This window comes from Endozoicomonas sp. 2B-B, assembly GCF_053470045.1.
Genome location: NZ_JBLZMU010000001.1, coordinates 6334384 through 6392054 on the forward strand (window position 1 = coordinate 6334384; position 57671 = coordinate 6392054).

Annotated in this window: 8 protein-coding genes (2 of these 8 only partly in view); all 8 read right to left on the reverse strand. The window is 49.6% G+C overall.

Annotated elements, in window-relative coordinates; all coding sequences use genetic code 11:
* Positions 1–6872, reverse strand: the 5' portion of a protein-coding gene (locus ACOMHB_RS22730) for an AAA family ATPase (protein ID WP_448218331.1). The gene continues 703 nt to the left of window position 1, outside the view; only the first 6872 of its 7575 coding nucleotides appear in the window; the start codon lies at positions 6870–6872; its stop codon lies beyond the left edge, outside the window.
* 150 nt (positions 6873–7022) lie between these two features.
* Entirely contained in the window at positions 7023–14546 is a 7524-nt protein-coding gene (locus tag ACOMHB_RS22735) for an AAA family ATPase (RefSeq protein ID WP_448218332.1), read from the reverse strand.
* 150 nt (positions 14547–14696) lie between these two features.
* Positions 14697–22202 (reverse strand): AAA family ATPase, encoded by a 7506-nt coding sequence (locus ACOMHB_RS22740; protein WP_448218333.1) that lies wholly within the window; start codon positions 22200–22202, stop codon positions 14697–14699.
* A 168-nt stretch (positions 22203–22370) separates the two neighbouring features.
* Positions 22371–30182, reverse strand: a complete 7812-nt coding sequence (locus ACOMHB_RS22745) for an AAA family ATPase (protein WP_448218334.1) — start codon at positions 30180–30182, stop codon at positions 22371–22373.
* Between the two features lie 260 nt (positions 30183–30442).
* Positions 30443–38017: an AAA family ATPase gene (locus tag ACOMHB_RS22750; protein ID WP_448218335.1), complete on the reverse strand. Its 7575-nt coding sequence runs from the start codon at positions 38015–38017 to the stop codon at positions 30443–30445.
* 293 nt (positions 38018–38310) lie between these two features.
* Positions 38311–45903: an AAA family ATPase gene (locus ACOMHB_RS22755; RefSeq protein ID WP_448218336.1), complete on the reverse strand. Its 7593-nt coding sequence runs from the start codon at positions 45901–45903 to the stop codon at positions 38311–38313.
* A gap of 175 nt (positions 45904–46078) precedes the next feature.
* Positions 46079–53464 carry an AAA family ATPase gene (locus ACOMHB_RS22760; RefSeq protein WP_448218337.1) on the reverse strand — a complete coding sequence of 2462 codons (7386 nt, stop codon included), beginning with the start codon at positions 53462–53464 and terminating at the stop codon, positions 46079–46081.
* A 153-nt stretch (positions 53465–53617) separates the two neighbouring features.
* Positions 53618–57671: the 3' portion of a transglutaminase domain-containing protein gene (locus ACOMHB_RS22765; protein WP_448218338.1), read on the reverse strand. It continues 83 nt past the right edge of the window; only the last 4054 of its 4137 coding nucleotides appear in the window; its start codon lies beyond the right edge, outside the window — the gene reads right to left on this strand; its stop codon occupies positions 53618–53620.

Below are 57671 nucleotides of genomic sequence, written 5' to 3' on the forward strand. Positions count from 1 at the left end.
TCGGGTTTGTCCGTCCAGGCAATCTCGACGGATAGACTGGCCATTACATTTTTAAGGAATGGCGAATGCCCGTTATGAGGATCAGTGATGAAGAAGGCATTCTCTTTTCTCTCCTGGAAGGTTTCATAAGTTGATTGCCATTGCTGGTTATTTTTTTCCCCGGACATCACCACCTGATACCACTTTTTCAGGCAATGAGCGGCTTTAGTGTTCAGTTCTTCGACCTCTTCCAGACGCATCAAGAGTTTATGATGTTCAACGGCCGTCATAACATATTTGCTATAGGTCGGCACTGGATCCAGCCAACCCGATTCCAGGGCTTCACGGGCAAAGTGAATAACTGAAGGACGGGTCAAATCACTGTTTGCCAATACGTCCACTATTGAGCACAACCACTGGTCAGGGCTTGTTCCGGCCTGGTCGATCATTTTTGAATGGAGTGACTTGAGTAGTTCAGTGACCTGATCTTCATCACTGTTGGACAATATTGGTTTGAGTGCCTCCGACATTGGTTTATAGGGGGGTCTTCCGCCGCCAATCACTTTACCGACCAATGCTTTATCGTCCTCGCTCAATACTTCTGTCTCCAACGACTGCAAGATTGAGACGCCCATGGCAAAACCGGTTAACTCTTTTTCCTCCCAGAGGTTCTTTACTATTTCGAAAGTACTCAGATTTTTTTTTGGCAAGGCATGGTCTGTCTCAAGGGTTTTGTTCAGTTCCTCGAGGCTTATACCATAGGCTTTGGCCAGAGTTTGTAGTTGTGCTAAATCAGCGTCTTTCAGGACATTCTTCAGGAGATTCGTAGCCTTCCTTAACTCAGTGCCAGAGCTACTGACCCACCTGGTGGGCTGGAATTCAGGTGTGATTTCAGTTACCTCTTCAGGTGCTCCGCCCAAGTCCACTGACTCCCAGGTTTGGCCTCTATCCAGGGAACACTCCGCAAAGGAATGGATACGATTATTCATTTGCCGACACGGAATGCCAAAATAACGACAAAAAGCAATGAAAACAGGTACACGATGACGACAGCTCCCTTGACGCCGTGTTACGAGGAAGTGAAAGAAATTTTTATTGCGCTCTGGTGTGGCAGCACCGGAGAATCCTCGGCAATAATCCTTGATCGCCTCAATGCGTTGCGTCGTGTTTTTAGCACTTTTTATTTTCTGCAAAGGCTCCTGCACTTCTTGTGGTTGTTCTTCAATCTCCGTGAGCACTCCCTCCATTACTGTTTTCATACCTTTCGAACAGCGGACGTCAAAACGTGTTGATTGTGCTGGTCGGACTTCTTCAGTACGTGTTTTTTTGCCCGCTTTTCCGGACTCTACGACATAAGCAAATTTAATGCTCTGGTTGATTCTGGACTTTGGAATAGAAACTGTGTGAAGGCCGGTATAACGATCTCTGAACAGAGTAAATGGCAACTCGGGTTTCATGCGCAGGGCTACGATATAGTCGTTGAATGTGAGGCAGGGCAAGGCATATTGACCATTTCTTGATTTCACCACCAAGGTCGCCAGGGTCTGGTCACTGGCTAATGTCACTTCCTGGTCATGCTCTGATAAACGGGCAGGTATGAGAACGTCGACCCCTTGCATCTGTAGATCATTAATATTGATCTGCTGGATATCGCCCTGGGCAGACACATAAATATCCTTTGCCCACCACCGATAATTCGCGGAAGAATGGCTCTGCATATTAAAAATCATATGATCGTCAACGGGTAGCTTCCCCTGAATTTCATAGTCGGTATTCTGGTCCAATGTCCGAGCCGGATCTGGTTTATGGTTTTTTCTCTGAGCCAATGCTGGTGCCTGTTTCTCGTGGACTTGTGGCAGGGATTGCCCGGAAGCCTTATCACCAACAACAGCTGAGGTTTTGTTAATATAATCGCTAACAAAATGGTTCAGCAGATCCCTGATCTGATGCCAGAACTCAGGCCAACACCGAACGTCATCGGCTTTCCACGCCCTTATCCGCAAATCAGCCTCCTGAAGATAAGGCTGGTTAATTGATATTTTCAGCGTGTGTATCTCTTCTTCGGTCGGGGAAAATACGCTACTGGCTTCCACACCCATCTGGCCAAACACACGATCAAACCAGCATTGTTGCCAGTGTCGGTAAAGTGCCCGGGTGAGAATATCGTCCGACTTATCGGGGTTCAGGGAAAGACCGGATGCCTGCCACCTTGCCTTAGCCACCATCCTGATTATTTCTGTTTTGGCTTCCTCTTCAATCAGATCAGAGTCGATATGAATTTCATGTTTTTTTTCATCAACACTGTTGCGATCACTGCTTCTTATCAACCATGGACGACTAATACCAGGTACCACCTGGTTGAACCATTGGCAAAGCCCGGAATGAATTGCTCCTTTGCTCATGGCAAGAGCCGTTGACTCGGGCAGTTCCTTCAGCGATAGGTTGGCGGCCATCAGATAAAGCCGGTAGTGCTGAGTAAGACATTGATGAACGGCTTTTTCGGTAAAATTGCCCCTTCTGTTGATAGCCCTGGCAACATTCTGTAAATCGAGGCTGGTGGGCTGCAATGGCAGGTTTTTCCGTTGCAGGTAAGCCCTTAAACGACAATGTTTTTCAGTCAACATTTTAGCCACGGTTTTTCCCTGCTCGTTTTCTGGCAAGACTTTCCCGGCAATGGTCTGTAATTCGGTCGGGTTATACTGCCGGATCGGCACATTTCGAGAACGTCCTTTCAGTGCCGGTGATAAGGGTTTTCGCCCGCTGTACTCAGGCGGGTTGATGGTGGCAAACAGGTGAAAGCCGGGATGAGCGTCTCCGGCCAGAATATTGTTTAACTCCCCTTCCAGGTGCTGGCTGTCCATCAGATTCATTTCTGAAATGATTACGATGCCGCCATCGACTTTTGCTTTCTGGATCGCTTCACACACTTTGTCCCAGGAACAATCACAGGCGTTCAGGGGAAAGACCTTTGGCATGGTTTCTCCCCGTTCTTCAGCTTGCTGTTTGACACTTTTGATCAGCAGGTTCAGGGTGGCATCCTTACCACGTCCGGCCGGGCCTTCAATCAGCGTTGCCTGACGACCGCTGTGTTTTATCTTGCGATGATAAGCCTGCTGACAGCGGCTTAAATCCTGTGCCAGCTGTTGCACCAACTCAATGATTGCCGATCCGGAGGTATCAAACTCAGGTCGGATTTCTTTGGTTAATGTTCTGAAGTCCTGCAGAATATCTGGCAGGGTGTGGTTATGAACTCTGTCGCGCAGGGTGTTGTCCGGGTGGCAGCAGGCAGCAAACCATATTTCCAGTGCCGAAAGGGCATCCTGTTGAGTCTCGCTGATTTCGGGACCCAGTAGATCCCGGAAACTTTGCTGGATCAAACTGTTCACTTGCTCACAGCTAACACGGTCGTCTATGGATAACGCGCGATCCAGATACCAGCCCACCCAGCTGCAGATGTCGGTTAAATCCCTGGGGGTAAACTCATGTCCGGGCAACAGCTCCTGATAATATTGCCAGAGTGCCATCACACTCTTGCTGGCCCTGTGTGCAATGTCGTTTATTTGCTGCTCCAGCAAATGCCGTTGTAAATGCCTGACCAGAGCCGGTTCCACCACCCTGTCCCGAAGGAATGCCTGATCCAGGCGTGGGTAGTAAGCTCTGGACAGTTTCTCTTTCAGGGTCGGGTCCATTTGGCGCCCGGCGTAATGATCCGGGTTGCCGGTGAGAATCGCCCGGTGTTTTTCGCTGACCCTGACAGGATGACCATTGACGTAAATGCAGGGTTGCGGTTCCCATAAGCCGTTCAATGATGCCAGCAATCCGGTTTGGGTCAGGTTGGCTTCATCCAGAACCAGGGTGATGTATTCAGCGTCTTTGTCGGATTCGGTACTGGCCCATTCCATCAACGCCCGGTTTTGCTGCACCATAGAGCGGTCGCCGTCGGCGTGTTCCTGCCACTGCCACTGTTTCATCAGGGTCTGTTCACTGTCAGAAGGACCAAGGGAAATGACTGAAGCTTGTCCCGAAGCCCTGGCCATTTTGGCAGAAAAGTAACTTTTCCCGGTGCCGGTTTCTCCCTGCAGGAAGATAACGGGAGAGTCCGTAAGCCGGTCGTGGAGCCGGGATAAGCGACGACTTTCACGATCTTTCTGACTTATCTCGCCGTGATAAAGATCCCGGGCCAGTGCTGACAGGGGCATATCAGCGGAACCCTGCCATTCCAGTGATTCAGAGAGTCGATGTTTTATACGTTCAATGCCTTCAGCCTCCGCATTCGCTGTTCTGGACATGTGAAAACAATCGCTGGCCAGCGCGTGAATGGCATCGGATCGGGTCTGCCCCGATGGCAGAAGTAACAGCCAGCCAGAAGCCAGTGCATCTTGCAAACGTTTAATCTGTCTGGCTGGTCTGATGGCTAGGGATTGCCAGGGTTCCGCTTCCACAAGATCGACTTTCAACTGATACGCTAATGCATCTCGTTTTTGCTCAGGCCCATGGGCCACGATTATGGTACAGAGCCTGTTCAGAATCTCTTTTGCACCCCTTTGTCGAAATGGATTTTCGTAGGTCAGTTGTAATTCTTTAAATCCAGTGTCCTTAAATACTGCCGGATCAAAGACTCGGGCCAGTGGCCACAGGTTCTGCCTGACAAACTTTCTATCCAGTCGTGGGGCGCTATTGATAATGGCAGCTAACTGATCCGGGTCTACCGAGGCGGCTTGATCCTCATCCGTCGTCTTATCCGGTAACAAGTGCCAACAAGCCACTTTCATAAAATCCCGTACTGACGGATGCTGCCGGGTACCATGGGTGATGAGGCTATTGATGGCCTTGCGCCAGTGGCGGGGCAGGAGCTGTAGAGAGTGGTCAACCTGCTGTGCCCGGCGGGCAGCCAGTATCAGGTTATTCAGTAAACCTGCGGTCATTTCAGGCAGAGGGCTACAAAGGTGGACAGGTACGGTTTTAAAGGCTTTGTAAAGCTGTTTAAGCGCTTGTTCTGGCAGTTCAGTCCGGGCGATATCATACTTGCGGGCATTGATATCCCAGAGATCGACCTCAGGACACGGCTCACCCGTGGTGACCGTCGCATGAAATATTGAAGAGGGGCTTTTCACAGACTCAGGCCAGAGTATTGTCACACGAGCTTTTGGATAGTCTTGCAACTGGCCATTCAGCAACAGAGGTTGCCCAACAATCAGGGGTTCCAGAAGCTGCTGAAGCGTTGGATTGTTTTCCAGTCCCAGCAATATAACTGGCTTGCCAGCGGTTAATGCCTCCTGCAACTTAGTCTGACGGTGTCCAAAATGGGCCTTTTGTTCCGAGGTGATATGGATATTATCAAATAGCTGGCTGAAGCTGGTCTGTTCACTGACCTGAATGACCAGAGGTGAATCCAGCTGCTTATTGATCCAATGACTGGCCTGGGCAGATTGCTGATAAGTGAGGGTACTGAAGGCGATCTGATCTTTGTTTTTTTCCTGTGGGCAGGGCAGAGAGACCTCGTCCTTTTCTGTCAACCCCAGGACTTTCGGCTGATGTTTTGAATCAGCCACCTGAAGTCGGGGCTCCAGGCCGGTGGTCTCGAGAATCGCCTGCAGTGAACCCAGCAAGCGAAACCAGAGTGCCTCAGTGAGGAGAGACGTTACGGTGACTGATCCCCCCGCCCGAATCTGCTCCAACAGTTGGGTGTTAGGGACTGCATAGCCTTCCGGGGCAATGGCAATGGGACTCAGCCATTGGGCAATATTACTCTGGTTGATGATGATGGGGTTGCGTGATGCTTGTTCTTTTTCAAGAGAAGGGGACAGACTGAAAAACAGTGAACGAAGCTCGTTATCTCCCACCGGCATCTGATAAAACTGAACATTGTCGGGTAATGAACAGATCTTGCCATTGCTCTCAAAACACTTCTGAGCCAGCATCTGACGAATCGTCTGTTCAAAGGCCAGATCTTCCCAGTTGGCTCCTTTCAGAATCACCCGCTGTCCGGCCCTTAATGATTCAAGCTTGCCGGGGATGTGCTGGATTCGCCCCTGTTTGTCCACCCCGAGTCCACCCAGCAGTAACTGTCGCCAGTGACTGTGGAGGTGGCAGTCAATTAAAACGGTGTTGTCGTCTTCCGTAGTACTTTTGGCACTGGTGAATTCAGGCACTACTGGAGGAACCTCGTCGATGCTCATTGATGAGTCATTGCCGGTCTGAGTGTCGAACTGCCAGGTATTGTCCGGTCGATTAATTCGTCGCCAGAAATCAGCGCCAGGCGCGTCGTCACGCCTGCCAACCGATGTCAGCTGTGCAGGGTCTGCCACGACCAGCAGAGAAACATGTTCACCCAGAGGGCGTTTCTCCCGGTTGACTTTGTCGAACAGACAGGGGTTATCCGGGTCCAGCAGATCGTTAAATTTGGGCAGTTCATTGCCGGTGAGTTTTCGGATATCAATGACCAGGGTCAGTGGCTTTGAACTTTCAAAGAGCTTGCCTGAACGCAGAGTGTGGCGACCCTCTTTGGAAATGCTCAACCGGGTCACCAGATTAGCCTGTGAGAGGTCATCGGGGTGGGAAATAAGGGAGACATCCCGATTTTTATCGCTGGTCCGGGCAACTAAAAGCTGTCGAACTTCATCATCACTGGCGACAAAACGAAAATCGAAGGCACAAGGGGTTTTTGGGAGCGAGAAATCTGTCGCGGAAACGATTCTTGCCTTGTCAGGAAAGGTTGTCGAAGGTAATGATTTATTGAGTTTGGAGGTGATAACAGGGCTGACCTTTGTAATCTTTAACGGTAAATTCTGCTCTGCTCTGCTGGCTGGCTCGCCGCTCTTTTCGCCGCTCTCAGACACGGCAATATCAAGAAAAGAGTTGTTGTTAATTTTCTCACCAATACGACCATCCATAGCCAATCTCCCAACTGCTATCTGAAGAACTGAATTGAAGTTGTTTGGTAGTTTGACCTTTAGGCAATACGAAAGTTCACTTTTGACAGTCAGCTGCGATCATTGAAGGAAATCACCGATCTCGAAAAAGTCATCATGACCAGATTACTATCAGGTTCTCAACGCGTAAGAAAGTGAAATCAAATCCACGCTGTCCAAAAACTCTTCGGCAATGTTTGTCAGCTTAACGGCACTGAGCACCAGTGCGTTACCGGCGTTCAGTGCCTGCCGCAGGTAGTCTTCCTTTGGGTCCTCAAACAATTCAGAGTCCTCAATCACCTCAATTGCAGACATCATGGCATACAGTTCTTCTGGTGAGGATGGGTCATGAGCACCATAGGAGTGTCGCTCGTCGCAATATTGGATGGAAGCATCGGTCCAACAATAGGTTAAGAAGCCGCCTTTTGTGTGTGTCAATTTATACAGATAATGACTGAAGGCCAGCTGAATCGCCTGCGTGCATTTGTTTTTTAAATCCACCACATCTATCTGCTGTTCAGGTTCCAAAATGTCACCATATTTAGCTTGAAACAGGAGTTCGGCCTTTCTGTCAATCCATGTCCACTCCCAATAAGGTGCCTCCAGGATAATCAACGGACGATGGTTACTGCTGCCCGAAATTAACCTCGGGAAAGCGGGCTGCTGCGCCAGCATTCGTTCTATATTGGGAATGCCCTCTGGCTCGTCTGTCCAGGCGTTCTGTAATAATTGACTGGTAATTTCATATTCAAGGGATGATGAAAAACCATCATAACAATGACTGACGAACGAGGTATCACCTTCTCTCTGTTGGAAGCTTTCATAAGCCTCCCGCCATAACTGACTATTTTTTTCCCTGGAGTATAACTGCTTATACCACTTTTTCAGACAATGAGAGGCTTCAACCTTGAGTTCATCGACGTTTTCCAGACGCACCAATAACCTATGATGTTCACCGGCTTCTTTTGTATATTCCTCATCGGTCACTATTGGATCCAGCCAACCCAATTTCAGGACTTCAAGGGCAAAACGAATAACCGTTGGCTTGGTCAGGTTAATATTTTTCAGTATTTCTACCATTGAATAAGACCAATCCTGAGCGCTCAGGTTGTCCTGATTAATTATTTTTAGATGGAGTAACTTGAGTTGTTCAATGACAGCCTCTTCATCACCGCAGTAAAATATTAATTCTTTCACTGCCCACGCTATCGGTTCAAGTTGCTCCTTGTAATCGCCCGTTGCTTCTTTCCCCAGCGACACGATGATTGAGACGGCCAGGGAAAAACTGACTAAATTTCTTTTCTCCCAAAGGTTACAGATTATGTTGGCAATAATTAGCCAGGCTTCTGGCAATGCACTGTTTGTCTCAAGGGCTTTGTTCAGTTCCTCAAGGCTCATATCACAGGCTTCAGCCAGAGTTTGCTGTTGTGACCAATCAGCAGCTTTCATGAGATCTTTCAGGAAAGCCTTATGCTTCTTTAACTCAGTGATGGAATGACTGGCATTTATGGTGGGCTGAAAATAAGATTGGATGTCTGTTGACGAGACAGGCGCCCCGCCCAGATCCACTGACACCCAGGTTTGGCCTTCATCCACAGAATATTCAGCAAAGCTGTGGATTTTGCTATCCACTATCCGGGATGGAATCCCGAAATAACGACAGAAAGCAACAAAAACAGGCGTACGATGAGCGCAGCTCCCCTGACGTCGTGTTACCAGAAATTTAAAGAAATTGTTATGGCTCTTTGGTTTGGCTTTACCGGAAAACTGTCGGCAATAGTCCGTGATTGCCTCAATTCGTTGCTCCGTGCCTTTGGCGTCTTTTATTTTCTGCAAAGGCACCTGTATTTCGGTCGGTTGTTTTTCAATGGTCTTAAACAGCTTTTTCAGTACGGTTTTCATACCTTTTGAACACTGGGCGTCAAGCTGTGTTAATCGTTGTGGCCGGGCTCCTTCAGGAGGTGTTTTTCTGTCCGGTTTTCTGTGTTCTACGACATAAGTATATGTAAAAACCTGATTGTCTTTGGCCTTCGGAATAAAGACTGTGTGAAGCCCGGTATATCGATCCCTGACCAGTATAAATGGCAAAGCGGGTGTTATACGCAGGGCAACGATATAGTCATTAAACGTCAGGCTGGGCAATCGATTTAGACGACCATTAAGCAATGTCATTGAACAGTCTGCCAGCGTTTGGTTGCTGGCTAAGGTCACTTGCTGTTCATGCTCTGGTAACGGGTCCGGTATGAGGATTTCGATCCCCTCAATGCGTTCAGTCTCCAGATTGCTCAGTTCGACGTCACCCCAGGCAGTCACATTAATATCCCGCGTCATACAGCGATACATATAGGAAGGATGGTGATCCGTCTTAAAAATTTTAAAATCATTAACTTGTTGCAGCTTCAGATTTTCATAGTTCGTTCCCCGGTCCAATACCTCGGAATAAAACTGGTTGATAGGAAGATTAGTACTCCCCGGGCCTTTATTGTTGGTTTTCTGGCCCAATGCCTGACGATCAGTCCGGTTGCTGGAAGGCGTTTTGCTGACCGGGTCTTTATGGCTTTTTCTCCATTTCAATGCTTTAGCCAGCTTCGAGCGGACTTCCGGACGGTATTTTTCAGGAGCGTTATCATTACCAACCGCTAAAGCTTCGTTACTATGATCGTTAACCTGATGGCTCGGCAGATTACTTGTCTGATGCCTCGGCAGATTACTTATCTGATCCCAGAACGCAGGCCACAATTGAACTGCATCGGAGTTCCATGCCCCTATCCGCCGATCCGCCTCTCGAAGATAAGGCTGGGAAGCCGGTAATTTCAACGCTTCTTCCTGTGCTTCCGTCAGGGGGAATACGCTATTAGCGTCCACGCCCGTCTTGCAAAACTTATGTGCAAACCAGCGTTGCTGCCAGTGCCGATACAGTGCCTGGATGAGGATATCGCCGGACTGATCCGGCTTCAGGGAAAGACCGGATGTCTGCCATTTGGCCTGAGCCACCCTCTTGATGATTTCCGCTTTGACTTCCTCTTTATTCAGACGAGCCTTAACACGAATTTCATGGTTTTTTTCATCAATACTGTCGAGGTTACCGGGTCGTATCAACCACGGACGATCAATGTTCGGTAGCGTTTTGTTGAACCATTTGCAAAGTCCGGCATCAAGTGCTCCTTTACCCATGGTAAGAGTCGATGACTCCGGCAGTTCCTCCAGCGACAAGTTGGCGGCCATCAGGTAAAGCCGGTAGTGCTGATTGAGGCATTGATGAAGTGCTTTTTCACTAAAATCGCCTCCTTTTTTGACAGCCATGGCGACATTCTGTAAATCTCGACTGGTGGGCTGTAACGGCAGGTTTTTCCGTTGCAGGCAGGCTCTTAAACGACAATGTTTTTCAGTCAGCTGTTTGGCGACGGATTTCCCTTTTGGGGAGTCTGGCAACACTTTCCCGGCAATGGTCTGCAATTCTGCCGAGTTATACTGGCGGATCGGCAAATGTCGAAAACGTCCTTTCAGCGCCGGTGATAAGGGTTTTCGCCCGCTGTACTCAGGTGGGTTGATGGTGGCAAACAGGTGGAAGCCCGGATGAGCGTCACCGGCCAGAATATCATTTAACTCACCTTCCAGATGCTGGCTGTCGATCAGGTTCATTTCCGAAATAACTACGATGCCGCCCTCTACTTTTGCTTTCTGGATCGCTTCACACACTGTGTCCCAGGAACAATCACAGGCATTCAGGGGAAAAACTTCCGGCACGGTTTCTCCCCGTTGCTTAGCCTGCTTTCTGACACTTTCAATCAACAGGTTCAGCGTGGCATCTTTACCCCGTCCGGCCGGGCCTTCAATCAGCGTTGCCTGTCGTCCGTCGTGTTTTCTGTCGTGATGATAAGCCTGCTGACAGCGGCTTAAATCCTGCCCAAGCTGTTGCGCAAGTTCACGGACTGCCGATCCGGAGGTATCAAACTCAGGTCGGAATTCTTTGGTAAATGCTTCGAAGTCCCGCTGAATACCTGGCAGGATGTGGTTATGAACTTTGTCGCGCAGGCTGTTGTCCAGTTGGTAACGGGCAGCAAACCAGATTTCCAGTGCTGAAAGGGCATCCTGTTGAGTCTCGCTGATTTCGGGACCCAGTAGATCCCGGAAACTTTGCTGGATCAAACTGTTCACTTGCTCACAGCTGGCACTGTCGCCTTCGGACAACGCACGATCCAGATACCAACCCACCCAGCTGCAGATATCGGTTAAATCTCTGGGAGTAAACTCATGGTCGGGCAGCAGCTCCTGGTAATATTGCCAGAGTGCCATCACACTCTTGCTGGCACTGTGTGCAATGTCGTTTATTTGGTGGCGTTGTAACTGATTGCGCAAAGCGGGTTCCACTACTCTGTCCCGAAGAAAAGCCTGATCCAGACGTGGGTAGTAAGCCCTCGGCAGTTTCTCTTTCAGGATCGGGTCCATTTGGCGCCCGGCGTAATGATCGGGATTGCCGGTGAGAATCACCCGGTGTTTTTCGCTGACCTTGACAGGATGACCATTCACATAGATGCAGGGTTGCGGTTCCCATAAGCCGTTCAGTGACGCCAGCAATCCGGCTTTGGCCAGGTTAGCCTCATCCAGCACCAGAGTAATGTATTCTCCGTCTTTGTCGGATTTGGTATTGGCCCATTCCATCAGCGCCCGGTTTTGCTGCGCCATAGAGCGGTCGCCGTCGGCGTGTTGTTGCCACTGCCAGCGTTTCATCAGGCTCTGTTCGCTGTCGGAAGGTCCAAGGGAAATAACTGAAGCTTGTCCCGAAGCCCTGGCTATTTTGGCAGAAAAGTAACTTTTCCCGGTGCCGGTTTCCCCCTGCAGGAATATAACGGGAGAGTCTGTCAGCCGGTCATGGAGCCGGGATAAACGACGGCTTTCACGATCTTCCTGACTCATCTCGCCATGATAAAGATCCCTGGACAGTGCAGACAGGGACTCATCAGCGGAACCCTGCCATTTCAGTGATTCAGACAGCTGATTTTTTATACGTTCAATGCCTTCTGTCTCAGAACTCGCTGTTCTGGCCATACGAAAACAATCGCTGGCCAGGCCGTGGATGGCATCGGATCGGGTTTGCCCTGAGTGCAAAGGTAACTGCCAGCCACAAGCCAGTGCATCTTGTAAGCGTTTAATCTGTCTGGCTGGCTCGATAGATAAGGATTGCCAAGGCTTTGTTGCCGCCGGATCGACTGCCAACTGATAGGCTATAGCATCCCGTTGTTTTTCAGGCGCATGGGCCAGGATCATGGCACAGAGCCTGTCCATAACGTCTTTTTCACCTTGCTCTGGAAATGGACTTTTATAGGACAGTTGTAATTCGATACCTTTAAAGACTGCCGGGTCAAAGGCTCGGGCCAGTGGCCACAGGTTCTGTTCCACAAACACTCTATTCAATGGCAGGGCACTGTTGATGATGGCGTTTAACCGATCCGGGTCTACCGAGGCGACTTGATCCTGGTCCGGCGTCTTATCCGGTAACAGGTGCCAACAGGCTACTTTCATAAAATCCCGCACTGAAGGATGCTGTCGGGTACCATGGGTGATGAGGCTATTGATGGCCTTGCGCCAGTGGCGGGGCAGGAGCTGTAGAGAGTGGTCAACCTGCTGTGCCCGGCGGGCAGCCAGTATCAAGTTATTCAGTAAACCTGCGGTCATTTCAGGCAGAGGGCTACAAAGGTGGACAGGTACGGTTTTAAAGGCTTTGTAAAGCTGTTTAAGCGCTTGTTCTGGCAGTTCAGTCCGGGCGATATCATACTTGCGGGCATTGATATCCCAGAGATCGACATCAGGACACGGCTCACCCGTGGTGACCGTCGCATGAAATATTGAAGAGGGGCTTTTCACAGACTCAGGCCAGAGTATTGTCACACGAGCTTTTGGATAGTCTTGCAACTGGCCATTCAGCAACAGAGGTTGGCCAACAATCAGGGGTTCCAGAAGCTGCTGAAGCGTTGGATTGTTTTCCAGTCCCAGCAATATAACTGGCTTGCCAGCGGTTAATGCCTCCTGCAACTTAGTCTGACGGTGTCCGAAATGGGCCTTTTGTTCCGAGGTGATATGGATATTATCAAATAGCTGGCTGAAGCTGGTCTGTTCACTGACCTGAATGACCAGAGGTGAATCCGGCTGCTTATTGGTCCAATGACTGGCCTGGGCAGATTGCTGATAAGTGAGGCTGCTGAACGCGATCTGATCTTTGTTTTTTTCCTGTGGGCAGGACAGAGAGACCTCATCGTTTTCTGTCAACCCCAGGACTTTCGGCTGATGTTTTGAATCAGCCACCTGAAGTCGGGGCTCCAGACCGGTGGTCTTACGAATCGCCTGCAGTGAACCCAGCAAGCGAAACCAGAGTGCCTCAGTGAGGGGAGACGTTACGATGACTGATCCCCCCGCCCGAATCTGTTCCAACAGACAGGTGTTAGGGGTTGCATAGCCTTCCGGGGTAATGGCAATGGGACCCAGCCATTGGGCAATATTACTCTGGTTGATGATGATGGGGTTGCGTGATGCTTGTTCTTTGTCAAGTGAAGGGTACAGACTTTGGAACAGTGAACGAAGCTCGTTATTCCCTACCGGCATCTGATAAAACTGAACATTGTCGGGTAATGAACAGATCTTGCCATTGCTCTCAAAACACTTCTGCGCCAGCATCTGACGAATCGTCTGTTCAAAGGCCAGATCTTCCCAGTTGGCTCCTTTCAGAATCACCCGCTGTCCGGCCCTTAATGATTCAAGCCTGCCGGGGATGTGCTGGATTCGCCCCTGTTTGTCGACTCCGGGGCCACCCAGCAGTAACTGTCGCCAGTGACTGTGGAGGTGGCAGTCAATTAAAACGGTGTTGTCGTCTTCCGAAGTACTTTTGGCACTGGTGAATTCTGGCACTACTGGAGGAACCTCGTCGATGCTCATTGATGAGTTATTGCCGGTCTGAGTGTCAAACTGCCAGGTATTGTCCGGTCGATTAATTCGTCGCCAGAAATCAGCGCCAGGCGCGTCGTCACGCCTGCCAACCGATGTCAGCTGTGCAGGGTCTGCCACGACCAGCAGAGAAACATGTTCACCCAGAGGGCGTTTCTCCCGGTTGACTTTGTCGAACAGACAGGGGTTATCCGGGTCCAGCAGATCGTTAAATTTGGGCAGTTCATTGCCGGTGAGTTTTCGGATATCAATGACCAGGGTCAGTGGCTTTGAACTTTCAAAGAGCTTGCCTGAACGCAGAGTGTGGCGACCCTCTTTGGAAATGCTCAACCGGGTCACCAGATTAGCCTGTGAGAGGTCATCGGGGTGGGAAATAAGGGAGACATCCCGATTTTTATCGCTGGTCTGGGCAACTAAAAGCTGTCGAATCTCATCATCACTGGCGACAAAACGAAAATCAAAGGCATAAGGGGTCTTTGGGAGCGAGGAATCTGTTGCGGAAACGATTCTTGCTTTGTCTGGAAAGGTTGTCGAAGGTAATGATTTATTGAGTTTGGAGGCGATACCAGGGTAGACCTTTACAACCTTTAACGGTAAATCCTGCTCTGCTTTCCTGGCTGGCTCGACACTCTTTTCGTCGCTCTTTTCGCCACTCTCAGACACGGCAATACCAAGAAAAGAGTTGTTGTTAATTTTCTCACCAATACGACCATCCATAGCCAATCTCCCAACTGCCATCTGAAGAACTGAATTGAAGTTGTTTGGTATTTTGACCTTTAGACAATACGAAAGTTCACTTTTGACAGTCAGCTGTGATCATTGAAGGAAATCACCGATCTCGAAAAACTCATCATGACCAGATTACTATCAGGTTCTCAACGCGTAAGAAAGTGAAACCAAATCCACGCTTTTCAAAAACTCTTCGGCAATCTTTGTCAGCTCACCGGCACTGAGCACCAGTGCATTACCGGCGTTCAGTGCCTGCCGTAGGTAGTCTTCCTTTGGGTCCACAGACAATTCAGAGTCCTTAATTTCAGACATCATGGCATACAGTTCTTCTGGTGAAGATGGGTCATGAGCACCATAGGAGTGAAGCTCGCCGCAACATTGGATGGAAGCATCGCTCCAACAATAGGTTAAACAGCCGCCTTTTGTGTGTGTCAATTGATACAAATAATGACTGAAGGCCAGCTGAATCGCCTGCGTGCATTTGTTTTTTGAATCCTCCACATCTATCTGCTGTTCAGGTTTCAAAATGTCCCCATATTCAGCTTGAAACAGAAATTTGGCCTTTCTGTTAATCGATGTGCTCTCCCAGTGAGGTGCTCCCAGGATAATCAACGGACGGTGGTTGCCACTGCCCGAGATTAACCTCGGAAAAGCAGGCTGCTGCGCCAGCATTCGTTCTATATTGGGAATGCCCTCAGGCTCGTCTGTCCACGCGTTCTGTAATAATTGATTGGTAATTTCAGATTCAAGGGATGATGAAAAACCATCATGACAATGACTGACGAACGAGGTATCACCTTCTCTCTGTTGGAAGCTTTCATAGGCCTCCTGCCATAACTGACTATTTTTTTCCCTGAACAACAACTGCGTATACCACTTTTTCAGGCAATGAGTGGCTTCAACCCTCAGCTCATCAACGCTTTCCAGACACACCAATAGCGTATGATGTTCATCGGCTTCTTCTATATATTCCTCATCGTTCAGTACTGGATCCAGCCAACCCGATTTCAGGACTTCAAGGGCAAAGCGAATAACCGATGGCTTGGTCAGGTCAATGTCTTCCAGTATTTCTAGCATTGAAGAACACCAATGGTGAGCGCTCAGGTCATCCTGATTAATTATTTTTGAATGGAGTAACTTGAGTTGTTCAATGACCTGCCCTTCATCACCGTCGGACAATATTTTTACCACTGCCTCCATTATCGGTTCAAGTTGCTTCTTGTAATCGCCCGATGCTTCTTTCCCCTGCGACACGATGATTGAGACGGCCAGGGAAAAACTGATTAAATCTCCTTTCTCCCAAAGGTTCCCGATTATGTTGGAAATAATTAGCTTGGCTTCTGGCAATGCACTGTCTCTCTCAAGGGCATTTTTCAGTTCCTCAAGGCTCATATCACAGGCTTTAGCCAGAGTCTGCTGTTGTGACCAATCAGAACCTTTCATGAGATCTTTCAGGAAAGCTTTATGCTTCTTTAACTCAGTGCTGGAATGAATGACATTTTTGGTGGACTCGTAGACACATTCGATCTCTGTTTTCTCGACGGGTGCCCCGCCGAGATCCATTGACACCCAGGTTTGACCTTCATCCACGGAATATTCAGCAAAGCTGTGGATTCTGCTATCCACTATCCGGGATGGAATCCCGAAATAACGACAGAAAGCAACAAAAACAGGCGTACGATGACGGCAGCTCCCTTGCCGTTGTTTTATCAGAAATTTAAAGAAATTCTTTTGGCTCGCTGGTGTGGTTTTACCGGAAAACTGTTGGCAATACTCCGTGATCGCCTCAATTCGTTGCTCTGTGCCTTCGGCGTCTTTTATTTTCTGCAAAGGCACCTGTATTTCGGTCGGTTGTTTTTTAATGGTCTTAAACAGTTTGTTCAAGACGGTTTTCATACCTTCTGAACACCGGACGTCAAGGCTTGTTAATCGTTCTGGCCGGGCTTCTTCAGGAAGTGTTTTTCTGCCCGGTTCTCTGTGTTCTACGACATAAGCAAAGTCAAAACGTTGGTTGTCTTTGGCCTCCGGAATCCGTAATGTGTGAATCCCGGTATATCGATCCCTGACCAGCTTAAATGGCAAAGCGGGTGTTATACGCAAGGCAACGATATAGTCGTTAAACGTCAGGCTGGGCAATGTAGCTAGACGACCCTTCCTCAATGATCCCGAAAATCTTGCCAGCGCTTGATTGCTGGCTAAGGTCACTTCCTGGTCGCACTCTGTTAATGGATCCGGACTGAGAGTTTCGACACCCTCAATGTCTTGAGCCTCAAGAAAGGTCAGTTCGACATCACCCCAGGCAGTCACTTTGACATCCCGCACCACCGAGCGATACATATGGGAAGGCTGGTTATGCGGTTTAAAAATTTTATAATCGTTAACTTGTCGCAGCTCCAGATTCTCATAGTTCGTTATCTGGTCCAATACCGCAGGAGAAGACTGATCGGTTGGAAGAGCACTGCTCACCGGGCCTTTATTGTTCGTTCTCTGTTTCAATGCCTGAGGATCAGGCTCTTTGATGGGAGGCGTTCTGTTCTCCAGGCCTTTAATGCTTTTTCTCCGTTTTAATAACCTAGCCAGCTTCGAGCGGGCTTTCAGACGGTATTTTTCAGGAGCCTTATCACTACCAACCGCTAAAGCTTCGTTACTATGATCCTCAACCTGTTGGCTCGACAGATTACTTATCTGATGCCAGAACGCAGGCCACAATTGAACTGCATCGGAGTTCCATGCTTCTATCCGCCGATCCGCCTCTTGAAGATAAGGCTGGGAAGCCGTTAATTTCAGGGTTTGTTGCTGTTCTTCCGTCAGTGGAAATACGTTATTAGCGTCCATGCCCATCTCGCAAAACTTATGCGCAAACCAGCGTTGCTGCCAGTGCCGATACAGTGCCTGGATGAGCAAATCGTCCGACTCATCCGGCTTCAGGGAAAGACCGGATGCCTGCCATCTGGCCTGAGCCATCCTTTTGATGATTTCCGCTTTGACGTCCGCTTTATTCGGACGAGCCTTAACACGAATTTCATGGTTTTTTTCATCAATACTGTCGAGGTTACCGGGTCGTATCAACCAGGGACGATCAATGTTCGGTACCGTTTTGTTGAACCATTTACAAAGTCGGGAATCAAGTGCTCCTTTAGCCATGGCAAGAGTCGATGATTCGGGCAGTTCCTCCAGGGACAGGTTGGCGGCCATCAGGTAAAGCCGGTAGTGCTGATTGAAGCATTGATGAAGGGCTTTTTCGCTAAAATCGCCTCCTGTTTTGACAGCCATGGCGACATTCTGTAAATCGCGACTGGTGGGCTGTAACGGCAGGTTTTTCCGTTGCAGGCAGGCTCTTAAACGACAATGTTTTTCAGTCAGCTGTTTGGCGACGGATTTCCCTTTTGGGGAGTCTGGCAACACTTTCCCGGCAATGGTCTGCAATTCTGCCGAGTTATACTGGCGGATCGGCAAATGTCGAAAACGTCCTTTCAGCGCCGGTGATAAGGGTTTTCGTCCGCTGTACTCAGGTGGGTTAATGGTGGCGAACAGGTGGAAACCCGGATGAGCGTCTCCGGCCAGAATATCATTTAACTCACCTTCCAGATGCTGGCTGTCGATCAGGTTCATTTCCGAAATAACTACGATGCCGCCCTCTACTTTTGCTTTCTGGATCACTTCACACAGTTGCTCCCAGGAACAATCACAGGCATTCAGGGGAAAGACCTCTGGCATGGTTTTTCCCCGTTGCTTAGCCTGCTTTCTGACACTTTCAATCAACAGGTTCAGCGTGGCATCTTTACCCCGTCCGGCCGGGCCTTCAATCAGCGTTGCCTGACGACCGCCGTGTTTTATCTCGTGACGATAAGCCTGCTGACAGCGGCTTAAATCCTGTCCCAGCCGTTGCACCAGTTCAATGACTGCCGATCCGGAGGTATCAAACTCAGGTCGGAATTCTTTGGTGAATGCTTCGAAGTCCCGCTGAATATCCGGCAAGGTGTGGTTATGAACTCTGTCGCGCAGGGTGTTGTCCGGGTGGTAGCGGGCAGCAAACCATATTTCCAGTGCCGCAAGTGCATCCTGTTGAGTCTCGCTGATTTCGGGACCCAACACATCCCGAAAACTTTGCTGGATCAAACTGTTCACTTGCTCACAGCTGGCACTGTCGCCTTCGGACAACGCTCGATCCAGATACCAACCCACCCAGCTGCAGATATCGGTTAAATCCCTGGGGGTAAACTCATGCTCGGGCAACAGCTCCTGATAATATTGCCAGAGTGTCATCACACTCTTGCTGGCACTGTGTGCAATGTCGTTTATTTGATGCCGTTGTAACTGATTGAGCAAAGCGGGTTCCACTACTCTGTCTCGAAGGAAAGCCTGATCCAGACGTGGGTAGTAAGCCCTGGGCAGTTTCTCTTTCAGGGTCGGGTCCATTTGGCGCCCGGCGTAATGATCGGGGTTGCCGGTGAGAATTACCCGGTGTTTTTCGCTGACTTTGACAGGATGACCATTCACGTAGATGCAGGGTTCCGGTTCCCATAAGCCGTTCAGTGACGCCAGCAGTCCGGCTTCGGCCAGGTTGGCTTCATCCAGAACCAGGGTTACGTATTCTCCGTCTTTGTCGGATTTGGTATTGGCCCATTCCATCAGCGCCCGGTTTTGCGGCACCATAGAGCGGTCGCCGTCGGCGTGTTGTTGCCACTGCCAGCGTTTCATCAGGGTCTGTTCGCTGTCGGAAGGTCCAAGGGAAATGACTGAAGCTTGTCCCGAAGCCTTGGCCAATTTGGCAGAAAAGTAACTTTTCCCTGTGCCGGTTTCCCCCTGCAGGAATATAACGGGAGAGTCTGTCAGCCTGTCATGGAGCCGGGATAAACGACGGCTTTCACGATCTTCCTGACTCATCTCGCCATAATAAAGATCCCTGGCCAGTGCAGACAGGGGCTCATCAGCGGAACCCTGCCATTTCAGTAATTCAGAGAGTCGATGTTTTATACGTTCAATGCCTTCTGCCTCCGCATTCGCTGTTCTGGATATGTGAAAACAATCGGTGGCCAGCGCGTGAATGGTATTGGATCGGGTCTGCCCCGATGGCAGAAGTAACTGCCAGCCAGAAGCCAGTGCATCTTGCAAACGTTTAATCTGTCTGGTTGGCTTGATGGCCAGGGATTGCCAGGGCTTTGTTGCCGCCGGATCGACTGCCAGCTGATAGGCTATAGCATCCCGTTGTTTTTCAGGCGCGTGGGCCAGGATCATGGCACAGAGCCTGTCCATAAAGTCTTTTTTTCCCTGCTTTGGAAACGGACTTTCATAGGACAGTTGTAATTCGGCATCTTTAAACACTGCCGGGTCAAAGGCTCGGGCCAGTGGCCACAGGTTCTGCCTGACAAACTTTCTATCCAAACGTTGGGCGCTATTGATGATGGCAGCTAACTGATCCGGGTCTACCGAGGCGGTTTGATCCTCATCCAGCGTCTTATCCCGTAACAAGTGCCAACAAGCCACTTTCATAAAATCCCGCACGGACGGATGCTGTCGGGTGCCATGGGTGATGACGCTATTGATGGCCTTGCGCCAGTGGCGGGGCAGGAGCTGCAGGGAGTGGTCAACCTGCTGTGCCTGCCGGGCAGCCAGTATCAGATTATTCAACAGCCCTTCGGTTATTTCTGGCAGAGGGCTACAAAGGTTGCCAGGTACGGTTTTAAAGGCTTCGTAAAGGGAGTGAAGTACTTGTTCCGGCAGATCAGCCTGTGAGATACGATGCTTGCGGGCATTGATATCCCAGATATCGAACGCAGGACAGGATTTTCCCCTGGCAACCATCGAGCTCCATACAGAAGATGAGCTTTTTGCAGACTCAGGCCAGAGTATTGTCACACGAGCTTTTGGATAGTCTTGCAACTGGCCATTCACCAGCAGAGGTTGCCCAATAATCAGGGGTTCCAGAAGCTGCTGCAGCGTTGGATTACTCTCCAGCCCCCGGAATACGACCGGCTTGCCAGCGGTTAATGCCTCCTGCAACGCAGTCTTGCGATGTCCAAAATGGGCCTTTTGTTCCGAGGTGATATGGATATTATCAAATAGCTGGCTGAATCGGGTCTGTTCATTGACCTGAATGACCAGAGGTGAGTCCGGCTGCTTATTGATCCAATGACTGGCCTGGGCAGATTGCTGATAAGTGAGGGTGCTGAACGCGATCTGATCTTTGTTTTTTTCCTGTGGGCAGGACAGAGAGACCTCGTCCTTTTCTGTCAATCCCAGGACTTTCGGCTGATGTTTTGAATCAGTCACCTGAAGTCGGGGCTCCAGGCCGGTGGTCTCGCGAATCGCCTGCAGTGAACCCAGCAAGCGAAACCAGAGTGCCTCAGTAAGGGGAGAGGTTACGGTAACTGATCCCCCCGCCCGAACCTGTTCCAACAGACAGGTGTTAGGGATTGCATAGCCTTCCGGGGCAATGGCAATGGGACTCAGCCATTGGGCAATATTACTCTGGTTGATGATGATGGGGTTGCGTGATGCTTGTTCTTTTTCAAGAGAAGGGGACAGACTGAAAAACAGTGAACGAAGCTCGTTATCTCCCACCGGCATCTGATAAAACTGAACATTGTCGGGTAATGAACAGATCTTGCCATTGCTCTCAAAACACTTCTGAGCCAGCATCTGACGAATCGTCTGTTCAAAGGCCAGATCTTCCCAGTTGGCTCCTTTCAGAATCACCCGCTGTCCGGCCCTTAATGATTCAAGCCTGCCGGGGATGTGCTGGATTCGCCCCTGTTTGTCCACCCCGAGTCCACCCAGCAGTAACTGTCGCCAGTGACTGTGCAAGTGGCAGTTAATTAAAACGGTATTGTCGTCATCCGTAGCACTTTTGGCACTGGTGAATTCAGGCAATAAGGGAGGAACCTTGTCGATCTCCATCGATGGGCTATTGCCGGTCTGAGTGTCGAACTGCCAGGTATTGCCCGGTCGATTAATTCGTCGCCAGAAATCAGCGCCCGGTGCGTCAGCCCCCGGTGCGTCGGCCACCGATGCGTCATCACGCCTGCCAACCGATGCCAGCTGTGCAGGGTCTGCCAAGACCAGCAGAGAAACATGTTCACCCAGAGGGCGTTTCTCCTGGTTGACTTTGTCGAACAGACAGGGGTTATCCGGGTCCAGCAGATCGTTAAATCTGGGCAGTTCATCACTGGTGAGTTTTCGGATATCCATGACCAGGGTCAGTGGCTTTGAACTTTCAAAGAGCTTACCTGAACGCAGACTGTGGTGACCCTCTTTGGAAATGCTCAACCGGGTCACCAGATTAGCCTGTGAGAGGTCATCGGGATGGGAAATAAGGGTGACATCCCGATTTTTATCGCTGGTCTGGGCAACTAAAAGTTGTCGAACCTCATCATCACTGGCGACAAAACGAAAATCGAAGGCATGAGGGGTCTTTTGGAGCGAGGAATCTGTTGCGGAAACGATTCTTGCTTTGTCTGGAAAGGTTGTCGAAGGTGACGATTTACTGAGTTTGGAGGTGATACCAGAGCTGACCTTTGTAATCTTTAACGGTAAACCCTGCTCTGCTCTAATGGCTGGCATGTCACTCTTTTCAGCACTCTCAGACAGGCCAATATCAAAAACAGGGTTGTTGTCAATTTTCCCACCAATACGACCATCCATAGCCAATCTCCCAACTACCATTTGAAGAACTGAATTGAAGTTGTTTGGTAGTTTGACCTTTAGACAATACGAAAGTTCCTTTTTGACAGTGAGCCGTGATCATTGAAGGCAATTACCGATCTCGAAAAATTCATCATGAACAGACTGCTACCAGAAACCCATCACGCCTCAAAGCGAATCAAAATTAGCGCTGTTCAAAAACTCATTGGCAATGATTGTCAGCTCATCGGATTTGAGCACCAGTGCGTTATCGGCGTTGAGTGCCTGCCGTAAATAGTCACCCTTTAGAGAGTCCACAAACAATCTGGATGGAGAGTCCATACACCATTTAGAGCCGTCAATTTCAGACATCATGACATACAGCTCTTCTGGTGAGGATGGATCATGAGCACCATAGGAGTATCTCTCGTTGCAACATTTGATGTAAGCATCGGCCCAACAATAGGTTAAGCAGCCGCCTTTTGAGTGTGTCAATTGATACAGATAATGACTGAAGGCCTTTTGAATCAAATCCTCGAATTCTTTATTTAAAAGCAGCGGGTCTACTATCCCTTTACGATCCAAAATGACCGCATATTGACTTTGCAAGAGATCTCCGGCCTTTTTGTAAATCGATGTGAACTCCCAGGAAGGTTTCCCCAGGATAATCACCGGACGATGGTTCCCCCTGCCAGAGATTGACCTCGGAAAAGCGGGCTGCTGCGCCAGCATTCGTTCTATATTGGGAATGCCCTCAGGTTCGTCTGTCCAGGTGTTCTTTAAGAGTCGATGGGTAATTTCATATTCAAGGAATGATGAAAACCCATCATAACAATGATCGACGAACGAGGTACCTTTTCTCCGTTGGAAGTCTTCATAAGTCTTCTGCCATAACTGACTATTTTTTTCCCTGAAGAACAACTGCTTATACCACTTTTTCAGGCAATGAGTGGCTTCAACCCTGAGCTCATCGACGCTTTTCAGACGCACCAATAGCCTATGATGTTTATCGGCGTTTTCTATATATGTCTCATCGTTCAGGATTGGATCCAGCCAACCCGATTTCAGGACTTCAAGGGCAAAGCGAATAAACGATGGCTTGGTCAGGTCGCTACCTTCCAGTATTCCTGCCATTGAGGAACACCAATGGTGAGCGCTCAGGTCATCCTGATTAATTATTTTTGAATGGAGTAACTTGAGTTGTTCAATGACACGCTGTTTATCATCGCGGTACAATATTATTCGTTTCACTGCCTTCGATATCGGTTCAAGTTGCTTCTTGTAATCGCCCGATGCTTCTTTCCCCAGCGACACGATGATTGAGACGGCCAGGGAAAAACTGATTAAATCTCTTTGTTCCCAAAGGTTCCTGATTATGTTGGAAATAATTAGCCAGGCTTCTGGCAATGCGCTGTTTTTATCAAGGGCTTTGTTCAGTTCCTCAAGGCTCATATCACAGGCTTTAGCCAGAGTTTGCTTTTGTGACAAATCAGCACCTTTCATGAGATCTTTCAGAAAAGCTTTATGCTTCTTTAACTCATTGCTGGAATGAATGACATTTGTGGTGGTCTGGCGGACAGATTCGATGTCTGTTTTCTTGACGGGTGCCCCGCCGAGATCCACTGACACCCAGGTTTGGCCTTCATCCACGGAATATTCAGCAAAGCTGTGGATATTGCTATTCACTATCCGGGATGGAATCCCGAAATAACGACAGAAAGCAACAAAAACAGGCGTACGATGACGGCAGCTCCCCTGCCGTTGTGTTACCAGAAATTTAAAGAAATTCTTATGGCCCGCTGGTGTGGTTTTACCGGAAAAGTGTTGGCAATACTCCGTGATCGCCTCAATTCGTTGCTCTGTGTCTTTGGCGTTTTTTATTTTCTGCAAAGGCACCTGTATTTCGGTCGGTTGTTTTTTAATGGTCTTAAACAGTTTGTTCAATACGGTTTTCATACCTTCTGAACACCGGGCATCAAGGTTTGTCAATCGTTCTGGCCGGGCTTCTTCAGGAAGTGTTTTTCTGCCCGGTTCTCTGTGTTCTACGACGTAATCAAAGGCAAAACGCTGGTTGGCTTCGGCCTCCGGAATCCATAATAAGTGAAGCCCGGTATATTGATCCCTGAACAGCGTAAATGACAAATCGGGTTCTATACGCAAGGCAACGATATAGTCGTAAAACTTCAGGCTGGGCAATATAAATAGACGTTCCTTCCCCAATGATGCCGAAAATCTTGCCAGCGCTTGATTGCTGGCTAAGGTCACTTCCTGGTCGCACTCTGTTAATGGATCCGGACTGAGAGTTTCGACACCCTCAATGTCTTGAGCCTCAAGAAAGGTCAGTTCGACATCACCCCAGGCAGTCACTTTGACATCCCGCACCGCCGAGCGATACATATGGGAAGGCTGGTTATGCGGTTTAAAAATTTTATAATCGTTAACTTGTCGCAGCTCCAGATTCTCATAGTTCGTTATCTGGTCCAATAACGCAGGAGAATAATGGTCGGTTGGAGGAGTGCTGCTCACTGGGTCTTTATCGTTCGTTCCCTGTTTCAATGCCTGAGGATCAGGCTGTCTGACGGGAGATGTTTTGCTCACCGGGCCTTTATTGTTCTTTCTCTGTTTCAATGCCTGAGGATCAGGCTGTCTGACGGGAGATGTTTTGCTCACCGGGCCTTTATTGTTCTTTCTCTGTTTCAATGCCTGAGGATCAGGCTGTCTGACGGGAGATGTTTTGCTCACCGGGCCTTTATTGTTCTTTCTCTGTTTCAATGCCTGAGGATCAGGCTGTCTGACGGGAGATGTTTTGCTCACCGGGCCTTTATTGTTCTTTCTCTGTTTCAATGCCTGAGGATCAGGCTCTTTGTTGGGAGGCGTTCTGCTCTCCGGACCTTTAATGCTTTTTCTCCGTTTTAATAACCTAGCCAGCTTCGAGCGGGCTTTCAGACGGTATTTTTCAGGAGCCTTATCACTACCAACCGCTAAAGCTTCGTTACTATGATCCTCAACCTGTTGGCTCGACAGATTACTTATCTGATGCCAGAACGCAGGCCACAATTGAACTGCATCGGAGTTCCATGCTTCTATCCGCCGATCCGCCTCTTGAAGATAAGGCTGGGAAGCCGTTAATTTCAGGGTTTGTTGCTGTTCTTCCGTCAGTGGAAATACGTTATTAGCGTCCATGCCCATCTCGCAAAACTTATGCGCAAACCAGCGTTGCTGCCAGTGCCGATACAGTGCCTGGATGAGCAAATCATCCGACTCATCCGGCTTCAGGGAAAGACCGGATGCCTGCCATCTGGCCTGGGCCATCCTTTTGATGATTTCCGCTTTGACGTCCGCTTTATTCGGACGAGCCTTAACACGAATTTCATGGTTTTTTTCATCAATACTGTCGAGGTTACCGGGTCGTATCAACCAGGGACGATCAATGTCCGGTAGCGTTTTGTTGAACCATTTGCAAAGTCCGGAATCAAGTGCCCTTTTACCCATGGCAAGAGTCGATGATTCGGGCAGTTCCTCCAGCGACAGTTTGGCGGCCATCAGGTAAAGCCGGTAGTGCTGATTGAGGCATTGATGAAGGGCTTTTTCGCTAAAATCGCCTCCTGTTTTGACAGCCATGGCGACATTCTGTAAATCGCGACTGGTGGGCTGTAACGGCAGGTTTTTCCGTTGCAGGCAGGCTCTTAAACGACAATGTTTTTCAGTCAGCTGTTTGGCGACGGATTTCCCTTTTGGGGAGTCTGGCAACACTTTCCCGGCAATGGTCTGCAATTCTGCCGAGTTATACTGGCGGATCGGCAAATGTCGAAAACGTCCTTTCAGCGCCGGTGATAAGGGTTTTCGTCCGCTGTACTCAGGTGGGTTAATGGTGGCGAACAGGTGGAAACCCGGATGAGCGTCTCCGGCCAGAATATCATTTAACTCACCTTCCAGATGCTGGCTGTCGATCAGGTTCATTTCCGAAATAACTACGATGCCGCCCTCTACTTTTGCTTTCTGGATCACTTCACACAGTTGCTCCCAGGAACAATCACAGGCATTCAGGGGAAAGACCTCTGGCATGGTTTTTCCCCGTTGCTTAGCCTGCTTTCTGACACTTTCAATCAACAGGTTCAGCGTGGCATCTTTACCCCGTCCGGCCGGGCCTTCAATCAGCGTTGCCTGACGACCGCCGTGTTTTATCTCGTGACGATAAGCCTGCTGACAGCGGCTTAAATCCTGTCCCAGCCGTTGCACCAGTTCAATGACTGCCGATCCGGAGGTATCAAACTCAGGTCGGAATTCTTTGGTGAATGCTTCGAAGTCCCGCTGAATATCCGGCAAGGTGTGGTTATGAACTCTGTCGCGCAGGGTGTTGTCCGGGTGGTAGCGGGCAGCAAACCATATTTCCAGTGCCGCAAGTGCATCCTGTTGAGTCTCGCTGATTTCGGGACCCAACACATCCCGAAAACTTTGCTGGATCAAACTGTTCACTTGCTCACAGCTGGCACTGTCGCCTTCGGACAACGCTCGATCCAGATACCAACCCACCCAGCTGCAGATATCGGTTAAATCCCTGGGGGTAAACTCATGCTCGGGCAACAGCTCCTGATAATATTGCCAGAGTGTCATCACACTCTTGCTGGCACTGTGTGCAATGTCGTTTATTTGATGCCGTTGTAACTGATTGAGCAAAGCGGGTTCCACTACTCTGTCTCGAAGGAAAGCCTGATCCAGACGTGGGTAGTAAGCCCTGGGCAGTTTCTCTTTCAGGGTCGGGTCCATTTGGCGCCCGGCGTAATGATCGGGGTTGCCGGTGAGAATTACCCGGTGTTTTTCGCTGACTTTGACAGGATGACCATTCACGTAGATGCAGGGTTCCGGTTCCCATAAGCCGTTCAGTGACGCCAGCAGTCCGGCTTCGGCCAGGTTGGCTTCATCCAGAACCAGGGTTACGTATTCTCCGTCTTTGTCGGATTTGGTATTGGCCCATTCCATCAGCGCCCGGTTTTGCGGCACCATAGAGCGGTCGCCGTCGGCGTGTTGTTGCCACTGCCAGCGTTTCATCAGGGTCTGTTCGCTGTCGGAAGGTCCAAGGGAAATGACTGAAGCTTGTCCCGAAGCCCTGGCCATCTTCGCTGAAAAATAACTTTTCCCGGTGCCGGTTTCTCCCTGCAGGAAGATAACGGGAGAGTCCATAAGCCGGTCGTGGAGCCGGGATAAACGACGGCTTTCACGATCTTCCTGACTCATCTCGCCATAATAAAGATCCCTGGCCAGTGCAGACAGGGGCTCATCAGCGGAACCCTGCCATTTCAGTAATTCAGAGAGTCGATGTTTTATACGTTCAATGCCTTCTGCCTCCGCATTCGCTGTTCTGGATATGTGAAAACAATCGGTGGCCAGCGCGTGAATGGTATTGGATCGGGTCTGCCCCGATGGCAGAAGTAACTGCCAGCCAGAAGCCAGTGCATCTTGCAAACGTTTAATCTGTCTGGTTGGCTTGATGGCCAGGGATTGCCAGGGCTTTGTTGCCGCCGGATCGACTGCCAGCTGATAGGCTATAGCATCCCGTTGTTTTTCAGGCGCGTGGGCCAGGATCATGGCACAGAGCCTGTCCATAAAGTCTTTTTTTCCCTGCTTTGGAAACGGACTTTCATAGGACAGTTGTAATTCGGCATCTTTAAACACTGCCGGGTCAAAGGCTCGGGCCAGTGGCCACAGGTTCTGCCTGACAAACTTTCTATCCAAACGTTGGGCGCTATTGATGATGGCAGCTAACTGATCCGGGTCTACCGAGGCGGTTTGATCCTCATCCAGCGTCTTATCCCGTAACAAGTGCCAACAAGCCACTTTCATAAAATCCCGCACGGACGGATGCTGTCGGGTGCCATGGGTGATGACGCTATTGATGGCCTTGCGCCAGTGGCGGGGCAGGAGCTGCAGGGAGTGGTCAACCTGCTGTGCCTGCCGGGCAGCCAGTATCAGATTATTCAACAGCCCTTCGGTCATTTCTGGCAGAGGGCTACAAAGGTTGCCAGGTATGGTTTTAAAAGCTTGGTAAAGTGAGTGAAGCGCTTGTTCTGGCAGGTCAGTCCGGGCGATACCATGCTTGCGGGCACTGATACCCCAGAGATCGACCTCAGGGCACGGCTCACCCCTGGCGACCATCGAATGAAATATTGAAGATATGCTTTTTGCAGACTCAGGCCAGAGTATTTTGATATGAGCTTTTGGATAGGCCTGCAATTGGCCATTCACCAACAGAGGTTGCCTGATAATCAGGGGTTCCAGAAGCTGCTGAAGCGTTGGATTACTCTCCAGCCCACGGAATACGACCGGCTTGCCAGCGGTTAATGCCTCCTGCAACCCAGTCTGACGATGTCCAAAATGGGCCCTTTGTTCCGAGGTGATATGGATATTATCAAATAGCTGGCTGAAGCTGGTCTGTTCATTGACCTGAATGACCAGAGGTGAGTCCGGCTGCTTCCTGATCCAATGACTGGCCTGGGCAGGTTGCTGATAAGTGACGGAACTCACCGGGGCATGATCTTTGGTTTTTTCCTGTGAGCAGGACAGAGAGACCTCATCCTTTTCTACCAAACCCAGGGCCTTCGGCTGATGTTTTGAATCAGTCACCCGGAGTCGGGGCTCCAAGCTGGTGGTCTCGCGAATCGTCTGCAGTGAACCCAGCAAGCGAAACCAGAGTGCCTCAGTAAGGGGAGACGTTACGATAACTGATCCCCCCGCCCGAATCTGCTCCAACAGTTGGGTGTTAGGGACTGCATAGCCTTCCGGGGCAATGGCAATAGGGCTCAGCCATTGGGCAATATTACTCTGGTTAATGATGATGGGTTTGCGTAATGCGTGCTCTTTGTCACCTTCTTTGTCAAGAGCACGGGATAGACTTTGGAACAGCGAATAAAGCTCGTTATACCCAACCGGCATCTGATAAAACTGAACATCGTCGGGTAACGGACAGACCTTGCCATTGCTCTCAAAACACTTCTGCGCCAGCATTTGTCGAATCGTCTGTTCAAAGGCCAGATCTTCCCAGTTGGCTCCTTTCAGAATGACCCGTTGTCCGGCCTTCAATGATTCAAGCCTGCCTGGGATGTGCTGGATTCGCCCCTGTTTATCTACTCCGGGTCCACCCAGCAGTAACTGTCGCCAGTGACTGTGCAAGTGGCAGTCAATTAAAATGCTATTGTCGTCTTCCATAGTACTTTTGGCACTGGTGAATTCAGGCAATAAGGGAGCAACCTTGTCGATCTTCATTGATGGGTTATTACCGGCCTGTGCGTCAAACTGCCAGGTATTGCCCGGTCGATTAATTCGTCGCCAGAAGTCAGCGCCAGGTGCATCGGCCGCCGGTGCGTCATCACGCCTGCTAACCGATGCCAACTGCTCAGGGTCTGCCAGGACTAATAGAGAAACATGCTCTCCCAGAGGGCGTTTCTTCTGGCTGACTTTGTCATACAGGCAGGGGTTATCCGGGTCCAGCAGATCGTTAAATTTGGGCAGATCCTCGCTGGTGAGTTTTCGGATATCCATCACCAGGGTCAGTGGCTTTGAACCCTCAAAGAGCTTACCTGAACGCAGAGTGTGGCGACCCTCTTCGGAAATGCTCAATCGGCTCACCAGATTAGCCTGTGAGAGGTCATCGGGATGGGAAATAAGCGTAACATCCCGACGTTCACCGCAGGTCTGGGCAACTAAAAGCTGACGAACTTCATCATCACTGCCGACAAAACGGAAATCGAAGGCATGAGGGGCCTTTTGGAGTGATGAATCTATTGGGGATACGCTTCTCGCTCTGTCAGGCAACGTCCTCGAAGGAAAGGGGTTATTGAGTTCGGGAGTTACAACAGAACAGGCTTTTGCTTTCTTTGATGATGAATCCAGCTCTGCTTTCCTGGCTGGCACGCGGCTCTTTTCGCCACTCTTTTCACCACTCTCAGACACGGCAAAACCAGGAACAGGGTTACTGTCTATTTTCTCACCAATACGACCATCCATAGTCAATCTCCCAACTGCTATCTGAAGAACTGAATTGAAGTTGTTTAGTTATTTGACCTTTAGATAGTACGAAAGTTCATTTTTGACGGTCAGCCGTGACGATTGAAAGACGTCAATGATCGCCACCCATCTCGCGCTGCAGAGTGCGCTTTTCAGGGGAGATATGCATTCCCACGCAGAGCGTGGGAACGAGTTGCTGGGCTTTTGCGACAGCCTCCTTCGAGGGTGTCGGGGAGGGTGTCAACATGGTCAAACGGTTATCATGTATCCAATGCGTCACTCATCGAATTCAGGTTCACGCTGTTCAAAAACTCTTCAGCAATTTTTGTCAGTTCATCGGATTTGAGCACCAGAGCGTTGCTGACGTTGAGTGCCTGCCGCAAGTAGTCATCCTTAATGGATTTCTCAAACAAGGGAGCGTGATTCGTTTCAGACATCATGGTATCCAGCTCTTCGGGTGAGGAGGGATCATGAGCGCCATAATTGCCTCTACTAAAATAGATATCCCAGAAGCTGGAATTGGCCCAACAATACGATAAACAACCCCCTTTCGAGTGTGTCAATTCGTACAGAAAATAACTGAAGGCCTGCGTAATTGCTTCCTTGCACTTGTCTTTTAAATTATCCACAAGTTTTTCCTCCTCCTCTGATATTTTATGGGACTCTGCAATGGATTTGTATTCGCTATTAAGCTCAGCCTCTTTTTGCTCAAGTAGATTGGTAATTGCCTCTGGAGTTAACAGGCGACCGGAAAGAAAAAGCGTCTTCATCTGATTTTGCGCATCATTCAGAAATTGCTTACGATGTTGGGTTTCTTCTTTTTTGAGCGCTTCATATTGATTGATTTTTTTCGATAACTGCTTCAAACCCGGGCTATTCTCCATTTTATGTTGGAGCAGGGCTTGGGTCTTTTCAGCAAATGCTGTGTCGTCCCAGAGAGGTTTCCCGATGACAATTACCGGACGGTGGTTCGCATGGCCCGAGATTAGCTGCTTAAATGCAGGGTTGTGCAACAGCATTCGTTCTATATCCGGAATGCCCTCAGGTTCGTCCGTCCAGGCTTCCTGTAAAGATGAATCGGCAATATTACGTTTAAGGAATGACGAACATCCATCATAACCCTGAGTGATGAAAAAGTCATAGTTATCACTTCTTACCCCTTGTAAGGTTTTATAATACAACTGCCATTCCTGACTATTTTTTTCCCTGGACAAGAACGCCTGATACCACTTTTTCTGGCAATGGGCGGCTTTAACCTTCAGTTCATCGACGTCTTCCAGACGCACCAATAGCTGATGAAGCTCACGGGGCAGCGAAAAGTTCTTCTTATCGATCGGCAGTGGGTCCAGCCAACCCGATTCCATGGCCTCACGGGCAAAGTGAATAACCGAAGGTTTGGTTAGGTCACTGTCTTCCAGTATTTTCACTATGGATCTGTGCCACTGGTGTGGGTTTGCTCCGGCCTGATCAATCATCTTTGAGTGGAGCGATCTGAGCGGTTCAGTGACCTGATCTTCATCGCTGTTGGATAATATCTGTTTTGCCGCCTCTGACATCGATTGATAAATATACCAACCGTCGTCAATCACATTAAGGTCCCATGGCTTCTCGAAATAGCTCAGTGCGTCTGTCCCCAGCAGCTCTATCAAGGAGACGCCCATGGAAAAGCCGGTTAAATCATTTCTCTCCCAGAGGTTCCTGATGATGTTGGAGAAACTCAGATTTGCTTCTGGCCAGGCACTGAGGTTATCAAGGTTTTTTTTCAGTTCCCCGAGGCTCATAACACAAGCCTTGGCCAGAGCTTGCTGGTGTGCTGAATCAGCACCTTTCAGGAGAGCTTTCAGATGTCCTTTAATCTTTCTTGAAACAGCGCCGGGATCTTCGACCTGCCTGGTGGGCTGGAAATTATAGGTGATTTTTGTCGTAACCCCGTTTGCCCCGCCCAGAGACACCGATTCCCAGGTTTGGCCTTTATTCAGGGAATACTCGGCAAAGCCGTGAGTGTAGTTTCTAACATACCGACATGGAATCCCGAAATAACGACAAAGAGCTACAAAAACAGCCGTACGATGACTACAGCGACCTTGCCGCTGTGTTACCAGGAATCGAAAGAAATTTTCATTTTCCTCTGGTCTGGCCTTACCGGAAAACTGTTTGCAATACTCCTTGATTGCCTTAATGCGTTGTTTCGTGTCATGGGCGTTCGCTATTTTCCGCAATGGCTCACGTATTTCGGATGGTTGTTGGTCAATGGCCGTAAACACTCCGTGCAGTACTTTTTTCATCCCTTCTGAACAGTGGGTGTCAAACCTTGTTGATGGTTCTCTCAGGGCTTCTTTAACCGATGATTTTTTGTCCGGTTCTCTGGTTTCTACGACATAAGCCACCTCAATTCTCTGGTTGGCTCTGGCCTCCGGAACGTACAGTGTGTGAAGTCCGGTATAGCCACCCCTGACCAGGGTAAATGCCATATCGCCTTCGATACGCAGGGCGACGATATGTTCGTCAGGCTTCAGGCTGGGCAATGCAAATTCGCCATTCTTCGATGACCATTTAAAAGTCGCCAGCGTTTGATTGCTGGCTAATGTCACTTCCTGATTATGTCCCGGCAACCTTTCAGGCATGAGAGTTTCAATCCTCTGCATCTGTTGATCACTGATCTCCAGCATTTCGATGTCACCCTCAGCGGTCACATTAATATCCTCTAACCAAAAGCGATACATATCGGAAGAAGTTTTCTCCGTGTCAAAAACTATATGGTCTTCATGATGTCTTGGCTCGCAGTTTTCATAGTCCGTGTCCCAGTTCAACGGTGAAACGTGTTTCCAGTAGACTGCCGGATCGTACTCTTCAGAATCGTCAACCCTATGGTTACGCTGACCACTCAACTGATTCCAAAACGCAGGCCACAATTGAACGACATCGGATTTCCATTTGCTTAACCACTGATCAGCCTTCTGAAGATAAGGCTGGGAAGCGGGTAATTTCAGCGTTTGTTCCTCTTCTTCCGTCAGAGGAAATACGCTATTGGCGTCAATACCAATCTGGTCAAAGGCATGAACAAACCAGCCTTGCTGCCAGTGTCGGTAAAGTGCCCGGGTGAGAACATCGTCCGACTGATCGGGGTTCAGGGGAAGGCCGGATGCCTTGCACCTGGCCTGGGCCACCCTCTTGATGATTTCCGTTTTCGCTTCCTCTTTATCCAGAAGCCTGTTAATACGAATTTCATGGCGTTTTTCATTAATGGTGTTGCGGTCACTTTGTCGTATCAACCAAGGACGATCAATGCCCGATACCGTTTGGTAAAACCATTCGCTCAGCTCAGGATCAAGCGCTCCTTTAGCCATGACAGGAGCCGATGATTCTGGCAGTTCCTCCAGCGAGATATTGGCGGCCATCAGGTAAAGCCGGTAGTGCTGTTTAAAGCATTGATGAACGGCTTTTTCGCTAAGGTCGCCACCTCGGTTGATAGCTCTGGCAACATTCTGTAAATCAAGGCTGGTGGGCTGCAACGGCAGCTTTTTGCCTTGCAGGTGAGCCCTTAAAAGACAATGTTTTTCTGTCAGCTTTTTAGCGACGAATGTCCCTTGTGAGGACTCTGGCAACACTTTTTCGGCAATGGTCTGTAATTCTGCCGGGTTGTACTGCCGGATCGGCAAATGTCGAAAACGCCCTTTCAGCGCCGGTGATAAGGGTTTTCGCCCGCTGTACTCAGGTGGATTGATGGTGGCGAACAGGTGGAAGCCGGGATGGGCGTCACCGGCCAGAATATCGTTTAACTCTCCTTCCAGATGTTGGCTGTCGATCAGATTCATTTCTGAAATCACCACGATGCCGCCTTTAATTTTTGCCGTCTGTATCTTTTCGCACAGTTTGTCCCAGGAACAATCACAGGCATTCAGGTAATAGACTTCCGGCATGGACTCACACCGTCGTTTAGCCTCCTCTCTGACAGTTTCAATCAACAGGTTCAGCGTCGCATCCTTGCCCCTTCCCGCCGGGCCTTCAATCAGTGTTGCCTGACGGCCGCCGTGTTTTTTGTCGTGATGATTAGCCTGCTGGCAGCGGCTTAAATCCTGCCCAAGCCGTTGCGCCAGTTCACGGACTGCCGATCCGGAGGTATCAAAGTCTGGTCGGATTTTTTCGCTGACTGTTCCGAATGTCTGCTGAATATCTGACAGGGTCTTGTTGCGAACGCTTTCGCTCAGAGTGTTCTTCAGGTCGTAACGGGCAGCAAACCAGATTTCCAGTGCTGACAGGGCATCCTGATGAGTTTCGGCGATTTCGGGACCCAGTACATCCCGAAAACTTTGCTGGATCAAACTGTTTATTTGCGCACAGGTCACACTGCCGCGTGCGGGCTGAGCACGATCCAGATACCAACCCACCCAACTGCAGATATCGGTTAAATCTCTGGGGGTAAACTCATGGTCGGGCAAGAGTTCCTGATAATATTGCCAGAGCGCCATCACACTTTTGCTGGCACTGTGTGCAATGTCGTTTATTTGATGCCGTTGTAAATGCTTGAGCAAAGCCGGCTCCACCACTCTGTCGCGAAGAAAAGCCTGGTCCAGTTTTGGGTAGTAAGCTCTGGGCAGTCTCTCCTTCAGTGCCGGGTCCATGTGGCGCCCGGCGTAATGATCCGGGTTGCCGGTGAGAATCACCCGGTGTTTTGGGCCGACCTTGACAGGATGACCATTCACGTAAATACAGGGCTCCGGTTCCCATAAGCCGTTCAATGATGCCAGTAATCCGGTTTTGGCCAGGTTGGCTTCATCCAGAACCAGGGTGACATAGTGTCCATCCTCGTTGGACGGAGTCTCGGCCCATTCCATCAACGCCCGGTTTTGCTGCACCATAGAGCGGTCGCCATCAGCGTGTTGTCGCCACTGCCAGCGTTTCATCAGGGTCTGTTCGCTGTCGGAAGGTCCAAGGGAAAGCACTGAAGCTTGTCCCGAAGCCTTCGCCAATTTGGCGGAAAAGTAACTTTTCCCGGTGCCGGTTTCTCCCTCAAGGAATATAACGGGAGAGTCTGTCAGCCGGTCATGGAGTCGGGATAAACGACGGCTTTCACGATCTTCCTGACTCATCTCGCCATAATAAAGATCCCTGGCCAGTGCAGACAGGGGCTCATCAGCGGAACCCGTCCATTTCAGTGATTCAGACAGGCGATGTTCTATGCGTTCAATGCCTTCTGCTTTAGAGTTTGCTGTTCTGGCTATGTGAAAACAATCGCTGGCCAGTTCGTGGATGGCATCGGATCGGGTCTGCTCTGAGTCCAAAGGTAACTGCCAGCCGCAAGCCAGTGCATCTTGCAGACGTTTAATCTGTCTTGCTGGCTCGATGGCTAAGGATTGCCAGGGCTTTGTTGCCGCCGGATCAACTGCCAACTGATACGCTATAGCATCTCGTTGTTTTTCAGGCGCGTGAGCCAGGATCATGGCACAGAGCCTGTCAATAGCTTCTTTTTCACCCCATTCTGGAAATGGACTTTTATAGGTCAGTTGTAATTCGCTACCTTTAAAGACTGCCGGATCAAAGGCTCGGGCCAGTGACCACAGATTCTGCTTCACAAACGTTCTATCCAACCGCGGGGCGCTATTGATGATGGCAGCTAACTGATCCGGGTCTACCGAGGCGGCTTGATCCCTGTCAGGTAACAAGTGCCAACAAGCCACTTTCATAAAATCCCGTACTGAAGGATTCTGCCGGGTGCCATGGGTGATGACACTATTGATGGCGTTGCGCCAGTGGCAGGGCAGGAGCTGAGGGGAGTGGTCAACCTGCTGTGCCCGCCGGGCAGCCACTATCAGGTTGTTCATCAACCCTGCCGTCATTTCTGGTAGCGGGTTACAAAGGTCGGCAGGTACGGTTTTAAACGCTTCGTAAAGTTTATGAAGCGCCTGTTCTGGCCGATCAGCCCAGGAGATATTATGCCTGACGGTACTGATACCCCAGAGACCGACTTCAGGACAGGCCTCACCGGTGGCAATCATCGAATGAAATACTGAAGATGGGCTTTTTGCAGACTCAGGCCAGAGTATTTTCATACGGGCTTTCGGGTAGGCCTGTAATTGGCCATTCACCAGCAGAGGTTGCCCGGCAAACAGAGGTTCCAGAAGTTGCTGAAGGGTTGGATTCGTTTCCAGCCCCCGGAATACCACCGGCCTGCCAGAAATCAATGCCTTCTGAAAGTCACTCTGACATCGTCCAAAATGCGCCTTTTGTTCCGAGGCGATATGGATATTATCAAATAGCTGGCTGAAGCGGGTCTGTTCATTGACCTGAATGACCAGACGTGTTTCCCAGTAACGATAAACCCAATAATTTGCCTCGTCAGGTTGCTGATAAATGAGGGTATTAATGTCAGTTTGAGCCCTGATTTTTTCCTCCAGGTGACGTTTACTGGCCAGAGAGTCTTCATCGTTTTCTGCCAATCTCAAGGCTTTCGGCTGTTGTTTTGAATGAGCTACCTGAAGTCGGGGCTCCAGGCCGGTGGTCTCGCGAATCGTCTGCAATGAACCCAGCAAACGAAACCAGAGAGCCTCAGTAAGGGGAGACGTCACGGTGACGGCAGCACCGGCCCGAACCTGTTCCAGCAGGGAGGTATTGGGTACTGCATGGCCTTCCGGGGCGATGGCAATCGGGCTCAGCCATTGGGCAATATTACTTTGGTTAATGATGATCGGGTTGCCGGGTGCCTGTTCTTTATCAGATTTTGTGACACCTTCTTGTTCACGAGGGTGGGACAGGCTTTGAAACAGTGAATGAAGCTCGTCATTCCCTACCGGCATCTGATAAAACTGAACATCGTCCGGTAACTGACAGATCTTGCCATTGCTCTCAAAGCACTGTTGCGCCAACATCTGTCGCATTGTCTGTTCAAAGGCCAGATCTTGCCAGTCGGCCCCTTTCAGAATCACCCGTTGTCCGCTTCTTAATGACTCAAGCCTGCCTGGGATATGCTGTATGCGTCCCTGTTTATTCACACCGGGGCCGCCCAGCAGCAACTGTCGCCAGTTGCTGTGCAAATGACAGTCAATAAGAAGGGTATTGTCGTCGTCCATTGCGCTTTCGGCTGAGGGGAGTTCAGCCAGTAGTGGAGGAACTTCGTCGATTTCCATCGCTGGGTCATTGCCGGTTTTTGCGTCGAACTGCCAGGTATTGTCCGGGCGATTAATTCGCCGCCAGAAGTCAGCCCCCGGTACGCCGGCCGCCGATGCGTCGTCAGGGCTGCCAACCGATCTCAACTGTTCAGGGTCTGCCAGCACCAACAGAGCAACATGCTTGCCCAGAGGCCGCTTCTCCTGGCTGACTTTGTCGTACAGACAGGGATTATCCGGGTCCAGCAGGTCGTTAAATCTGGGCAGATCTTCGCTGGTGAGATTTCGGATATCGATCACCAGGGTCAATGGCTGTGAACCTTCAAACAGTTTGCCCGGATAAAGGGTGTGGCGACCCTCTTCGGAAATGCTCAGTCGGCTCACCAGGTTAGCCTGTGAGAGTTCATCGGGATGGGAAATAAGGGTGACATCCCGACGTTCATCGCAGGTCTGGGCAACTAAAAGCTGACGAACCTCATTATCACGGGTGACAAAACGAAAATCGAAGGCATGAGGGTTTTTGTGGAGTGAGGAATCCGTTGCGGAAACGGTCCTCGCCCGGTCAGGTGACTTAATCCGGGGTGACGATACATTGAGTTTGGCAATGACATCGGAGCAGATCTCGACATCATTTTCTGGTAATTCCAGCCTTGGTTTTTTGGCGGGTACAACAGCGTCAGACGCGCCACTATCAAGAACCGATTTGTTTATTTCCCTGATCCGACCATCCATAGTCAATCTCCTTTCCTGATGTCCCTTGGAGGACTGTATTGAAATTACTTAATTATTTGACCTTGGGATGGGTTTAAAGTTCCATTTGGAGATCCCTATTGCGCTGAAGATTTGAGCCTTAATCCAGCATTGACGATCGTCGCCATAGCTAAGGCTATGATTCCTCACGCAGCCTTGTCTTAAGGTTCAAATCTCCATGCTCATCACGGGAGTTAGAAAGCACGATTGGTATTACCCGTAATCATTGAAGGAAGTCATTGATCTCGAAAAAATTCAACATGATCAAACGGTTATCAGGTATCCAATGCGTCACTCATCGAATTCAAATTCACACTGTTCAAAAACTCTTCGGCAATTTTTGTCAGCTCATCAGATCTGAGCACCAGAGCGTTACTGACGTTGAGTGTCTGCCGCAAGTAGTCATCCTTAATGGATTTCTCAAACAAGGGATCGTTTCTCGTTTGAGACATTATGGTATGCAGTTCTTCTGGTGAGGAGGGATCATGAGCGCCATAATTGCCTCTATGACGAAGATCTCCCCAGAGGCAGGAATTGGCCCAACAATACGATAAACACCCCCCTTTCGAGTGAGTCAATTCGTACAGAAAATAACTGAAGGCCTGCTTAATTTTTTTCTCGCACTGGTGTTTTAAATTATCAACAAGTTTTTTCTCCTCCTCTGATATTTCATGGGACTCTGCATTGGATTTGTAGTCTCTAAAGAGACTATTCTGTTTTTGCTCAACCAGATTCACTATTGCGTCTGGAGTTGATGGGCCACCGGAAAGAAAAAGTGTGTTCATCTGATTTTGCAAATCATTCAAAAATTGCTTAGCACGGAGGTTATTTTCTTTTTTGAGCGCCTCATATTGATTGATTTTTTTCGATAACTGCTTCAAGCCCGGGCTATTCTCCATTTTATGTTGAAGCAGGGCTCGGGTCTTTTCATACATTGCTGTGTCGTTCCAGAGAGGTTTCCCCATGACAATTACCGGACGGTGGTTCGCCTGGCCCGAGATTAGCTGCTTAAATGCAGGATTGTGCAACAGCATTCGTTCTATATTCGGAATGCCGTCAGGCTCTTCCGTCCAGGCTTCCTGTAAAGATGAATCGGCCATTTTACGTTTAAGGAATGACGAACATCCATCATGGCCCTGAGTGATGAAAACGCCATAGTTACCACTTCTTGCCCCTTGTAAGGTTTTATAATACGACTGCCATTCCTGACTATTTTTTTCCCTGGACAAGAACTCCTGATACCACTTTTTCTGGCAATGGGCGGCTCTAACCTTCAGTTCATCGACGTCTTCCAGACGCACCAATAGCTGATGAAGCTCACGGGGCAGTGAAGAGATGTACTCATTGATCGGCATTGGGTCCAGCCAACCCGATTCCATGGCTTCACGGGCGAAGTTAATGACCGAAGGTTTGGTTAAGTCACTGTCTTCCAGTATCTTCACTATTGATCTCAGCCACTGGTGAGGGTTTGCTCCGGCCCGATCAATCATTTTTGAGTGGATCGACCTGAGCGGTTCAGTGACCTGATCTTCATCACTGTTGGACAATATTTGTTTGACCGCCTCCGACATCGATTGATAAATATGCCATTCGTTGTCAGTCACATTATCGCGCCATGGCTTCTCGAAATAGCTCAGTGCGTCTGTCCCCAGCAACTCTATCAACGAGACGCCCATGAGAAAACCGGTTAAATCATTTCTCTCCCAGAGGTTCCTGATGATGTTGGAGAAACTCAGATTCGCTTCTGGCCAGGCAGTGTGCGTATCAAGGTTTTTTTTCAGTTCCCCGGGGCTCATAACACAAGCCTCAGCCAGAGCTTGCTGTTGTGTTGAATCAGCACCTTTCAAGAGGGCTTTCAGGTGTCCTTTAATCTTCCTTGAAACAGTGCCGGGATCATCAAGCTGGATGATGGGCTGGAAATTGTAGGTGATTTCTGTTTTCTTTGATTTTGACCCGCCCAAAGACACCGACTCCCAGGTTCGGCCTTTATCCAGGGAATACTCGGCAAAGCTGTGAATATAGTTTCTAACTTTCCGACATGGAATCCCGAAATATCGACAAAGGGCTACAAAAACAGCCGCACGATGACTACAGTCACCTTGCCGCTGTGTTACCAGGAATTGAAAGAAATTTTCTGTGCGCTTTGGTTTAGATTTACCGGAAAACTGTTTGCAATACTCAGTGATTGCCTCAATGCGTTGTTTCGTGCCATGGGCGTCTGCTATTTTCCGCAATGGCTCACGTATTTCGGATGGTTGTTCGTCAATGGCCGTAAACACTCCGTCCAGTACTTTTTTCATCCCTTCTGAACAGCGGGTGTCAAACCTTACTGATCGTTCTCTTCGGGCTTCTTTAACCGATGATTTTTTGTCCGGTTCTCTGGTTTCTACGACATAAGCCACCTCAATACTCTGGTTGGCTCTGGCCTCCGGAATATAGAGTGTGTGAAGCCCGGTATAGCCACCCCTGACAAGGGTAAATGCCAAATCGGATTCGATACGCAGGGCGACGATATGGTCGTTAGGCGTCAGGCTGGGCAATGCAAATTCGCCATTCTTCGATGGCCATTTAAAAGTCGCTAGTATTTGATTGCTGGCTAATGTGACTTCCTGTCCATACTCCGGCAACTTTGCAGGCATGAGGGTTTCAACCCTCTGTAGCTGTTGATCACTGATCTCTAACAGTTCGATGTCACCCTCAGCAGTCACATTAATATCATCTAACCAAACGCGATACATAGTGGAAGAAAGTTTCTTCGTAGCAAAAACTATATGGTCTTCATGATGTCTTGGCTCGCAGTTCTCATAGTTCGTGTTCCACTTCAATGTAAAAACATCTTTCCAGTGGACTGCCGGCTGGTATTCTTCAGCATAATCAACCCTGCGGTTCGGCTGAACACTTATCTGATTCCAAAACGCTGGCCACAATTGAACGACATCGGATTTCCATTTGCTTATGCGCTGATCAGCCTCCTGAAGATAAGGCTGGGAAGCGGGTGCTTTCAGCGTTTGTTCCTCTTCTTCCGTCAGGGGAAATACGCTATTGGCGTCAATGCCAGTCTGGTCAAACTCATGAACAAACCAGCTTTGCTGCCAGTGTCGGTAAAGTGCCCGGGTGAGAACATCGTCGGACTGATCCGGGTTCAGGGGAAGGCCGGATGCCTTCCATCTGGCCTGGGCCAGCCTCTTGATAACTTCTGTTTTGGCTTCCTCTTTATCCAGAAGGGTATTGACACGAATTTCATGGCGTTTTTCATTAATGCTGTTGTGATCACTTTGACGTATCAACCACGGACGATCAATGCTCGATACCGTTTCGTAGAACCATTGACTCAGCTCAGTTTCAAGCGCTCCTTTACCCATGACAGGAACCGATGATTCTGGCAGTTCCTCCAGCGAGATATTGGCGGCCATCAGGTAAAGCCGGTAGTACTGATTGAGGCATTGATGAAGTGCTTGTTCGCTAAAGTCGCCACCTCGGTTGATAGCCCTGGCAACATTCTGTAAATCGAGGCTGGTGGGCTGCAACGGCAGCTTTTTGCCTTGCAGGTGAGCCCTTAAAAGACAATGTTTTTCTGTCAGCTTTTTAGCGACGAATGTCCCTTGTGAGGACTGTGGCAACACTTTTTCGGCAATGGTCTGTAATTCTGTCAGGTTGTACTGCCGGATCGGCAAATGTCGAAAACGCCCTTTCAGCGCCGGTGATAAGGGTTTTCGCCCGCTGTACTCAGGTGGATTGATGGTGGCGAACAGGTGGAAGCCGGAATGGGCGTCACCGGCCAGAATATCGTTTAACTCTCCTTCCAGATGTTGGCTGTCGATCAGATTCATTTCTGAAATCACCACGATGCCGCCTTTAATTTTTGCCGTCTGTATCTTTTCGCACAGTTTGTCCCAGGAACAATCACAGGCATTCAGGTAATAGACTTCCGGCATGGACTCACACCGTCGTTTAGCCTCCTCTCTGACAGTCTCAATCAACAGGTTCAGCGTCGCATCCTTGCCCCTTCCAGCCGGTCCTTCAATCAGTGTTGCCTGACGGCCGCCGTGTTTTTTGTCGTGATGATTAGCCTGCTGGCAGCGGCTTAAATCCTGCCCAAGCTGTTGCGCCAGTTCACGGACTGCCGATCCGGAGGTATCAAAGTCTGGTCGGATTTTTTCGCTGACTGTTCCGAATGTCTGCTGAATATCTGACAGGGTCTTGTAACGAACTCTGTCGCTCAGGGTGTTCTCCGGTTGGTAACGGGCAGCAAACCAGATTTCCAGTGCCGACAGGGCATCCTGATGAGTTTCAGTGATTTCCGGCCCCAGTAGGTCCCGAAAACTATGTTGGATCAAACTGTTTATTTGCGCACAGGTCACACTGCCGCGTGCGGGCTGAGCACGATCCAGATACCAACCCACCCAACTGCAGATATCGGTTAAATCTCTGGGGGTAAACTCATGGTCGGGCAAGAGTTCCTGATAATATTGCCAGAGTGCCATCACACTTTTGCTGGCACTGTGTGCAATGTCGTTTATTTGCTGCTCCAGCAGATGCCGTTGTAAATGATTGGCCAGAGCGGGTTCCACTACCCTGTCCCGAAGGAATGCCTGATCCAGGCGGGGGTAGTAAGCTCTGGGCAGTTTCTCTTTCAGGGCCGGGTCCATTCGGCGCCCGGCGTAATGATCCGGGTTACCGGTGAGAATCACCCGGTGTTTTGGGCCGACCTTGACAGGATGACCATTCACGTAAATGCAGGGTTCTGGTTCCCACAAGCCGTTTAATGATGCCAGTAATCCGGTTTTGGCCAGGTTGGCCTCATCCAGAACCAGAGTGACATAGTGTCCATCCTCGTCGGATGGAGTGTTGGCCCATTTCATCAACGCCCGGTTTTGCTGAAACATAGAGCGGTCGCCATCGGCGTGTTGTTGCCACTGCCAGCGTTTCATCAGGGTTTGTTCGCTGTCAGATGGTCCAAGAGAAATGACCGCAGCCTGTCCTGAAGCCTTCGCCATTTTGGCGGAAAAGTAACTTTTCCCAGTGCCGGTTTCTCCCTGGAGGAAGATAACGGGAGAGTCCGCAAACCGGTCATGGAGTCGGGATAAGCGACGACTTTCACGATCGTTCTGACTTATCTCGCCGTGATAAAGATCCCGGGCCAGTGCTGACAAAGGCATATCAGCGGAGCTCTGCCATGCCAGTGATTCAGACAGTCGATGTTTTATGCGTTCAATGCCTTCTGCCTCAGAATTCGCTGGTCTGGCCATGCGAAAACAATCGCTGGCAAGGGCGAGGATGGCATCGGATCGGGTTTGCCCCAATGGCAGAGTTAACTGCCAGTCAGAAGCCAGTGCCGCGTGCAAACGCTTAATCTGTGCCGTTGGGCGGATGGCCAAACAGGGCGTTGCTGCTGCCGGATCGATTTCCAACTGATAGGCTATTGCCTCTCGATGTTCTTCAGGTGCATGGGCCATGATTATGGCACAGAGCTTGTCCAGAGCTTTTTCTTCAACCCATCCTTGAAACGGACTTTTATAGGACAGCTGTAATTCGGTACCTTTAAATACTGCCGGGTCAAAGGCTCTGGCCAGTGACCACAGGTTTTGTTCCACAAACGCTCTATCCAACGGCAAGGCACTATTAATAATGGCATTTAACCGATCGGGGTCTACCGAGGCGACTTGATTCTCATCCGGCGTCTTATCCGGAAACAAGTGCCAACAGGCCACTTTCATAAAATCCCGTACTGAAGGATTCTGCCGGGTGCCATGGGTGATGACACTATTGATGGCGTTGCGCCAGTGGCAGGGCAGGAGCTGAGGGGAGTGGTCAACCTGCTGTGCCCGCCGGGCAGCCACTATCAGGTTGTTCATCAACCCTGCCGTCATTTCTGGTAGCGGGTTACAAAGGTCGGCAGGTACGGTTTTAAACGCTTCGTAAAGTTTATGAAGCGCCTGTTCTGGCCGATCAGCCCAGGAGATATTATGCCTGACGGTACTGATACCCCAGAGACCGACTTCAGGACAGGTCTCACCGGTGGCAATCATCGAATGAAATACTGAAGATGGGCTTTTTGCAGACTCAGGCCAGAGTATTTTCATACGGGCTTTCGGGTAGGCCTGTAATTGGCCATTCACCAGCAGAGGTTGCCCGGCAAACAGAGGTTCCAGAAGTTGCTGAAGGGTTGGATTCGTTTCCAGCCCCCGGAATACCACCGGCCTGCCAGAAATCAATGCCTTCTGAAAGTCACTCTGACATCGTCCAAAATGCGCCTTTTGTTCCGAGGCGATATGGATATTATCAAATAGCTGGCTGAAGCGGGTCTGTTCATTGACCTGAATGACCAGACGTGTGTTCCGGTAACGATAAACCCAATAATTTGCCTCGTCAGGTTGCTGATAAATGAGGGTATTAATGTCAGTTTGAGCCCTGATTTTTTCCTCCAGGTGACATTTACTGGCCAGAGAGTCTTCATCGTTTTCTGCCAATCCCAAGGCTTTCGGCTGCTGTCTTGAATGAGCTACCTGAAGTCGGGGCTCCAGGCCGGTGGTCTCGCGAATCGTCTGCAATGAACCCAGCAAACGAAACCAGAGAGCCTCAGTAAGGGGAGACGTCACGGTGACGGCACCACCGGCCCGAACCTGTTCCAGCAGGGAGGTATTGGGTACTGCATGGCCTTCCGGGGCGATGGCAATCGGGCTCAGCCATTGGGCAATATTACTTTGGTTAATGATGATCGGGTTGCCAGGTGCCTGTTCTTTATCAGATTTTGTGACACCCTCTTGTTCACGAGGGTGGGACAGGCTTTGAAACAGTGAATGAAGCTCGTCATTCCCTACCGGCATCTGATAAAACTGAACAGCGTCCGGTAACTGACAGATCTTGCCATTGCTCTCAAAGCACTGTTGCGCCAACATCTGTCGTATTGTCTGTTCAAAGGCCAGATCTTGCCAGTCGGCCCCTTTCAGAATCACCCGTTGTCCGCTTCTTAATGACTCAAGCCTGCCGGGGATATGCTGTATGCGTCCCTGTTTATTCACGCCGGGGCCGCCCAGCAGCAACTGCCGCCAGTTGTTGTGCAAATGACAGTCAATAAGAAGGGTATTGTCGTCGTCCATTGCGCTTTCGGCATAAGGGAGTTCAGCCAGTAGCGGAGGAACTTCGTCGATTTCCATTGATGGGTCATCGACGGTTTTTGCGTCGAACTGCCAGGTATTGTCCGGGCGATTAATTCGCCGCCAGAAGTCAGCCCCCGGTACGCCGACCGCCGATGCGTCGTCAGGGCTGCCAACCGATCTCAACTGTTCAGGGTCTGCCAGCACCAGCAGAGCAACATGCTTGCCCAGAGGCCGCTTCTCCTGGCTGACTTTGTCGTACAGACAGGGATTATCCGGGTCCAGCAGGTCGTTAAATCTGGGCAGATCCTCGCTGGTGAGATTTCGGATATCGATCACCAGGGTCAATGGCTGTGAACCTTCAAACAGTTTGCCCGGATAAAGGGTGTGGCGACCCCCTTCGGAAATACTCAGCCGGCTCACCAGGTTAGCCTGTGAGAGTTCATCGGGATGGGAAATAAGGGTGACATCCCGACGTTCATCGCAGGTCTGGGCAACTAAAATCTGACGAACCTCATTATCACGGGTGACAAAACGGAAATCGAAGGCATGAGGGTTTTTGTGGAGTGAGGAATCCGTTGCGGAAACGGTCCTCGCCCGGTCAGGTGACTTAATCCGGGGTGACGATACATTGAGTTTGGCAATGACATCGGAGCAGATCTCGACATCATTTTCTGGTAATTCCAGCCTTGGTTTTTTGGCTGGTACGATAGCGTCAGACGCACCACTATCAAGAACCGATTTGTTTATTTCCCTGATCCGACCATCCATAGTCAAACTCCTTTCCTGATGTCCCTTGGAAGACTGTATTGAAATTACTTAATTGTTTGACCTTGGGATGGGTTTAAAGTTCCATTTTAACGGTTACCCCTCTGTAGGGTTGTCCAGCCTTTGCGGGAACGACGAGAGTGAAGCGGGGGATGACGGGAGTGAAGCCGGGAATCATTCAGATATCAAATGCGTCACAGAGCGAATTTAAATTCACGCTGTTTAAAAACTCTTCGGCAATTTTTGTCAGCTCATTGGATTGGAGTATCAGAGCGTTAGTGGCGTTGAATGCCTGCTTCAGGTAGGTAACCTCAATACATTCATGTATGAGGGAATTGGCATCTATTTCTGACATCATGGTGTGGAGCTCTCCCGGTGAAGAGGGATCGTGAGCGCCATGGTTGCCTCTGTCCAGGGTCCCCCATTTGAAAGCATTGATCCAGCAATACGTTAAACTACCGCCTTTCGAGTGCGTTAATTCATACAGATAATGACTGAAGGCCTGCTGAATCGCTTGCCTGCACTTGTTTAAATTATCCACGGGTGTTTTCTTCTCTAGCGGCTGCAAGTCCGGGCGTTTATTAACTTTTTGTTTAAGAAGAGCTTCGACCTTGTAATGGATCACGTTGTTGTACCACTCAGGTTTTCCTATGATAATCACCGGACGATGGTTTGCCTTGCCGGAAATGAACTGCGCAAATGCAGGGTTGTGTACCAGCATTCGTTCTATATTCGGAATGCCCTCAGGTTCATTCGTCCAGTGCGTCTCTAAAGAGGAGTTGGCAATTTTACCTTCAAGGAATGACGAAAACCCTTCATGACCGTGAGTGATGAAAAGGGTAGCGGTATCACTTCTTTTCTCTTGTAAGCTTTTATAAAACAATTGCCATGACTGGCTGTTTTTTTCCCTGGACAAGAACGCCTGATACCACCTTTTCAGGCAATGGGCGGCTTCAACTTTCAGTTCATCGATGCCTTTCAGACGCGCCAATAGCCAGTGAAGTTGATAATCCAGCTGAGGATAATTCTTATCGTTCGGCAGTGGGTCCAGCCAACCCGATACCATGGCTTCACGGGCAAAGCGAATAACCGAAGGTCCGGTTAAGTTGGTATTCAATATATTCATTATTGATCTCAGCCATCGGTGTGGGCTCACTCCGCTCTGAACAATCATTTTTGAGTGTAATGATTTGAGTGATTCTGTGACCTGATCTCCATCATTGTTGGACAATATTTCTTTTACTGCTCCCCACATCGGACTTGTGACAAATAAGTTTTCAGACCCGGAAAGGGCCAATGCCTTCTCGGCAGCAGCTAATTCTTCTGTCTCCACCGACTCCACCATTAAGACGCCCATGGAAAAACCGGCTAAATCTTTTTGCTTAAAAAGTTTACTTACCATTTCGGAAACAGTCAGATTGGCTTGCGGTAAGGCACGATTTGTCTCAAGGGCTTTTTTCAGTTCCTCAAGGTTCATCTCAAGGGCCCTGGCCAGAGCTTGCTGTTGGGCTAAATCAGCACCTTTCAGGAGATCCTTAAGCTTCTCTGATTTAATGCTCCAATCATTGAGCTTCCTGTAGCGAGGTATAATTACTGTTGCCTCCACGGGCGCCCCGCCCAAATCCACTGACTCCCAGGATTGGCCTCCATCCACGGAATACTCGGCAAAGACGTGCGTGAGGCTCTCTATTTGCCGACTGGGAATCCCGAAATAGCGACAAAAAGCAACAAAAACAGGCGCACGATGACGACAGCTACCTTGCCGCTTTGTTACCAGGAATCGAAAGAAATTTTCACTCTCTTCTGGTTTAGCTGCACCGGAGAACTTTTTGCAGTATTCCATGATTGCGCTAATTCGTTGCCTGATGTTTTCAGCGCCTATTATTTTGTGCAACGGTGCCTGTATTTTGGCGGGTTGTTCGTCGATGTTATCAAACAGTTCCTTCAGTACAGACTTCATGCCTTCTGAACACTGGACGTCAAAAAGGGCTTTTTTAGCACCCGTTTTACCGCTCGGCTTTGCGGATTCTACGACATAAGTACATTGAAAACTCTGGCCGACTGCGGCCAGAGGAATAAACAGGGTATGAAGCCCGGTATAGTGGTCCCTGATCAGTTTAAATGGTAAACAGGGTTCTATATGCAGGGCCACGATAGAGTCACTGGCCGTCAGGCTGGGCAATGGACATTGACCGTTCTTTGGTGATATCTCAAGGGTTGCCAGCGTTTGATTTCTGGTTAATGTCACTTTCCTGTCATTCCCTGGTAACCGCCCAGGTGTGAGGGTTTCGACTCCCAGAAGGTACTTATCATCAAGATTGATCTTTTTGATTTCACCCCTGGCAGTGACACGAATATCCCATGCCTCCCAGCGATACATCTTAGGGGGATGGTGCGAATCAAAAATTTTACAAGATTCAACCTTTGTTATCTCCTTATCCTCATAGTTCGTGCTTCGGTCCAATGCCGGGGCTTTTTGTTCCTCGACTTCCGGGTCGTATGGTTCAGGAGCGTCGTCAGCGCTAATAGCGGATGCTTTGTTAATAAAATCGTTTACCCAACGGTTCGGCAGATCACTGATCTGATGCCAAAATGCGGGCCAGCATTGAACGTCATGGGCGTTCCATACCTGTATCTGCTTATCGGCCTCCTGAAAATGAGGCTGGTAAGTCGGCATTTTCAGCGTTTGTGTCTGCTCTTTCGTCAGGGGAAATACGCTATTAACGTCCACGTCCGTAAGGTCAAACTCACAAGCGAACCAGCATTGCTGCCAGTGTCTGTAAAGTGCCTGTATGAAAATATCGTCCGACTCACGCGGCTTCAGGGAAAGACCGGATGCCTGCCACCTGGTCTGAGCCACCCTCTTGATAAGTTCTGTTTTTGCGTCCTCTTTATCCAGAAGGGTATTAACGCGAATTTCATGGCGCTTTTCATTAATGCTGTTGCGGTCACTTTGTCGTATCAACCACGGACGATCAACGCCTGATACCGTTTGGTGGAACCATTCGCTCAGCTCAGGATCAAGCGATCCTTTACTTATGGCAGGAGCCGATGATTTTGGCAGTTCCTCCAGAGAGATGTTGGCGGCCATCAGATAAAGCCGGTAGTGCTGATTGAGGTATTGATGGAGTGTTTTATCGCTAAAATCACCCCCTCTGTTAACCGCTCTGGCGACATTCTGTAGATCAAGACTGCTTGGCTGTAATGGCAGTTTTTCCCGTTGCAGGTAAGCTCTTAAACGACAATGTTTCTCAGTCAACCATTTAGCCGCGATTTTTCCCTGCGGGTCCTGTGGCAACACTTTTTCGGCAATGGTCTGTAATTCTGCCGGGTTATACTGCCGGATCGGCAAATGCCGAAAACGCCCTTTCAGTGCCGGTGATAAGGGTTTTCGCCCGCTGTACTCAGGCGGGTTGATGGTGGCAAACAGGTGAAAACCCGGATGGGCGTCACCGGCCAGAATATCGTTTAACTCACCTTCCAGATACTGGCTGTCTATCAGGTTCATTTCCGAAATCACCACGATGCCGCCTTCAATTTTGGCCTTCTGGATCTTTTCACACACTTTGTCCCAGGAACAATCGCAGGCATTCAGGTAATAGACTTCCGGCATGGACTCTCCCTGTCGTTTAGCCTCCTGTCTGACACTTTCAATCACCAGGTTGAGCGTGGCATCCTTGCCCCGTCCCGCCGGGCCTTCAATCAGTGTCGCCTGACGTCCGTCGTGTTTTCTGTTGAGGTGATAAGCCTGCTGACAGCGGCTTAAATCCTGCCCAAGCCGTTGCGCCAGTTCACGGACTGCTGATCCGGAGGTATCAAACTCAGGTCGGATTTCTCTGCTGACTGTACTGAAGGTTTGCTGCATATCTTGCAGGGTGTGGTCATGAACTTTGTTGCTCAGGGTATTGTTCGGGTGGTAACGGGCAGCAAACCAGATTTCCAGTGCTGACAGGGCATCCTGATGAGTTTCGGTGATTTCCGACCCCAGTACGTCCCGAAAACTGTGTTGGATCAAACTGTTTATTTGCTCACAGGTCACACTGCCGCGAGCGGGCAGGGCACGATCCAGATACCAGCCTACCCAACTGCAGATATCGGTTAAATCCCTGGGGGTAAACTCATGCTCGGGCAAGAGTTCCTGATAATATTGCCAGAGCGCCATCAAGCTGTTGGTGGCTCTGTGTGCAATATCGTTTATTTGATGCTCCAGCAGGTGCCGTTGTAAATGCTTGACGAGAGCTGGTTTCACCACTCTGTCCCGAAGGAATGCCTGGTCCAGGCGAGGGTAGTAAGCTGTCGGCAGTTTCTCTTTCAGTGCCGGGTCCATTTGGCGCCCGGCGTAATGATCGGGGTTACCGGTGAGAATCACCCGGTGTTTTGGGCTGACCTTGACAGGATGACCATTCACATAGATGCAGGGTTGCGGTTCCCATAAGCCGTTCAATGATGCCAGCAATCCGGCTTGGGCCAGGTTGGCTTCATCCAGAACCAAACTAATGTATTCAGCGTCTTTGTCGGATTCGGTATTGGCCCATTCCATCAACGCCCGGTTTTGCTGCACCATAAAGCGGTCGCCATCGGCGTGTTGTTGCCACTGCCAGCGTTTCATCAGGGTTTGTTCGCTGTCGGAAGGTCCCAGGGATAGCAACGAAGCCTGCCCTGAAGCCTTTGCCAGCTTCGCTGAAAAGTAACTTTTCCCGGTGCCGGTTTCCCCCTGCAGGAAGATAACGGGAGAGTCCTTAAGTCGGCCATGGAGTCGGGATAATCGACGGCTTTCACGATCCTCCTGACCCATCTTGCCATGATAAAGATCATGGGCCAGTGCTGACAGAGACTGATCAGCGGAACCCTGAGATTTCATTGATTCAGACAGTCGATTTTCTATGCGTTCAATGCGTTCTGAGTCAGAATTTTCTGTAACATATTCTCTTCTGGCAATGTGAAAACAATCGGTGGCCAGGGCGTGAATGGCATCGGATCGGGCGGTCTGCTCTGGTAGCGAAAATAACTGCCAGCCAGAAGCCAGTGCATCTTGCAAACGTTTAATCTGTCTTGATGGCCTGATGGCTAAGGATTGCCAGGGCTTTGTTGCCGTCGGATCGGCTGCCAACTGATACGCTATAGCCTCCCGTTTTTCTTCATGTGCATGGGCTACGATCATGGCACAGAGCCTGTCGAGAACGTTTTCTTCGCCCCATGCTGGAAATGGATATTCATAGACCAGTTGTAATTCGATGCCTTTAAATACTGCCTGATCAAAGGCTCTGGCCAGTTGCCACAGGTTCTGCCTGACAAACTTTCTATCCAACCGCCGGGAACTGTTGATGATGGCGTTTAAACGATCCGGGTCCACCGAAGCCGTTTGATCCTCATCTGGCGTCTTATCCGGTAACAAGTGCCAACAGGCCACTTTCATAAAATCCCGTACTGATGGGTTCTGCCGGGTGCCATGGGTGATAACGCTATCGATGGCCTTACGCCAGTGGCGGGGTAAAAGCTTTAAGGACTGGTCAACCTGCTGTGCCCGCCGGGCGGCCAGTATCAGGTTTTGCAACAACCCTTCGGTCATTTCTGGTAGCGGGTTACAAAGGTGAGCAGGTACGGTTTCAAACGCCTGGTAAAGTTTATAAAGCGCCTGTTCTGGCAGTTCAGCCCGGGAGATTTTATGTTTGACGGCATTGATCTCCCAGAGATCCACCTCAGGACAGGGCTTACCCTTGGCAACCATCGAACGAAATATTGACGATGGGCTTTTTACAGACTCAGGCCAGAGCATTGTGACATGAGCTTGTGGATAGGCCTGTAACTGCCCATTGACCAGCAGAGGTTGGCCAACAACCAGAGGCTCCAGAAGCTGCTGAAGAATTGGATTAGTTTCCAGCCCCCGCAATACCACCGGCTTGCCAGCGGTCAATGCCTCCTGCAATTTACTCTGACGGCGTCCGAAATATGCCTTTTGTTCCGAGGTGATATGGATATTATCAAATAGCTGGCTGAAACTGGTCTGTTCATTGACCCGGATCACCAGAGGGGTTCCCGGATGATTATTGAGCCAATGGCTGGCCTGGGCAGCTTGCTGATAGGTAAAGGTATTAAAGGCAGAACGAGCCCTCATTTTTTCCTGCAGGTTAGACAGAGGCTGCTTATCATCTTCTGCCAATCCCAGAGCTTTCGGCTGATGTTTTGAATGAGCCACCTGAAGCAGCGGCTCTACGCCGGTTGTTTCGCGAATCGTCTTTAATGAACCCAGCAAATGAAACCAGAGAGCCTCAGTCAGGGGAGAGGTGACGGTGACTGTACCACCGGCCCGAACCTGTTCCAGCAGGCTGGTATTGGGGACTGCAATGCCTTCCGGGTGAATGGCAATGGGGCTCAGCCAGTCCCTGATATTATTCCAATTAATGATGATCGGGTTTTGAGGTACGTGCTTTTTATCAAATTCTTTTTCACAGTTTTTGTCACATTTTTTTTCATGAGAGTGTGACAGGCTTTGGAACAGTGAATAAAGCTCGTCATCCCCAACCGGCATCTGATAAAACTGAACATCGTCGGGTAATGGACAGATCTTCCCATTACTCTCAAAGCACTGGTGCGCCAGCATCTGTCGAATGGTCTGTTCAAAGGCGAGATCTTCCCAGTCAGCTCCTTTCAGAATCACCCGCTGTCCGCTCCTCAATGACTCAAGCCTGCCGGGGATATGCCGGATTCGTCCCTGTTTATCCACACCGGGGCCACCCAGCAGCAACTGTCGCCAGTGACTGTGCAAGTGGCAGTTAATTAGAAGGGTATTGTCGTCCATGGCAGTTTCGGCAGAGGGGAGTTCAGCCAGTAGCTTTGGAACCTCGTCGATCTCCATCGATGGATCATTGCCGGTTTTTGCGTCCAACTGCCAGGTATTGTCCGGTCGATTAATTCGCCGCCAGAAGTCAGCCCCCGGGGCACCGGCCCCCGGTATATCCTCAAGCCTGCCAACCGGTCTCAACTGTTCAGGGTCTGCCAGCACCAGCAGAGCAACATGCTCGCCCAGGGGGCGCTTCTCCTTGCTGACTTTGTCGTACAGACAGGGGTTATCCGGGTCCAGCAGGTCGTTAAATTTGGGCAGATCCTCGCTGGTGAGCTTTCGGATATCGATCACCAGGGTGAGTGGCTGCGAACCTTCAAAGAGTTTGCCCGGATAAAGGGTGTGGCGACCCTCTTCGGAAATGCTCAAACGGCTCACCAGGTTAGCCTGTGAGAGGTCATCGGGATGGGAAATAAGGGTGACATCCCGATGTTCATCGCAGGTCTGGGCCACTAAAAGCTGACGAACGTCATCATCATTGGTGACAAAACGAAAATCGAAGGCATGAGGGGTCTTGCAGAATGAGGAATCCGTTGAGGATACGGTTCTTGCCGTGTCAGGTGACTGAATCTGAGGTGATGATACATTGAGTTTGGCCATGACATCAGAGCAGATCCCGACATCATTTGCTGATAATTCCAGCTTTGGTTTCTTGGATGGTACGCCAGTATCAGAGCCACTATCAAAAACCGATTTGTTTATTTCCCTTATTCCACCATCCATGGTCAATCTCCCTTCCTGATGTCTTTTGAAGAACTGTATTGAAACTGATTGATTGTTTGACCTTAGGATGGGATTAAAGTTTCATTTGGATAGTTACCCGCAAGCATTAAAGGAAGTCATTGATCTCAAAAACTCAACATGACCAAACGGTTATCAGGTATCCAGGGCGTCACAAAGGGAATTCAAATTGACGCTGTTCAAAAACTCTTCGGCAATCTTTGTCAGCTCGTCGGATTTGAGAACCAGAGCATTACTGGCATTGTGTGCCTGTCGTAAGTTGCTATCCCTAATGGTTTTCTCAGACCACCTATCGTTATCCGTTTCAGACATCATGGTGTAAAGCTCTTCTGGTGAGGAGGGATCATGAGCGCCATAATTGCCTCTATAGCCCTCGCCCCAAACGAAAGCATCGATCCAACAGTACGTTAAACTACCGCCTTTCGAGTGTGTCAATCCATACAGATAATGACTGAAGGCCTGTTGAATAGCTCGCACGCATTTGTTTTTTAAATTATCCACAAGGTTTTGCTCCCCCGGTGACATCTCAAGGGACTCCATAGCGGCTTTGTATCTCACGTCGATATCATGTTGTTTTCTCTTTACCTCAAGACGTACTTTGTCTGTCCTCTTTTTGAATTCTTCACTTTCCCAGGGAACAGAGAATTCCCTATACATTTTTTTTTGCTCAATAGTTAATTGCTCTGAATTGAGGCGTCGTTCTTCCTCGATTGCCTTATATCGATTGATTTTTTCCAATAACGGCTGCCAATCCCGGCTGTTCTCGACTTTTTGTTGAAACAGGGCTTCGGCCTTTTTATTAATCACTGTGTCGCACCAGGAAGGTTTCCCCGTGATAATCACCGGACGGTGGTTCGCCTTGCCCGAGCTTAACTGCGCAAATGCAGGAGTGTGTACCAGCATTCGTTCTATATTTGGAATGCCCTCAGGTTCATCCGTCCAGGCGACCTGTAAAGACAAGTCAGCAATTTTATTTGCAAAGAGTGACGAAAACCCATCATGACTGTGAGTGATGAAAAAGTGACAGGTATTCTCTTTTTTCTCTCGTAAGCGTTTATAAAACAACTGCCACGCCAGGCTGTTTTTTTCCCTGGACAAGCATTCCTGATACCAGTTTTTCAGGCAACGGGCGGCTTCAACCTTCAGTTCATCGACCTTTTCCAGATGCACCAATAGCGTACGAAGTGCATAGGGCAGTGAAGAGTGGTTCTTATTGGTTGGCAGTGGATCCAGCCAACCCGACTCCATGGCTTCATGAGCAAAGTGAATAACCGAAGGTTTGGTCAGGTCGCTGCCTTCCAGTATTTCCACTAATAATCTCAACCACTGCTGAGGGTTTGCACCGGCCTGAGCAATCATTTTTGAATGGATTGACTTGAGTGATTCAGTGACCTGATCTTCATCACTGTTGGACAATAGTTGTTTGACTGTCTCTAACATTGATTTATAAATATGCCAATCTTTGGCAATAGGACTATAGTCCCATGGTTTCTCGAAAAAGTTCAGTGCATTCGTCCCCAACGACTCTATCATTGAGACACCCATGGAAAAGCCGGTTAAATCATTTCTCTCCCAGAGATTCCTTATTATATTGGAGAAACTCAGATTCGGGTCTGGCCATGCACTTTGCTTATCAAGGGCTTTTTTCAGTTTCCTGGGGCTCATAACACAAGCTTTAGCCAAAGCTTGCTGTTGTGCTGAATCAGCACCTTTCAGGAAATCTTTCAGGAAAACCTTAATATTCCTTGACACAGTGCCGGGATCATCGACCCTCCTTGTGGGCTGAAATTTACAGGTGATTTCTGTTGACTCTGTTGCTGCCCCGCTCAAATTCACCGATTCCCAGGTTTGGCCTCCATCCGGGGAATACTCGGCAAAGCAGTGGACAAAGTTATTGATTTGCCGACATGGAATCCCGAAATAACGACAAAGAGCAACAAAAACAGGCGTACGATGACGACAGCTACCTTGCCGCTGTGTCACCAGGAATCGAAAGAAATTGGTTCTGCCCTTTTCTGGTTCAGCCTCACCTGAAAACTGTTCGCAATACTCCGTGATTGCCTGAATGCGTTGTGTCATGCCTTGAGCGTTTGCTATTTTCCGCAAAGGCTCCTGTATTTCTGATGCTTGTTGATCAATGGTGGTAAACACTCCGTCCAGTACTTTTTTCATCTCTTCTGAACAGCGGTTGTCAAGCCATATTGATCGTCCTGTTCGGGCTTTTTTAGCCGATGTTTTTTTGTCCGGTACTCTGGGTTCTACGACATAAGCCACCCGAATAGTCTGGTTGGCTTTGGCCTTATGAACAAACAGCGTGTGAAGCCCGGTATATCGACCCCTGACCAGGGTAAATGGCAAATCGGGATGGATACGCAGGGCCACGATATAGTCATCAGGCGTCAGGCTGGGCAATGCAAACTGGCCATTCTTCGATGACGGTTCAAAGGTTGCCAGCGTTTGATTGCTGGCAAGTATCACTTCCTGGCCGCGCCCCGGCAACCGGGCAGGCATTAGGGTTTCTGCCCTCTGCGTGTCTCGATCATTAATCTCGATCAGTTTGATGTCACCCTCAGCAGTCACATCAATATCCACTACCCTGCAGCGATACAAATCGGAAGGAATCTCCTTCGTATCAAAAACTTTGTAGTCTGTCTCTTTTGGTTTCTCCAGGTTCTCGTAGTTCGTTTTGCAGTCCAGTTGCGGAGAATACTTTCCCCGGACTTTTGGGGTGCATTGTTCAGAATCTTCAACCCAGGGGCTCTGCTGACCACTTATCTGAAGCCAGAACGCAGGCCACAATTGAACGGCATCGGAGTTCCATTGGCTTATCTGCTGATCAGCCTTCTGAAGACATGGCCGGGAAGTCGGCATTTTCAGCGTTTGTTCCTCTTCTTCCGTCATGGGAAATACGCTGTTGGCGTCCACGCCCGACTGGCCAAACTCACGATTAAACCAGCTTTGCTGCCAGTGTCTGTAGAGTACCCGGTTGAGAATATCCTGCGACACATTAGGGTTCAGGGAAAGACCGGATGCCTGCCATCTGGCCTGGGCCAGCCTCTTGATAACTTCTGTTTTGGCGTCCTCTTTATCCAGAAGGTCATCAATACGAATTTCATGGCGTTTTTCATTAATGCTGTTGCAATCACTTTGTCGTATTAACCAGGGACGATCAATGCTCGATACCGTTTGGTAGAACCATTCGCTCAGCTCAGGGTCAAGCGCTCCTCTAGCCGTGGCAGGAGCCGATGGTGGCAGTAGCTCCAGTGATATATTGGCAGCCATCAGGTAAAGCCGGTAGTACTGATTGAGGCATTGATGAAGTGCTTTATCACTAAAATCACCCCCTCTGTTAACCGCTCTGGCGACATTCTGCAGATCAAGACTGGTGGGTTGCAATGGCAGCTTTCTTTGCTGCAGGTAAGCCCTTAAACGACAATGTTGCTTAGTCAAGCGTTTAGCCACGATTTTTCCCTGCGGGTCCTTTGGCAACACTTTTTCGGCAATGGTCTGCAATTCTTCCGGGTTATACTGCCGGATCGGCAAATGTCGAAAACGCCCTTTCAGCGCTGGTGATAAGGGTTTTCGCCCGCTGTACTCAGGCGGGTTGATGGTGGCAAACAGATGGAAACCCGGATGGGCGTCACCGGCCAGAATATCGTTCAACTCGCCTTCCAGATGCTGGCTATCGATCAGGTTCATTTCTGAAATCACCAGGATGCCGCCTTTAATTTTTGCCGTCTGGATCTTTTCGCACAGTTTGTCCCATGAACAATCACAGGCATTCAGGTAAAAGACTTCCGGCATCAATTCTTGCCGTTGTTCAGCCTGCTGTTTGACGCTTTCAATCACCAGGTTCAGCGTGGCATCCTTACCCCGCCCGGCCGGACCTTCAATCAGTGTTGCCTGACGGCCGCCGTGTTTTTTGTCGTGATGATTAGCCTGCTGACAGCGGCTTAAATCCTGTTCAAGCCGTTGCGCCAGTTCACGGACTGCCGATCCGGAGGTATCAAAGTCTGGTCGGATTTTTTCGCTGACTGTTGTGAAGGTCTGTTGCATATCCCGCAGGGTGTGTTCATGAACTCTGTTACTCAGGGTGTTCTCCGGTTCGAAGCGGGCAGCAAACCAGATTTCCAGTGCCGACAGGGCGTCCTGATGAGTTTCGCTGATTTCCGGCCCCAATACATCCCGA

What these genes read in the sequence shown, in the direction of transcription:
- ACOMHB_RS22735 (WP_448218332.1), bottom strand. Translation starts at nt 14,546, where the DNA reads ATGGATGGTCGTATTGGTGAGAAAATTAACAACAACTCTTTTCTTGGT.
- ACOMHB_RS22740 (WP_448218333.1), bottom strand. Translation starts at nt 22,202, where the DNA reads ATGGATGGTCGTATTGGTGGGAAAATTGACAACAACCCTGTTTTTGAT.
- ACOMHB_RS22745 (WP_448218334.1), bottom strand. Translation starts at nt 30,182, where the DNA reads ATGGATGGTCGTATTGGTGAGAAAATAGACAGTAACCCTGTTCCTGGT.
- ACOMHB_RS22750 (WP_448218335.1), bottom strand. Translation starts at nt 38,017, where the DNA reads ATGGATGGTCGGATCAGGGAAATAAACAAATCGGTTCTTGATAGTGGC.
- ACOMHB_RS22755 (WP_448218336.1), bottom strand. Translation starts at nt 45,903, where the DNA reads ATGGATGGTCGGATCAGGGAAATAAACAAATCGGTTCTTGATAGTGGT.
- ACOMHB_RS22760 (WP_448218337.1), bottom strand. Translation starts at nt 53,464, where the DNA reads ATGGATGGTGGAATAAGGGAAATAAACAAATCGGTTTTTGATAGTGGC.